The sequence below is a fragment of the Pseudomonas sp. R1-15 genome (assembly GCF_051132085.1).
In the GTDB taxonomy this organism is placed as follows: domain Bacteria; phylum Pseudomonadota; class Gammaproteobacteria; order Pseudomonadales; family Pseudomonadaceae; genus Aquipseudomonas.
This window is the reverse complement of sequence record NZ_CP071660.1, coordinates 1,806,858-1,847,500: the sequence shown is the minus strand read 5'-3', so window position 1 is coordinate 1,847,500 and position 40,643 is coordinate 1,806,858. Positions and strand designations below refer to the sequence as shown.

The 40,643-nt window shown below is 61.3% G+C and carries 43 protein-coding genes (2 of these 43 cut by a window edge); 21 read left to right on the top strand and 22 right to left on the bottom strand.

The window, feature by feature from the left end:
• Both rhtA and J3P97_RS08470 read left to right on the top strand, forming a co-directional pair.
• Positions 1–403: the 3' portion of a threonine/homoserine exporter RhtA gene (rhtA, locus tag J3P97_RS08475; RefSeq protein ID WP_434569277.1), read on the top strand. 485 nt of this gene lie to the left of the window's left edge; the window shows 403 of its 888 coding nt (coding positions 486–888); its start codon lies off the left edge, out of view; its stop codon occupies positions 401–403.
• Between the two features lie 167 nt (positions 404–570).
• The gene (locus tag J3P97_RS08470; protein ID WP_434569278.1) at positions 571–852 is read left to right on the top strand and encodes a hypothetical protein; all 282 of its coding nucleotides are present in this window, start codon (positions 571–573) and stop codon (positions 850–852) included.
• An 8-nt stretch (positions 853–860) separates the two neighbouring features.
• On the opposite strand, the gene J3P97_RS08465 is transcribed toward J3P97_RS08470, so the two are convergent.
• Positions 861–1,430 carry a TetR/AcrR family transcriptional regulator gene (locus tag J3P97_RS08465; protein ID WP_434673902.1) on the bottom strand — a complete coding sequence of 190 codons (570 nt, stop codon included), beginning with the start codon at positions 1,428–1,430 and terminating at the stop codon, positions 861–863.
• Between the two features lie 89 nt (positions 1,431–1,519).
• Here J3P97_RS08465 and J3P97_RS08460 point away from each other — a divergent pair, with 89 nt between their 5' ends.
• Together J3P97_RS08460 and J3P97_RS08455 are read left to right on the top strand one after the other, a co-directional pair.
• Entirely contained in the window at positions 1,520–2,248 is a 729-nt protein-coding gene (locus J3P97_RS08460) for an SDR family oxidoreductase (RefSeq protein ID WP_434673901.1), read from the top strand.
• A 32-nt stretch (positions 2,249–2,280) separates the two neighbouring features.
• Positions 2,281–2,871, top strand: a complete 591-nt coding sequence (locus J3P97_RS08455; protein ID WP_434603360.1) for a 2-hydroxychromene-2-carboxylate isomerase — start codon at positions 2,281–2,283, stop codon at positions 2,869–2,871.
• 9 nt (positions 2,872–2,880) lie between these two features.
• On the opposite strand, the gene J3P97_RS08450 is transcribed toward J3P97_RS08455, so the two are convergent.
• From J3P97_RS08450 to J3P97_RS08430, 5 genes are all read right to left on the bottom strand, one after another.
• On the bottom strand, positions 2,881–4,689 hold the full coding sequence (locus J3P97_RS08450) for an aminopeptidase P family protein (RefSeq protein WP_434673900.1): 1,809 nt from the start codon (positions 4,687–4,689) through the stop codon (positions 2,881–2,883).
• A gap of 48 nt (positions 4,690–4,737) precedes the next feature.
• Positions 4,738–5,904 (bottom strand): aminotransferase class V-fold PLP-dependent enzyme, encoded by a 1,167-nt coding sequence (locus J3P97_RS08445; RefSeq protein WP_434673899.1) that lies wholly within the window; start codon positions 5,902–5,904, stop codon positions 4,738–4,740.
• A gap of 162 nt (positions 5,905–6,066) precedes the next feature.
• Complete coding sequence (locus J3P97_RS08440; RefSeq protein ID WP_434673898.1) at positions 6,067–6,681, bottom strand: LysE family translocator; 615 nt, start codon at positions 6,679–6,681, stop codon at positions 6,067–6,069.
• A 96-nt stretch (positions 6,682–6,777) separates the two neighbouring features.
• Positions 6,778–7,044, bottom strand: a complete 267-nt coding sequence (locus J3P97_RS08435; protein ID WP_434603355.1) for a hypothetical protein — start codon at positions 7,042–7,044, stop codon at positions 6,778–6,780.
• A gap of 65 nt (positions 7,045–7,109) precedes the next feature.
• Positions 7,110–7,523: an antibiotic biosynthesis monooxygenase gene (locus J3P97_RS08430; protein ID WP_434625051.1), complete on the bottom strand. Its 414-nt coding sequence runs from the start codon at positions 7,521–7,523 to the stop codon at positions 7,110–7,112.
• Positions 7,524–7,615: 92 nt separating this feature from the next.
• Here J3P97_RS08430 and soxR point away from each other — a divergent pair, with 92 nt between their 5' ends.
• The 9 genes from soxR (at position 7,616) to J3P97_RS08385 (ending at position 14,511) form a co-directional block, all read left to right on the top strand.
• The gene (gene soxR, locus J3P97_RS08425) at positions 7,616–8,068 is read left to right on the top strand and encodes a redox-sensitive transcriptional activator SoxR (protein WP_434673897.1); all 453 of its coding nucleotides are present in this window, start codon (positions 7,616–7,618) and stop codon (positions 8,066–8,068) included.
• 281 nt (positions 8,069–8,349) lie between these two features.
• Entirely contained in the window at positions 8,350–9,564 is a 1,215-nt protein-coding gene (locus tag J3P97_RS08420) for a PepSY-associated TM helix domain-containing protein (RefSeq protein WP_434673896.1), read from the top strand.
• Positions 9,561–10,103, top strand: coding sequence for a thiamine pyrophosphate-binding protein (locus tag J3P97_RS08415; protein WP_305495975.1), 543 nt, complete (start codon positions 9,561–9,563; stop codon positions 10,101–10,103). Before J3P97_RS08420 ends, J3P97_RS08415 begins: the two co-directional genes overlap by 4 nt.
• On the top strand, positions 10,100–10,426 hold the full coding sequence (locus J3P97_RS08410; RefSeq protein ID WP_434569290.1) for a hypothetical protein: 327 nt from the start codon (positions 10,100–10,102) through the stop codon (positions 10,424–10,426). The genes J3P97_RS08415 and J3P97_RS08410 overlap by 4 nt, the downstream gene beginning before the upstream one ends.
• Positions 10,423–11,004 (top strand): DUF6162 family protein, encoded by a 582-nt coding sequence (locus tag J3P97_RS08405; RefSeq protein WP_434673895.1) that lies wholly within the window; start codon positions 10,423–10,425, stop codon positions 11,002–11,004. Before J3P97_RS08410 ends, J3P97_RS08405 begins: the two co-directional genes overlap by 4 nt.
• Before the next feature lie 35 nt (positions 11,005–11,039).
• Complete coding sequence (locus tag J3P97_RS08400) at positions 11,040–11,969, top strand: metal ABC transporter substrate-binding protein (protein WP_434569292.1); 930 nt, start codon at positions 11,040–11,042, stop codon at positions 11,967–11,969.
• On the top strand, positions 11,966–12,718 hold the full coding sequence (locus tag J3P97_RS08395; RefSeq protein WP_434673894.1) for a metal ABC transporter ATP-binding protein: 753 nt from the start codon (positions 11,966–11,968) through the stop codon (positions 12,716–12,718). The genes J3P97_RS08400 and J3P97_RS08395 overlap by 4 nt, the downstream gene beginning before the upstream one ends.
• Positions 12,718–13,617, top strand: coding sequence for a metal ABC transporter permease (locus J3P97_RS08390; RefSeq protein WP_434569294.1), 900 nt, complete (start codon positions 12,718–12,720; stop codon positions 13,615–13,617). The genes J3P97_RS08395 and J3P97_RS08390 overlap by 1 nt, the downstream gene beginning before the upstream one ends.
• On the top strand, positions 13,618–14,511 hold the full coding sequence (locus J3P97_RS08385; RefSeq protein WP_434673893.1) for a metal ABC transporter solute-binding protein, Zn/Mn family: 894 nt from the start codon (positions 13,618–13,620) through the stop codon (positions 14,509–14,511).
• A gap of 946 nt (positions 14,512–15,457) precedes the next feature.
• Here J3P97_RS08385 and prpF read toward each other — a convergent pair.
• The 5 genes from prpF to J3P97_RS08360 form a co-directional block, all read right to left on the bottom strand.
• The gene (gene prpF / locus J3P97_RS08380) at positions 15,458–16,648 is read right to left on the bottom strand and encodes a 2-methylaconitate cis-trans isomerase PrpF (RefSeq protein ID WP_434673892.1); all 1,191 of its coding nucleotides are present in this window, start codon (positions 16,646–16,648) and stop codon (positions 15,458–15,460) included.
• Positions 16,649–16,701: 53 nt separating this feature from the next.
• Complete coding sequence (gene acnD / locus J3P97_RS08375) at positions 16,702–19,293, bottom strand: Fe/S-dependent 2-methylisocitrate dehydratase AcnD (protein ID WP_434625064.1); 2,592 nt, start codon at positions 19,291–19,293, stop codon at positions 16,702–16,704.
• A 192-nt stretch (positions 19,294–19,485) separates the two neighbouring features.
• Entirely contained in the window at positions 19,486–20,613 is a 1,128-nt protein-coding gene (gene prpC, locus J3P97_RS08370; RefSeq protein WP_434673891.1) for a bifunctional 2-methylcitrate synthase/citrate synthase, read from the bottom strand.
• A 41-nt stretch (positions 20,614–20,654) separates the two neighbouring features.
• The gene (prpB, locus tag J3P97_RS08365; protein WP_434569298.1) at positions 20,655–21,545 is read right to left on the bottom strand and encodes a methylisocitrate lyase; all 891 of its coding nucleotides are present in this window, start codon (positions 21,543–21,545) and stop codon (positions 20,655–20,657) included.
• The gene (locus tag J3P97_RS08360; RefSeq protein ID WP_434673890.1) at positions 21,542–22,255 is read right to left on the bottom strand and encodes a GntR family transcriptional regulator; all 714 of its coding nucleotides are present in this window, start codon (positions 22,253–22,255) and stop codon (positions 21,542–21,544) included. The genes prpB and J3P97_RS08360 overlap by 4 nt, the downstream gene beginning before the upstream one ends.
• Before the next feature lie 280 nt (positions 22,256–22,535).
• Between J3P97_RS08360 and J3P97_RS08355 the strand changes: the two genes are divergently transcribed.
• The 4 genes from J3P97_RS08355 to pabB all read left to right on the top strand — a co-directional run bounded on the left by J3P97_RS08355 (position 22,536) and on the right by pabB (position 27,122).
• A complete protein-coding gene (locus J3P97_RS08355) occupies positions 22,536–23,072 on the top strand; it encodes an ATP-dependent zinc protease family protein (protein ID WP_305495987.1) in 537 nt (178 codons plus the stop codon).
• A gap of 5 nt (positions 23,073–23,077) precedes the next feature.
• Complete coding sequence (locus tag J3P97_RS08350; protein ID WP_039593717.1) at positions 23,078–24,610, top strand: inactive transglutaminase family protein; 1,533 nt, start codon at positions 23,078–23,080, stop codon at positions 24,608–24,610.
• Positions 24,610–25,596: an alpha-L-glutamate ligase-like protein gene (locus J3P97_RS08345; RefSeq protein WP_434673889.1), complete on the top strand. Its 987-nt coding sequence runs from the start codon at positions 24,610–24,612 to the stop codon at positions 25,594–25,596. Before J3P97_RS08350 ends, J3P97_RS08345 begins: the two co-directional genes overlap by 1 nt.
• A 182-nt stretch (positions 25,597–25,778) precedes the next feature.
• Positions 25,779–27,122: an aminodeoxychorismate synthase component I gene (gene pabB / locus J3P97_RS08340; RefSeq protein ID WP_434673888.1), complete on the top strand. Its 1,344-nt coding sequence runs from the start codon at positions 25,779–25,781 to the stop codon at positions 27,120–27,122.
• A gap of 129 nt (positions 27,123–27,251) precedes the next feature.
• Here pabB and thrH read toward each other — a convergent pair whose 3' ends face one another.
• Positions 27,252–27,869: a bifunctional phosphoserine phosphatase/homoserine phosphotransferase ThrH gene (thrH, locus tag J3P97_RS08335; RefSeq protein ID WP_434603332.1), complete on the bottom strand. Its 618-nt coding sequence runs from the start codon at positions 27,867–27,869 to the stop codon at positions 27,252–27,254.
• A 172-nt stretch (positions 27,870–28,041) separates the two neighbouring features.
• Between thrH and J3P97_RS08330 the strand changes: the two genes are divergently transcribed.
• From J3P97_RS08330 to J3P97_RS08320, 3 genes are all read left to right on the top strand, one after another.
• Positions 28,042–28,785: a phosphoadenylyl-sulfate reductase gene (locus J3P97_RS08330; protein WP_434569302.1), complete on the top strand. Its 744-nt coding sequence runs from the start codon at positions 28,042–28,044 to the stop codon at positions 28,783–28,785.
• 450 nt (positions 28,786–29,235) lie between these two features.
• Positions 29,236–30,765: an NCS1 family nucleobase:cation symporter-1 gene (locus J3P97_RS08325; protein ID WP_434673887.1), complete on the top strand. Its 1,530-nt coding sequence runs from the start codon at positions 29,236–29,238 to the stop codon at positions 30,763–30,765.
• Positions 30,766–30,824: 59 nt separating this feature from the next.
• Positions 30,825–31,553 (top strand): aspartate/glutamate racemase family protein, encoded by a 729-nt coding sequence (locus J3P97_RS08320; protein WP_434673886.1) that lies wholly within the window; start codon positions 30,825–30,827, stop codon positions 31,551–31,553.
• 148 nt (positions 31,554–31,701) lie between these two features.
• Here the strand turns inward: J3P97_RS08320 and J3P97_RS08315 are convergent, their stop codons facing one another.
• Positions 31,702–32,625, bottom strand: coding sequence for a LysR family transcriptional regulator (locus J3P97_RS08315; RefSeq protein ID WP_434603326.1), 924 nt, complete (start codon positions 32,623–32,625; stop codon positions 31,702–31,704).
• A 128-nt stretch (positions 32,626–32,753) separates the two neighbouring features.
• Between J3P97_RS08315 and J3P97_RS08310 the strand changes: the two genes are divergently transcribed.
• Entirely contained in the window at positions 32,754–33,500 is a 747-nt protein-coding gene (locus J3P97_RS08310; RefSeq protein WP_434673885.1) for a 3-oxoacyl-ACP reductase family protein, read from the top strand.
• Positions 33,501–33,566: 66 nt separating this feature from the next.
• Here J3P97_RS08310 and J3P97_RS08305 read toward each other — a convergent pair whose 3' ends face one another.
• The 9 genes from J3P97_RS08305 to J3P97_RS08265 form a co-directional block, all read right to left on the bottom strand.
• Positions 33,567–34,262 carry an HAD-IA family hydrolase gene (locus tag J3P97_RS08305; protein WP_305495996.1) on the bottom strand — a complete coding sequence of 232 codons (696 nt, stop codon included), beginning with the start codon at positions 34,260–34,262 and terminating at the stop codon, positions 33,567–33,569.
• Positions 34,263–34,516: 254 nt separating this feature from the next.
• Positions 34,517–34,888, bottom strand: a complete 372-nt coding sequence (locus tag J3P97_RS08300; RefSeq protein WP_434569308.1) for a hypothetical protein — start codon at positions 34,886–34,888, stop codon at positions 34,517–34,519.
• An 87-nt stretch (positions 34,889–34,975) separates the two neighbouring features.
• Complete coding sequence (locus tag J3P97_RS08295) at positions 34,976–35,179, bottom strand: hypothetical protein (RefSeq protein ID WP_434625085.1); 204 nt, start codon at positions 35,177–35,179, stop codon at positions 34,976–34,978.
• A 36-nt stretch (positions 35,180–35,215) separates the two neighbouring features.
• Complete coding sequence (locus J3P97_RS08290; protein ID WP_305495999.1) at positions 35,216–35,389, bottom strand: hypothetical protein; 174 nt, start codon at positions 35,387–35,389, stop codon at positions 35,216–35,218.
• A gap of 121 nt (positions 35,390–35,510) precedes the next feature.
• Positions 35,511–35,921, bottom strand: coding sequence for a glycine zipper domain-containing protein (locus J3P97_RS08285; RefSeq protein WP_305496000.1), 411 nt, complete (start codon positions 35,919–35,921; stop codon positions 35,511–35,513).
• A gap of 690 nt (positions 35,922–36,611) precedes the next feature.
• Positions 36,612–38,801, bottom strand: a complete 2,190-nt coding sequence (locus J3P97_RS08280; RefSeq protein ID WP_434673884.1) for a response regulator — start codon at positions 38,799–38,801, stop codon at positions 36,612–36,614.
• A gap of 158 nt (positions 38,802–38,959) precedes the next feature.
• Entirely contained in the window at positions 38,960–39,301 is a 342-nt protein-coding gene (locus tag J3P97_RS08275; RefSeq protein ID WP_434673883.1) for an antibiotic biosynthesis monooxygenase family protein, read from the bottom strand.
• Between the two features lie 40 nt (positions 39,302–39,341).
• The gene (locus J3P97_RS08270; protein ID WP_434625092.1) at positions 39,342–40,316 is read right to left on the bottom strand and encodes a zinc-dependent alcohol dehydrogenase family protein; all 975 of its coding nucleotides are present in this window, start codon (positions 40,314–40,316) and stop codon (positions 39,342–39,344) included.
• Positions 40,317–40,379: 63 nt separating this feature from the next.
• A protein-coding gene (locus J3P97_RS08265) for an ArsR/SmtB family transcription factor (protein WP_305501316.1) crosses the window boundary here: on the bottom strand, positions 40,380–40,643 show its 3' portion. The gene runs 39 nt beyond the window's last position; the window shows 264 of its 303 coding nt (coding positions 40–303); its start codon lies off the right edge, out of view; its stop codon occupies positions 40,380–40,382.

Here is a 40,643-nt window from a genome sequence, read left to right as displayed (position 1 = left end):
CCTGTATATCCTGTTTGGCCAGAAGGCCGGTGCGGACAATGGTGTGCAGACCGCTGCGCTCGGCGTCATGATCGCAGCCTTGTTCGTAGCCCCCATCGGCATCGTGCATGCCGGGACCGCTTTGCTGACCCCGAGCCTCATCCCTGTCGCCATTGGCGTCGCCATTCTGTCAACCGCCCTGCCCTACACGTTGGAAATGATCTCACTCACCCGCATACCAGCCCGCACCTTCGGCACACTGATGAGCGTCGAGCCTGCGGTCGGCGCGCTATCGGGGCTGCTGTTTCTCCAGGAGTATCTGTCCCTGGCCCAATGGGCAGCCATAACCTGCATCATCCTCGCGTCGATCGGCGCTACGTTGACCATGGGCGACTCTGCCAAGCCCGCCATTGCCGCAGATTGATAACGTTCTAACGCAGGTCTGGTATTTATCGCGCATTTAGGCCATGTTTAGCCCCGTAACCTAATGTCAGACATGGATTTTTTCGTACAGGATGTCATGAACGCTTGAAGCGAAAGCGAACGCAGCCGTACGTAGACATAAGATCCGCGGCGGCATTAAGGACGGGAATGAAACGAATCTTGATACTGATCGCCGTACTAGCGGTTACGGGCTGCGCGGCGACGTCGAAAACCGAAGTCAAACGCGGAAAAAAAGGCCTGCATATCAACTGCTCCGGCCTGTCCTCTTCCTGGGACCAGTGCAGGGCCAGCGCCGCCAACTCATGCGCGCCCAAAGGTTACAAAATCATCGCCAAATCAGGTGACGCCGTTGAGGAGCCAGGAGATTATCCTTTCGGGCTCAATCCAGCCGGATACACCAGCCGCAGCATGATCGTCATCTGCAAATAGGCGGCGCTTCAGTTGGACTGTCGTTCGGCCAGGCGATGGCTGATCTCGTCATGGCTGGACCTGAGAACCTCCTGCTGGAGCTCAGGCGCTGCCAGCATTCGCGCAATAACCAGCGCACCCACGCATTGAGACAGGATCGCCCAAGCCAGGCTATCGCTCTCAAGTATCCGCGCCCAGCTTTCGTGCAGGCGGCAGATCCAGCTTTGCGCGGCCTCACGCACCGATATATCCGAACGCGCAATCTCAGCCCCCAGAACCGGCAAGGCGCAGCCAGCCTCGGGTTGTTCGACATGGCTCATGCTCAGGTACTGCTTGAGGCAACGCTCCAGTTTCACCGAGTCCATGACGCCGTTACCACTCAAGCGCTCCAGGCTCTGGCTCAACTCGCGCTCGACGATCGCCTTGAATAGCTCATCCTTGGATGAGAAATGGCTGTAGAACGCCCCGCCGCTAAGACCGATCGCCTTCATCAGGCCATCTACCCCTACCGTCGAAAATCCTGATTTCTTGGCCGACATGGCACTGCTGGTCAGCAGTTTCTCTCGGGTTTCCATCTTGTGATTGGCTGAATAACGCATGTGCTTGCCTCTGGATGCTCATCTTGACGCTCGGCGAATCTTAGCATAACGTCCGTTTAGCTAACGACCGTTTACCAATGAGGCCAATCATGAATAACAAGAAGGTTGTACTGGTAGTGGGAGCTGGCGATGCTACTGGTGGCGCGATAGCCCGGCGTTTCGCTCGGGAAGGCTTCGTGGCCTGCGTCACTCGCCGCAACGCTGACAAGCTCGAAGCTTTGGTCGATGAAATCCGTACCCAGGGCGGTGAAGCCCACGGTTTTGCCTGCGACGCACGCAAGGAAGATGATGTGATCGCACTGATCGAGCAAATCGAGGAGCAGGTTGGCCCGATCGAAGCCTTCGTATTCAACATCGGCGCCAACGTGCCTTGCAGCATTCTCGAAGAGACGGCTCGCAAATATTTCAAGATTTGGGAAATGGCCTGCTTTTCAGGTTTCCTCAATGCTCGAGAAGTAGCCAGGCGCATGGTCAAACGTCAGCGCGGCACGATCCTGTTTACTGGCGCCACGGCAGGCTTGCGCGGGGCATCAGGGTTCGCCGCATTTGCGGGGGCCAAACATGGCATCCGGGCCTTGGCCCAGAGCATGGCGCGAGAATTGGGGCCGATGAATATTCATGTAGCCCATGTGGTGGTGGATGGCGCCATCGACACCGACTTCATCCGCGATAATTTCCCGGAAAAATACGCAACCAGGGCCGAAGACGGCATCCTCGACCCGGAGCACATCGCCGAAAACTATTGGTACCTGCATACCCAGCCCCGTGATGCCTGGACCTTCGAACTGGATCTACGCCCCTGGAACGAACGTTGGTAAGTCTCCCTCACAACAATAAGAGAAACGTAGCCATGAACAGATCCGTCGAGTTTTTTTTCGACCTGGGCAGCCCGACCACCTACCTGGCCTATACCCAATTGCCCGCGCTCTGCGCCGAAACCCATAGCGAGCTCATCTATCGCCCCATGCTCCTGGGAGGCGTATTCAAGGCCACGGGCAACGCGTCGCCCGTTACCGTGCCGGCCAAGGGGCCTTATCTGTTCCAGGACTTGAACCGTTTCGCCAAGCGCTACGGTGTCGACTTCAAGCTCAACCCGCATTTTCCAATAAACACATTGCTATTGATGCGCGCCGTCACGGGCATGCAACTGCGTCATCCGGATCGTTTCGAGACTTTCACGAGCTGTCTGTTCCGGGCGCTCTGGGTGAATGCCCGCAACCTCAACGACCCGGCAACAGTCGCGGCCGTGCTGGACGAAGGGGGTTTCGACCCTGCCTATGTGCTTGCCCTTACAGCCGACGAGCAGGTCAAGGAAACACTAAGGAGCACAACCGAAGAGGCCGTGCGCCGAGGTGTGTTCGGTGCGCCGAGCATGTTTGTCGGCAACGAGATGTTCTTTGGCCAGGATCGCCTGGACTTCGTCCGTGAAGCCCTCGGCTGACCCTATGCTTCAGATTGCCGCTGTCCGTGTGTTCAGCCATTGCAGCGCAGCGCCATCGAGCAGCGGACTCAAGCGACGCTGAACCTCGCCGTGGTAGGCGTTGAGCCAGTCCTTTTCGTCCTGGGTCAGCAACGACGGCTCAAGGCAGCGGGTGTCTATCGGGCACAGCGTCAGGGTTTCGAATGCGAGGAACTCGCCGAACTCGCTGCTGCCCGCCTCACGGTTCAACACCAGGTTCTCGATGCGAACACCCCAGCGGCCCGGGCGATAAGTACCCGGCTCGATGGAGGTGATCATGCCCGGCTGCATGGCGGTCTGGGGCGCGGCAGCAGCCTGATAGGCAATGACCTGCGGCCCTTCGTGAACGTTAAGGAAATAACCGACACCGTGGCCGGTGCCATGACCGTAATCCACCTGTTCAGCCCAGATCGGCGCCCTGGCGATGGCATCCAGCAGAGGCGACAGAATGCCCTTGGGGAATTTGGCCCTGGACAAGGCGATCACACCTTTGAGCACGCGGGTGCAGTCACGCTTCTGCTCCGACGTCGGTGTCCCGACCGGCACCATGCGAGTGATATCGGTGGTACCGCCAAGGTACTGGCCGCCCGAATCGATCAACAGCAAGCCATCGCCCTCAATGATCGCGTGCGCCTCTTCCGTGGCATGATAATGAGGCATCGCGCCATTGGCATTAAACGCTGCGATAGTGTTGAAGCTCAAGGAGACGAACTCCGGCCGGCGCTTGCGCGCTGCGGTCAGGTGCTCATCGATAGTCAGTTCAGTGATGCGCTCATGGCCCCAGGCACTTTCCAGCCAGGCAAAAAATTCGCAGAGCGCCGCTCCGTCCTGCTCCATGGCTCGACGGATGTGCTCGGCATCAGCCGGGCTTTTGCGCGATTTGGCCAGTGTCGTGGGGTTGAGCCCTTCGACGAGTTTCACGCCGCTGTCCAGATTGTCCAGCAAGCCGACCGTGACCCGGGCCGGATCGACCTGCAGGCTCGCGCCGCTCGGCACTTCACGCAATGCAGTGGCCACTTCGCTGTAGTCGCGCAGCGTTACGCTGTCTTGCTCAAGAACAGAACGCAGCGCAGCGTCGACCTTGTTCAAATCCACAAACAGCGTCGCCTGTTGCTGGCTGATCAGGGCAAAGGATACGAATACCGGATTGAATGACACATCCGCGCCGCGCAGGTTGAACAGCCAGGCGATGTCGTCCAGGGTGGCGATGAAATGCCAATCCGCAGCACGCTCCTTCAGGGCTTCGCGCAACTGGGCGATTTTCTCGACACGACCGATCGTGGCTTGCGGCGGCAAATGCGCGTAGACCGGTTGATCAGGCAAGCTCGGACGATCGGTCCAGGCTTGTGCGAGCAGATCGATGTCGGTGCGCAACCGTGCGCCACGCTCTTGCAACTTGCTGCTCAGGGTCCGCGCCGATGCCACCGCCATGACCGCCCCATCGACCGCTACCGCGCCCCCTTCAGGCGTGTTTTCGGCCAGCCACTCCAACGGCCCGGGCTTTCCGGGGATGAGTTTGACCAGCTCGATGCCGCTGCCTTCCAGTTCCCAGGTGGCTTGTTCCCAGTAACGACTGTCCGCCCAGACCCCGGCGAAATCCGCGGTCACGATCAATGTACCGACCGAGCCATGGAACCCGGACAACCATTGGCGCCCTTGCCAGTACCCCGGCAGATACTCCGAAAGATGCGGGTCTGCGGAAGGCACCAACAGCGCATGGATGCCCTCCTGCCTCATCAATTGGCGAATTCGGGCCAGGCGCTGGGGAACCTGTCCCGGGATCGAAGGCTGGGTACTCATCATCACTCCTGCTAATCAATTTATTGTTCGATGCCGAATTTGTTCGGCTCAGGGGGTTGCCGCCCAGAAGGCCGGCGCGGCAACACAGGCGGCCTTGATCAACCGCACCGCCTCATCAATATCCCGTTCGCTGGTAAAGCGGCCCAGGCTCAAACGAATGGTCCGCCCGGCCGCGCGTACATCATGCCCAAGGGCGAGCAACACGTGGGATGGGGTGTTTTGCGCCGAGTTGCAAGCCGAGGTCGCGGAGAATGCCATCGATGCGCCCAGCGTCGCCGGGTTGAACTCACCTTCGTTGAACGTCAGGCTCACCGTATGGGGAATGCGACAGTTGGCACTGCCATTCATACACACACCGGGCAAAGCCAGCAAAGGTTCAAGCAAACGATTGCGCAGTCGGGCGATGTCGGCGAGCTCTTCATCAAAGGACTGCGCCGCCAGCTCGAATGCCGCGCCCATCGCGGCAATCTGATGAGTCGCCAAGGTCCCGGAGCGCAAGCCACCTTCATGACCGCCGCCATGGATCTGGGCCGAAAGCCGCGGGCGCGCGCGATCACCGACGTAAAGTGCGCCGATCCCCTTGGGGCCGTAGATCTTGTGTGCAGAAAACGACATCAGGTCCACCGGCCACCGGGCCAGGTCGATGCTCACTTTTCCAGCACCCTGGGCCGCGTCCATATGAAACAACGCGCCATGCTCTCGAACGATCTCGCCAATGGCGATGGCGTCATTGACGGTGCCCAACTCGTTATTGACCAGCATCAGCGACACCAGGAAAGTGTCTTCGCGGAGCGCCTCGCGAACCGCTTGCGGGTTGATCAGGCCATCGGCGCCCGGCGCCAGCCAGGTTACCGCGACGCCACTTTCTTCGAGCTGCCTGACCGTATCGAGAACGGCCTTGTGTTCGATCAGGCTGGTAATGACGTGGCCGCCACGCGCTTCACGCGCCTGGGCCACGCCCTTGAGGGCCAGGTTATTGGATTCGGTGGCGCCGGAAGTCCAGACGATTTGTCCGGCCTGAGCCCCCACCAACCGAGCCACCTGCTGGCGCGCCAGTTCCACCGAGCGCCGGGCCTCCTGGCCGAAGGCATGGGAGCTGGAGGCCGGGTTACCGAAGTTACCGTCGAAACCCAGGCATTGGACCATGACCTGGATCACCCGCTCGTCCACCGGGGTGGTCGCGGCGTAATCAAAATACAAAGGACGCTTATTCATAAGGAAGCTCGCAGAATCTGTTCCAAGACCAGATGCCCTCGTTGGGTTCGAGACATAGCTTTAACTGATCAAGACCTTAAAAGAAGTCGGACTTCATTTAAAAGTGCGTAGGAACGCTCCTGAAACAGCGAGCTTAGCAGGCATCGCGTTGAAGCTCAGCCCTTAACTCACGCTTTCGAGCAACAACGGATACAGCGACGCGACCAACAGCAGCGCCATGCCCCAGTTGAAGACACGCAGCCACCGGCGATCCTGCAACAAGTTGCGCAGCAGGCTGCCGCAGACTACCCACAGGCTGACGCTAGGCAGGTTGATCAACGCAAACACCGCCGCGATCACCACCACATTGAAAAAGTAACCTTGCAGAGGCGTATAGGTGCTGATGGCGCCGATGGCCATGATCCAGGCCTTTGGGTTGACCCATTGGAACGCTGCTGCGCCCCAGTAGCTGATCGGCTTGTTCTCACCCGCGCCATCGTCCGAGACGGGACCGGAGTGGGCGATTTTCCAGGCCAGGTATATCAGATATGCCGCACCGACGTAGCGCAGCACGGTGTAGAGCAGCGGATATGTCTGGAACACCGCGCCCAGCCCAAGGCCCACCGCCAGGACCAGGGAAAAGAAGCCGCAAGTGATGCCGAGCATGTGCGGGATGGTCCGGTTGAAGCCGAAATTCACACCCGAGGCCAGCAACATGGTGTTGTTGGGGCCGGGCGTTATCGAGGTCACCAGGGCAAACAGGGCGAAGCCCAGCAGCAGGTCAAGCGAGAGGGTCATGGCAGGTCAATCCGTCGGGGCAGTCAGGAGTTGACCCTACCCCACGTCCCGGCGCAAACCCATGGACAGTTAGGCAAAACTTCTGGCGGTACAGTCTCAGCTCGACCGGCCCGGTGCCTGGACTGTCTGCTCGGCGCTCATCTCGCCGCGCTCGTCGAAGCCGACGTTTTTCTGCGAAGGGCCGAGCAGTTCGGCTTTCTTCGCATGGTATTCATCAAACGAAAGCCCCCGGCGATTCAAGGCTTCGAGGGCCAGCTCACGGGATTCCTCGGCGGTGTAAGGACGCAGCTCCGGGGACGACGAAGCGCAACCGCTCAATACGGTGACAGTCAACAGCAACAAGACAGCAAGGATACGATTCATGGCGGATGTCCGATGTTCAGTTGGGCGATGAACAAAGGCTACCCGCCGGCACTTGGCGGCAGAAATCAACGCTTTTGATAATGGGTATCGCCCTCTCGGATCTCCCGTTGCGCTTGGTTGACCAACGGGCAATGCAACGCATCGTCCAGGCTGCGCTCGATGTTGCGCAGCACCTGGAACGAGCCAAACGTCACCGCTTTGGCCCGATGCGCCTGGATGAACTGCCAGAAACTTTCCTCACCATTCTCAACGCTGCGGAACGCCGCTTCACCCGCCTCGCGGGTTTGCCATTGCAGGTAATTAAGCACCCGACGCCCGTCCTCGCTGACCTGGATACTGGCATTGAGGAAACCCGAATGATCACGAGCCAGGCGCTCGGTCTGCGCTGACAGGGCGTTGACCAGCGTCTGCTGCCACTGAGGCTCGATGTCGAACTCGATCAACTGCGTGAAGCTGCGATGACCACTTGGCGATTGCATGAAAAGTCCCCCGTTCAGGTAAGGCGGATCTTGCGATCCAAAGGCCTGCAGGGTAAAACCTCCAGTTAAGTCAAGGTCAAGCGGTGATTCAGGTGACGACGTCCATCAACATTCACAAGGAACTGACCGTCGGCCAAGTGGCCGCCCGCAGCGGCGTGGCGGTCACCGCGCTGCACTTCTATGAAACCAAGGGCCTGATCAAAAGCACGCGCAACCCGGGCAACCAACGTCGTTACCCCCGGGCCGTCCTACGGCGCGTGGCGCTGATCAAAGTCGCCCAGCGCCTGGGCATCTCCCTGGCGGAAATTGGCGAGGCGCTGAAAAACCTGCCGGACAACCGTGCGCCCACGGCGGCCGACTGGAAGACCCTGTCAGCGCAGTGGAGCCGGAACCTGGATGACCGGATCAACCAACTGATCGCATTGCGAGACCGGCTCGACGGTTGCATCGGCTGCGGTTGCCTGTCGATGGAACATTGCCCGCTGCGCAACCAGGGTGATGTGCTTGGCAAGCGTGGGCCAGGGGCGCATTTGCTGGAACCCTGAGACGTTCGTCGGCCTATGAGTCCCGCCGTGGTTGCCTGGAAGATGCTAGGGGCCGCTGCGCGACCCAGCGGGAGCGAGCTCCCTCGCCACCGGAAGACCGAGCGCCTGTTCGAGAACGCGAAACATTTTCTTTCATCTTCCCTTTCAGGATTCCGGCTGCTCGTTCGTCTTAATTAGATGCAGCAGGCCGCGTCGGCAAAAGCCACGGCCGGCTTTTCCAGGTTTCATGGCGTTGCGAAGCCCGCGACACGGAACCTTTCATCGAATCAAGACGCTCAATCATGTCGAAGAAGTCCCGCTCCAAACTCTGGTTCCTGGTTCACAGCTGGCTGGCGTTGCCCATCTGGTTTTTCGTTCTGATCGTTTGCGTCACCGGTACGCTGGCGGTGGTCAGCCAGGAGATCGTCTGGCTGGTCAATCCGGAAATGCGCGCCAGCAAGCCCGCCGATGATGCGCCGTTGCTCAGCTACGACCAGGTCGTTGCCGCCATCAAGCAAGCCCAGCCCCTGACTCAGGTGCAAAACATTGTGCGTCCGGACGAGTCGCACTTCGCCCTGGAGGTCAAGGTCACCTACCCCGACGGTCGCCCCGACACTGTGTACGTCAACCCCTACAGCGGCGTCATCCAGGGCTCGGCACCGGCATTCAACTTCAGGGGGTTCACCCGTGCATTGCATGGCTGGTGGCTGGTGCCGTTCACCAACGGCTACAGCTGGGGCTGGTACCTGGTGTCCTTCCTCGGCCTGCCGATGCTCGCGTCGTTGGTGACCGGGCTGGTTGTCTATAAACGTTTCTGGAAAGGTTTTTTCAGCCCGACCCTGCGTATTCGCCACGGGGCCCGCATTTTCTGGGGCGATTTCCATCGGCTCAGCGGCATCTGGTCGATCTGGTTCATTGCCGTCATTTCCATCACCGGCACCTGGTTCCTGATCGAGGCCACGCTGGCCGATAACGGCATTTCCATCTCCAGTGCTCCGGTCGTCCCCGTGGTGGCCCGGGAAAACGTTCCGCTGTCGACGGGTGGTACGCCTCCGCCGCAACTGAACCTGGACCGCGCCATCGAAATTGCCCAGCAGCGGATCCCGGGCCTGGAAGCGAGTTTCGTCAGCCTGCCCGGCAATGCCTACAGCCATCTGGAAGTCGGCGGACGCGGCTGGTATCCGCTGATGTACCAGACGGCGACCATCAATCCCTACAACGGTGATGTCGACGCTTCCCGATTGTTGTCGGACCGCACGGCGCTGGAGTTCGTGACCGAATCCATGCGCCCGCTGCACACCGGGGATTTCGGTGGCCTCTGGATCAAGCTCATCTGGTGTTTCTTCGGCCTGGTGTTGAGCATGATGGTCCTCAGCGGCCTGCTGATCTGGACCAAACGCACGGCCCTGGCGACCGCCAACGCACTCAAGCGCAACCAGAAACCTGTGCGGCCAGCCCAAACCACGCCGCAACTGCAGCCTTCCATGCACCGTGACTCACCGGAGGGCAGCCTGTGAACCCGTCCACTACGACAACATCACCGTCACGCCTGGGCCAGTTCTGGCATAAATGGCGCTTCCATATCAACGTGCTGTTGCTGCTGATTCCCCTGGGTTTCATGCCCAAGTACTTGTCGGAGGCCGCGTTGTTCCGGGGCGACGGCGGGCTTGGCGAGCGGGAAGTCGGCGAAGTCCAAGTGGGGCCCTGGAGCTTGCGCCTGGCGGAGTTTCGCAACGAAGCGCCACGGACCCAGGGCCCCGCCGGGCCGATGAAACACTTCAACGCCGCCCTTTGCCAGCGCTGCATCAGCGAGGTTAAAGCCACCTATCTGCGCATCGGCAAGCCCCGCAGCCTGCGGGCCGCCGGGGTGATTTTTTTCGGCTCGCCCTATCGCATGGGCGCCTTGTTGCCGGTGCCGAAAAAGACCCAGCCAGACGCCGAACTGTGGATCACCCTCGAAGGCTGGGACGGCTCGATGCATCAAGCTTCCATCCCCCTGAGCCAGGCCTCGCCGGCCACCGTCGCCTGGTTGCAATCCCAAGGAGCCCGACCATGAACCTCCGCGCCTCTTTCAACAGCCTGGCGCTGCTGCTCTGCGCAGGCTTGAGCACCAGCGCCCTGGCCCACAACCCAATGTGCGAATGCAAGGCTATCGACGCTGAACAGATCCAGTGTACTGGCGGTTTTTCCGATGGCAGCGGCGCCCCCGGAGTGACGCTGGACGTGATCGGCTACGACGAAACCATCCTGGTCCCTGGCAAGCTCGGCGCCGACTCGACGTTGACCTTCAAGAAACCCAACGCCGAGTTCTACGTACTTTTTGACGCCGGCCCCGGCCACGTCGTGGAAATCGACCAAGCCGACATCGAGGCCCCATGAGCGCACCCACCACCCAGGTCATCCGCCCCGCCGGTGCCGGCCACGAAACCCTGTATGTATTGTTGCTGTGCATGATTATCCTGCTGGGCGCCGGTTCGGTCGTAGCCTGGCATGGGGAAACCCGGGATGTTGCCCACCTGGACGCCCATCAGCTGGACGCACGCCGCGACCTCAGCGCCGCCGAGCAAGGCATTTATGCCGATCTGCGGGTGACACTGGATGAGATCCGGATCCTGCGCGAGAGCGAGCCGGCCCTCCCCGGCCCGCAAGCCCTGGCCGATGAAGGCTTCGCCCCGTTCGCCCAAGACGCCAGTTCCGTCAGCCGCGGCGGCCACGCCTGGCAATTGCTGGCAGACCGAGCCTACTTCGGCGCGAGCGCCAATTCGTCCGTCGCAGGCTCCTTTCTGATGCGCATCAGCGAAGTGCCCGGCGCGTCCCCGGACATCTGGCTCAACCGCGGGAACCCTCCAACCACCCCTACCCCTGCCATGTTGGACGACGCCGCTTTGTCCGCCGCTGGCTGGCAACAGATCGTCGCGCAATTCGACGCTGGCGTAACCCGCCAGCATCGGCATTGACCCCACGCCTTCACTCCAGAGAAGACCGCTTGCCCATGTCTATTGCACCTTCACGCCGCCCCTTGCTGCGCCTGCTGCTGATTGGCCTGCTCGCCTGCCTGTTCACTCCCATGGCCAGCGCCGAAACGGCCAAGCGCCTGCGCATCGGCATCACCCTGCACCCTTATTACAGCTACGTGGCCAACATCGTCGGCGACAAGGCCGAGGTGGTGCCGTTGATCCCGGCCGGCTTCAACCCTCACGCCTATGAACCCCGCGCCGAGGACATAAAGCGCATCGGCGGGCTTGATGTGATCGTGCTCAACGGCGTGGGTCACGACGATTTCGCCGACCGCATGATCGCCGCCAGCGAAACCCCGGACGTGAAGGTGATCGAGGCCAACGAGAACGTTCCCTTGCTCGCCGCCACCGGAACCGCGGCGCGGGGCGCGGGTAAAGTCGTCAATCCGCATACGTTCCTGTCCATCAGCGCCTCCATTGCCCAGGTCAACAACATCGCCCGGGAACTGGGCAAGCTCGACCCGGACAACGCCAAGACCTACACGCAGAACGCCCGGGCCTACGGCAAGCGCCTGCGGCAGATGCGCGCCGCCGCCCTGGCCAAGCTGACCCAGGCGCCGAACGCCGAGCTGCGGGTCGCCACGGTACACGCCGCCTACGATTACCTGCTGCGCGAATTCGGCCTGGAAGTGACTGCCGTGGTCGAACCGGCCCATGGCATCGAGCCAAGCCCCAGCCAGTTGAAAAAGACCATCGACCAGCTGCGTGAGCTGGACGTGAAGGTGATTTTCTCGGAGATGGATTTCCCATCCACCTACGTCGACACCATCCAGCGTGAATCGGGAGTGAAGCTGTACCCGCTGTCGCACATTTCCTACGGCGACTACAGCGCCGAGAAATACGAAAAGGAAATGACCGGCAACCTCGACACCGTGGTCCGGGCGATCCAGGAGTCCGGCGCATGACGGCTCAGGAACCCCTCATCCAGCAACATGTCGGCCCGATGATCGAGTTCGCCCACATCAGCCTGAATCTTGGGCGCACCGCGATTCTCGACAATGTGGCCTTTCAGGTACAAGCCGGCAGCATCCATGCACTGGTCGGCCCCAACGGCGGCGGCAAGAGTTCGCTGATCAAGACCTTGCTTGGACAGATGCCGCACCAGGGGCGCTTGAGCCTGCAATGGCCGGGCGAACCCGGCGTCATCGGCTACGTGCCCCAGGCGCTGGAATTCGACCGGGGCCTGCCCATGACGGTGGACGACTTCATGGCGGCCATGTGTCAGCGGCGCCCCGCCTTCCTCGGTTTGAGCAAGCATTATGCTGACGCCATTGGTCAGGCCCTCGAGCGGGTCGGCATGCAGGACAAGCGCAAGCGGCGCATGGGCGCGCTGTCCGGCGGCGAGCGTCAGCGGGTATTGCTGGCCCAGGGATTGATTCCGCCACCGCAACTGCTGGTACTGGATGAACCCATGTCGGCTTTGGACGAGGCCGGCATCCAGGTATTCGAACGCTTGCTGCAGGACTGGCGCCAGGCCGGCATTACCGTGCTCTGGATCGAACACGACCTGGAAGCCGTCGGGCGTCTGGCCGATCGCGTCACCGGGCTGAATCGACGGGTGTTGTTCGACGGCCCGCCGCGCCAGACCTTGACCCCGGAACGGCTGCTGACGCTGTTTTCGACCCATCCACGTGCCAACGGGAGCGCCATCTGATGAGTTATGAAGCCTTCCGCCTGATGGTCCAGGGTTGGGCCTCCTCCGGTTACCTGCCCGAGGCGCTGGCCTATGGTTTTGTGGTCAACGCCTTGCTGGCCGGGCTGTTGATCGGCCCGGTGCTGGGCGGCCTCGGCACGCTGGTGGTGGTCAAGCGCTTTGCGTTTTTCTCCGAAGCGGTGGGCCATGCGGCCTTGACCGGCGTGGCCGTCGGCATCCTGCTCGGCGAACCCTACACCGGGCCCTACGGCAGCCTGTTCGGCTACTGCCTGCTGTTCGGCATCCTGCTCAATTACCTGCGCAACCGCACCGGCCTGGCCCCGGATACGTTGATCGGCGTCTTCCTCTCGGTGTCCCTGGCCCTGGGCGCGAGCCTGCTGCTGATCCTGGCGGGCAAGATCAATGTGCACATCCTGGAAAACGTGCTGTTCGGCTCGGTGCTGACGGTCAACGGCAATGATCTCGCGGTGCTGGCGGTGGTCGGTTCGCTGGTGATGGCGCTGGCGCTGCCGCTGTACAACCGGATCATGCTTGCCAGCTTCAACCCGCAGCTGGCGGCGGTACGCGGGGTGGCGGTCAAGACGCTGGACTATCTGTTCGTGGTCCTGGTGACGCTGATCACTGTGGCGGCGGTGAAAGTCATCGGCGCGATCCTGGTGGGTGCGTTGCTGGTGATTCCGGCCGCGGCCGCGCGTTTGCTCAGCCAATCGTTGAAAGGTTTTTTCTGGTGTTCGGTGCTGATCGCGACCGTCAGCACTTTATGCGGGATCCTGGCGCCGATCGTTTTCGACCTGCCGATCCCGTCCGGTGCCGCGATCATTCTGGTGGCCGGCATCGCCTTCGCCCTGAGCGCCATCGCCCGTGGCGTCGTCCCCCATCTGAAAGGGAATCTTGGATAAATGGTTTTTTCATTACGACAACTGGTCTGGGCTCTAGCCCTCGGCGGCGCAGTGATTACCTCGTCGATGGCCGCCGAAAAGATCCAACTATTGGCCTCGCTGCCCGTTACCTACGGATTGGGCGAGGCCTTGCTCAAGGGCACCGACGTCAGCCTGGCCCGGGCCGCTCCGGACAATCTTCCCGGCACCCGGCAAAGCGCCTATTTCAGTGGCCGTGGCGCCCCGGCCCTGAGCAAGCTGGCCGGCGAGGCCGACGCGGTGATCGGGCTGCGTTCGCTCTGGCCGGACGATCCGCTGTACCCCATGGCCCGACGCAGCAATATCCGTATCGTTGAAATCGACGCTGCTCGTCCGGTGGACGGTGCCCTGCCCGGCATCGCCATACAACCGGGCATGACCGACGGCCTGGCGAGCCAGCCGTGGATGGCCAGCCACAATCTGGGGCGGATGGCCGACGTGATCGCTGCTGATCTGGTGCGCCTCGTCCCGGCGAACAAACCGAAAATCGATGCCAACCTGGCGGCACTCAAGCAGCGCCTGCTCAAGCTCAGCGCCGATAGTGAAAAGCGCCTCGCCAGCGCTGACAACCTGAGCGTGGTCAGCCTGAGCGAGCACTTCGGTTACTTGATCAGTGGCTTGAACCTGGATGGCATCAACACTGATGCCCGCCCCGACGCCGAATGGACAGCCGAAGCCCTGAAGCAGCTGACAGCCACGCTCAAGGAGAACGATGTCGCGCTGGTGCTGCATCACCGACAGCCGCCGGAAGCTGTGAAAGCGGCCATCGTCGAAGGCGGTAGCCAACTGCTGGTGCTGAGCAGCGACGGTGCCGATCCGGTGGCGGAACTGGAAAATAACGTGGGGCTGGTCGTCACCGCACTGACGAAAGGTTGACAGCCATCCCCGATGGGAGCGAGCCTGCTCGCGAAGGCGCCGGCACATCCAACATCAATGTCAGCTGACACACCGCTTTCGCGAGCAGGCTCGCTCCCACATTTGATTGAGGACGGCCCCAGGATTCCGGGCCCGCTGGGAATCCCCTGTGGGAGCGAGCTTGCTCGCGATGAGGCCAGCACATCCAACATCGACATCTGCTGACACACCGCTTTCGCGAGCAAGCTCGCTCCCACATTTTGATTGAGGGCGGACCTGGATTCCGGGCCCACTGGGCATCCCCTGTGGGAGCGAGCCTGCTCGCGAAGGCGCCGACACATCCAACATCAATGTCAGCTGACACACCGCTTTCGCGAGCAGGCTCGCTCCCACATTTTGATTGAGGGCGGACCTGGATTCCGGGCCCGCTGGAAATCCCTTGTGGGAGCGAGCCTGCTCGCGAAGGCGTCGACACATCCACCATCAATGCCAGCTGACACACCGCTTTCGCGAGCAGGCTCGCTCCCACATTTTGATTGAGGGCGGACCTGGATTCCGGGCCCACTGGAAATCCCGTGTGGGAGCGAGCCTGCTCGCGAAGGCGCCGGCACATCCACCATCAATGCCAGCTGACACACCGCTTTCGCGAGCAGGCTCGCTCCCACATTTTGATTGAGGACGGCCCCAGGATTCCGGGCCCACTGGGCATCCCCTGTGGGAGCGAGCCTGCTCGCGAAGGCGCCGACACATCCAACATTAATGTCAGCTGACACACCGCTTTCGCGAGCAGGCTCGCTCCCACATTTTGATTGAGGGCGGACCTGGATTCCGGGCCCGCTGGAAATCCCGTGTGGGAGCGAGCCTGCTCGCGAAGGCGCCGGCACATCCAACATCGATGTCAGCTGACACACCGCTTTCGCGAGCAGGCTCGCTCCCACAGGTTTTGTGTTATTTCTCAAGCAACGATTTAGAAAACATCCCCCGGCACCCGCACAAACCCTTCCATCAACACCCGCGCGCTGCGGCTCATGATGGCTTTTTTCACGGTCCATTCGCCATTGACTACGCTCGCCTCGGCGCCGACGCGCAAGGTGCCGGACGGGTGACCGAAGCGCACCGCGTTGCGTTCGACGCCACCGGCCGCGAGGTTGACCAGGGTGCCGGAAATCGCCGCGGCGGTGCCGATAGCGACAGCGGCGGTGCCCATCATGGCGTGGTGCAGCTTGCCCATGGACAACGCCCGAACCAGCAAGTCGACGTCACCCGCCGCCACGGTTTTACCGCTGGATGAAAGGTAATCCGCCGGCGGCGCGACGAACGCGACTTTCGGCGTGTGCTGGCGCTGGGCAGCTTCGTCCAGGTGCTTGATCAGGCCCATGCGCAACGCGCCATGGGCACGGATCGTTTCAAACATCGCCAGCGCCTTGGGATCGCCGTTGATGGCGCCCTGCAATTCGGTGCCGGTGTAACTGACATCCCGGGCGTCGATGAATATCGTCGGAATGCCTGCGTTGATCAGCGTCGCCTTGAGCTTGCCGACACCGGGCACTTCCAGGTCGTCCACCAGGTTGCCGGTAGGAAACATCGAACCACCGCCGCCCTCTTCCTCGGCCGCCGGGTCCATGAACTCCAGCTGCACTTCAGCGGCCGGAAAGGTCACGCCGTCGAGTTCGAAGTCACCGGTTTCCTGCACCGCGCCGTCGGTGATCGGTATATGGGCGATGATCGTCTTGCCGATGTTCGCCTGCCAGATCCGCACCACGGCCATACCGTTCTGCGGGATACGGCTGGCATCCACCAGACCGCTACCGATGGCAAACGCCCCCACCGCCGCCGACAGGTTGCCACAGTTGCCGCTCCAGTCCACGAACGGCTTGTCGATGGACACCTGGCCGAACAGGTAATCGACGTCGTGATCGGCCCGGGTGCTCTTGGACAGGATCACGGTCTTGCTGGTGCTGGACGTCGCGCCGCCCATGCCATCGATCTGCTTTTCGTACGGATCGGGGCTACCGATCACCCGCAGCAGCAGCGCATCCCGGGCCGGGCCGGGAACGCGCGCCGCTTCGGGCAGGTCTTGCAGGCTGAAGAACACGCCTTTGCTGGTGCCACCACGCATATAGGTCGCGGGGATCTTGATTTGAGGCGAGTGAGCCATGTGCTCCAACTCCTGAAAAAAAGGGTGGCCAGAAAACCGGCCACCCGAGCGATTTAAACGGCAATCGCCGATTCAAGGAAATCCTGGGCGAAGCGTTGCAGCACGCCCCCGGCTTCATAGATCGACACTTCCTCGGCGGTATCGAGGCGGCAGGTCACCGGCACTTCGACGCGTTCAGCATTCTTGCGCGTGATGACCAGGGTCAGCGTCGCCCGCGGGGTGCGCTCGCCGATCACGTCATAGACTTCGCTGCCGTCGATGCCAAGCGTCTTGCGATCCGTGCCGGGTTTGAACTCCAGCGGCAACACGCCCATGCCCACCAGGTTGGTGCGGTGGATGCGCTCGAAACCTTCGGCGACGATCGCCTCGACACCGGCCAGGCGCACGCCCTTGGCCGCCCAGTCCCGGGACGAACCCTGGCCGTAGTCGGCGCCGGCGATGATGATCAACGGCTGCTTGCGCTCCATGTAGGTTTCGATGGCTTCCCACATGCGCATGACCTTGCCTTCCGGTTCGACCCGAGCCAGGGAGCCCTGCTTGACCTTGCCGTCCTCAACGACCATTTCGTTGAACAGTTTCGGGTTGGCAAAGGTGGCCCGTTGCGCGGTCAGGTGATCGCCGCGGTGGGTCGCGTAGGAGTTGAAGTCTTCTTCCGGCAGGCCCATTTTCGCCAGGTATTCACCCGCGGCACTGTCGAGCATGATGGCGTTGGACGGCGACAGGTGATCGGTGGTGATGTTGTCCGGCAGCACCGCCAGCGGACGCATGCCCTTGAGCGGCCGCGCACCGGCCAATGCGCCTTCCCAATACGGCGGACGACGGATATAGGTGCTTTGCGGGCGCCAGTCGTACAGCGGGGTCACTTTCGGCCCGGTGTCTTCCTGGATGGCGAACATCGGGATGTACACCTGGCGGAACTGCTCGGGTTTCACCGAAGCCTTGACCACCGCGTCGATTTCCTCGTCGCTCGGCCAGATGTCCTTGAGGCGGATTTCCCGGCCGTCCACCACACCCAGCACATCCTTCTCGATGTCGAAACGGATGGTCCCGGCGATGGCATAAGCCACCACCAATGGCGGCGACGCCAGGAACGCCTGCTTGGCGTACGGATGAATACGCCCGTCGAAGTTGCGGTTACCCGACAAGACGGCGGTGGCGTACAGGTCACGGTCGATGATTTCCTGTTGGATCACCGGGTCCAGCGCGCCGGACATGCCGTTGCAGGTGGTACAGGCGAACGCGACCACGCCAAAACCCAGTTGTTCGAGTTCAGACGTCAGGCCCGCTTCATCCAGGTACAACGCGACGGTTTTCGAGCCTGGTGCGAGGGATGACTTGACCCACGGCTTGCGCGCCAGGCCCAGGCGATTGGCGTTGCGCGCCAGCAGGCCGGCGGCGATCACGTTGCGCGGGTTGCTGGTGTTGGTGCAACTGGTGATCGCCGCGATGATCACCGCGCCGTCGGGCATTTGCCCGGGCACGTCGTCCCACTGGCCGGAAATGCCTTTGGCAGCCAGATCGGACACCGCGACACGGGCGTGCGGGTTGCTCGGACCGGCCATGTTGCGCACCACCGAGGACAGGTCGAAGGTCAGACCGCGCTCATATAACGCGCCTTCCAGGCTGTCAGCCCAGAGGCCGGTGGTCTTGGCGTAATGTTCGACCAACTGCACTTGCTGGTCCTCGCGGCCGGTGAGTTTCAGGTAATCGATCGTCTGCTGATCGATATGGAACATCGCTGCCGTGGCGCCGTATTCCGGGGCCATGTTGGAGATCGTCGCGCGATCCCCCAGGGTCAGGGCGCGGGCGCCTTCCCCGAAGAACTCCAGCCAGGCCCCGACGACTTTCTGCTTGCGCAGGAATTCGGTCAGCGCCAGCACCATGTCGGTGGCAGTGATACCCGGTTGCAACTTGCCGGTCAGCTCGACGCCGATGATTTCCGGCAGGCGCATCCACGAGGCGCGACCGAGCATGACGCTTTCGGCTTCCAGGCCACCGACGCCGATGGCGATCACGCCCAGGGCATCGACGTGAGGCGTGTGGCTGTCGGTGCCTACGCAAGTGTCGGGGAACGCCACGCCGTCACGCTGCTGGATGACGGGAGACATTTTCTCCAGGTTGATCTGGTGCATGATCCCGTTGCCCGGCGGGATAACGTCGACGTTCTTGAAGGCCTTTTTGGTCCAGTTGATGAAGTGGAAGCGGTCTTCGTTGCGGCGGTCTTCGATGGCGCGGTTCTTGGCGAACGCCTGCGGATCAAAACCGGCGCTCTCTACCGCCAACGAGTGGTCGACGATCAGTTGGGTCGGCACCACCGGATTGACCTGCGCCGGGTCGCCGCCTTGCAGGGCGATGGCGTCGCGCAGTCCGGCCAGGTCGACCAATGCGGTCTGGCCGAGGATGTCATGGCAGACCACGCGTGCCGGGAACCAAGGGAAGTCCAGGTCGCGCTTGCGCTCGATCAGTTGCAGCAGCGATTCGCGCAGCGTCGCCGGATCGCAGCGGCGTACGAGGTTTTCCGCCAGCACGCGGGAGGTGTACGGCAGGCCATCGTAGGCGCCAGGCCGAATGCCATCCACGGCCGCGCGAACGTCGAAATAATCCAGCGATGTGCCGGGCAGCGGTTTGCGAAATTCTGTGTTCATCGTCAGGACTCGGGTCACGGTGGTTTCAGGAGAGGGCCGGCCTTGAAACACCCCCGACCCCTGTGGGAGCGAGCTTGCTCGCGATAGCGGTGTATCCGTCGACATCGATGTTGAATGTCAGTGCGCAATCGCGAGCAAGCTCGCTCCCACAGGGTTTCGGGGTGATCCAGTACCTGCGGCTAACCCTCCAGCTCAGCGTTGTTCGATTGGCACGAACTTGCGCTGTTCGACGCCAGTGTATTCGGCGCTCGGTCGGATGATGCGGTTGTTGGCGCGTTGTTCGAACACATGGGCGGCCCAGCCGGTCAGGCGCGAGCAGACGAAGATCGGCGTGAACAGCTTGGTCGGGATGCCCATGAAGTGGTACGCCGAGGCATGGTAGAAATCGGCGTTGGGGAACAGTTTCTTCTGCTCCCACATGGTCTTGTCGATAGCTTCGGAAACCGGGAACAGCACCGTGTCGCCGACTTCATCGGCGAGCTTTTTCGACCAGCCCTTGATCACCTCGTTGCGCGGGTCGTTGTCCTTGTAGATGGCATGGCCGAAGCCCATGATCTTGTCCTTGCGCGCAAGCATGCCGAGGGTGCCCTCGATGGCTTCTTGCGGCGAGCTGAAGCGCTCGATCATTTCCATCGCCGCCTCGTTGGCGCCGCCGTGCAACGGGCCGCGCAGCGAGCCGATGGCAGCGGTGATGCAGGAGAACAGGTCGGACAATGTCGAAGCACAAACCCGCGCGGTAAAGGTCGAGGCGTTGAACTCATGCTCGGCGTAGAGGATCAGCGATACGTTCATCACCTTGACGTGCAGCTCGCTCGGCTTTTTGCCGTGCAGCAGATGCAGGAAGTGGCCGCCAATGGAGACTTCGTCGGTTACGCATTCGATGCGCTGGCCTTCGTGGCTGAAGCGATACCAGTAGCACATGATCGCCGGGAACGCGGCCAGCAGACGATCGGTCTTGTCGTGCTGTTGGGAGAAATCCTGCTCGGGCTCCAGGTTGCCGAGGAACGAGCAGCCCGTGCGCATCACATCCATCGGATGGGCGTCGGCGGGAATGCGTTCCAGCACTTCTTTCAAGGCTTGGGGCAGGTCGCGCAACTGGCGCAGTTTGCCCGCGTAAGCGTCCAACTGAGCCTGGGTCGGCAGCTCGCCGTACAGCAGCAGGTAGGCCACCTCTTCGAATTGCGCGTCAGCCGCCAGGTCGCGAACGTCGTAGCCGCGATAGGTCAGCCCGGCGCCTGACTGGCCCACGGTGGACAAGGCGGTTTGTCCGGCCACCTGGCCACGGAGCCCGGCGCCACTGAGTACTTTTGCTTCGGCCATGTTGCTGTCTCCATTTTCTTGAATTTGTAGGGAGTCGCGCCTTACTTTTTCGCGGCGAACAACGCGTCGAGCTTCTGCTCGAAGGTGTGGTAGTCGATGCGATCGTAAAGCTCCATGCGGGTCTGCATGGTGTCGATGACGTTCTGCTGGGTGCCATCGCGACGGATGGCGGTGTAGACATTTTCGGCGGCCTTGTTCATCGCACGGAACGCCGACAGCGGGTACAGCACCAGGGAAACGTCGGCCCCGGCGAGTTGTTCGGTGGTGTAGAGCGGGGTCGCGCCGAATTCGGTGATGTTGGCCAGGATCGGCGCTTTCACGCGGCTGGCGAACAGCTTGTACATGTCGAGTTCAGTGATCGCTTCCGGGAAAATCATGTCGGCACCGGCCTCGATGCACGCGGCGGCGCGGTCCAGGGCCGACTCCAGGCCTTCCACTGCCAACGCATCGGTACGCGCCATGATCACAAAACTGTCATCGGTACGGGCGTCGACGGCAGCCTTGATGCGATCGACCATCTCTTGTTGCGAGACGATTTCCTTGTTCGGCCGATGGCCGCAACGCTTGGCGCCGACCTGGTCTTCGATGTGAATCGCCGCCGCGCCGAACTTGCTCATCGACTTGACCGTGCGCGCCACATTGAACGCCGAGGAGCCGAAGCCGGTGTCCACGTCCACCAGCAGCGGCAGGTCGCACACGTCGGTGATGCGGCGCACATCGGTGAGCACGTCATCCAGGCCGGTGATGCCCAGGTCCGGCACGCCGAGGGAACCGGCCGCCACGCCGCCACCCGACAGGTAGATCGCCTTGAAGCCGGCGCGCTTGGCCAGCAGCGCATGGTTGGCGTTGATGGTGCCGACCACTTGCAATGGATGCTCGGCGGCGACCGCATCGCGAAAACGCTGGCCTGGCGTGCTCTTGCTGGAACTCATGACTCACCTCGTTGAGTGGCGGCGCTGTCCTGGAAATGACGCGCAATGTTGCGTTTGGAGGCGCCGATGTGCCGGCGCATCAATAATTCGGCCAGTTCGCCGTCACGGTCGGCGATGGCGTCGAGAATCCGGTGGTGCTCGGCAAAAGCCTGGCGCGGACGGTTCGGCGTGGTGGAAAACTGGATGCGGTACATGCGCACCAGTTGATACAGCTCGCCGCAGAGCATTTGGGTGAGGGTGCGATTGCCGCTGCCCTGGATGATCCGGTAGTGGAAGTCGAAATCGCCTTCCTGCTGGTAGTAACCGACGCCGGCCTGGAACGCCGCATCGCGCTCGTGTGTTTCCAGCACTTGACGCAGTTCGTCGATTTCTTCCTGTGTCATGCGCTCCGCCGCAAGGCGACAGGCCATGCCCTCCAGGGATTCGCGAATTTCGTAGAGTTCCAGCAGCTCGGCATGGCTCAGCGAGACCACCCGCGCGCCGACATGGGGAATGCGCACCAGCAGCCGCTGGCCTTCCAGGCGATGGATCGCCTCGCGCAGCGGCCCGCGACTGATGCCGTAGGTGCGGGCCAGCTCGGGCTCGGAGATCTTGCTGCCGGGGGCAATTTCACCCTTGACGATGGCGGCCTGGATACGCCGGAAGACGTTCTCGGACAGCGTCTCGGCATCTTCCTGGACGAGGACCGGCGTTTCGAGCTGATCGAGCATATTGTCGACACCTTTAAAATCAATACGGCAAAAACTACCCTTTGACACCCTTAACGTCAAAACAAAAATATGGATTGTCGACAATCGTCTAATAACGGTCCCAGACATAACCCCTCGTTTCGAAGTGTCGTAGCCTCCGGCCAGCGGTGGCGTCAGAAAACCACCGTGCTAGAATGCCGCCGCAATTGCCGCTCTCCCTATATAGAGAAGGCAACCTAGGGAGCTTGTGCAGTAATGCCAGGGCCTGAACCGAAAAACGGAACGCTGCGCACCAGGATCTATGACACTCAAGCCCTTATCTGCCGCCCTATGCTTTATCTGCCTGCCAGGGATTGCCGCGGCGGGTGAAAAAACCGTGTACGGCCTCAACGAATATGCAGCCCTGCAGGGCATTGACCTGGAGGTCGCGGCCAAGCTCGACACCGGTGCCAAGACCGCCTCCCTCAGCGCCCGTGATATCAAGCGTTTCAAGCGCAACGGCGAATCCTGGGTGCGTTTCTACCTGGCCATCGACGCGGCCCATTCGCACCCCATCGAACGCCCGCTGGCCCGGGTCAGCAAGATCAAGCGCCGCGCCGGTGACTACGACCCGGAAGAAGGCAAGAAATACACGGCCCGGCCGGTCATCGAACTGGATATCTGCATGGGCTCGGCCCTGCGCAGCATCGAAGTGAACCTGACCGACCGTAGCGCCTTCCAATACCCGTTGCTGATCGGCTCCGAAGCGCTCAAGCGTTTCGACGCGCTGGTCGATCCCAGTCTCAAATACGCTGCCGGCAAACCCGCCTGCGCCAATGCCGCTCATACCGCAGAGTAATTCCAATGCGCTCCCTTACCCTCCATCTGAAAATGCTGATCGCCATCCTGGTGGTGCTGGGCCTGTCAGTGACGGCCTATCAGATTTTCGTGCTCGGCATTCCGGTGACCGAAGACGCCACCGATGACCTGTGGAATATCGATGCCAAGGTCGAGTTCGTGCCCAACGCCAAGGATCCGGTGAAGATCCAGATGTTCGTGCCGCCCCTGAGCCGCGACTACGTCAGCCTCAACGAGAGCTTCATCTCCAACAACTACGGCGTAGCGGTGAACCGGGTCGACGGCAACCGCAAGGTGACGTGGTCGGCCCGGCGCGCCAAGGGCAACCAGACCCTTTATTACCGCCTGGTGCTGACCAAGCGCTACAGCGCCGAGAAAACCAAGGTCAAGGGCCCGACCTTCCGCGACAGCATCGCCGTCGAAGGGCCGGAAAAACTCGCCGCCGAAGCGCTGCTGGCACCGATCCGCCAGCATTCGGCCGACGTCGAAACGTTCATCAGCGAAGCCATCAAGCGGGTCAACAACCTCAACGACGACAACGTCAAGCTGTTGCTGGCCGGCGACCCGTCCTCGAGCAACAAGGCCAGAATCGTCGAACTGGTACTGTCCATTGCCCACGTGCCGGTCGAGAAGGTCCACACCATCCGCCTGGTGGCCGACCAGCCGCAGACGCCCGAGCTGTGGCTGCGCAGCTTCAACGGCACCGACTGGCTGTACTTCAACCCCGACACCGGCGAGCAAGGCCTGCCCACCGACCGCCTGCTGTGGTGGACCGGCGATGAAAACCTGATCACCGTCGATGGCGGCAAGAAAGCCACCGTCACGTTCAGCATGAACAACAGCGAAATGAACGCCATTCGCCTGGCCAAGCTGACGGACGAGAACACCGACGCCAACTTCCTCGAATACTCGCTCTACGGCCTGCCGCTGCAAACCCAGCAGACCTTCATGATCATGGTGATGATCCCGATCGGCGTGCTGGTGATCCTGGTGTTGCGCAACCTGATCGGCCTGCAAACCCTCGGGACGTTCACCCCGGTGCTGATCGCCCTGGCCTTCCGCGAAACCCAACTGGGCTTCGGCATCATCCTGTTCACGGTGATCACTACCCTGGGCCTGTCGCTGCGTTCCTACCTGGAGCATCTCAAGCTGCAAATGCTGCCGAGGCTTTCGGTGGTGCTGACGTTCGTGGTGGTGCTGATCGCCGCCATCAGCCTGTTCAGCCATAAGCTGGGCCTGGAGCGTGGCCTGTCGGTGGCATTGTTCCCGATGGTGATCCTGACCATGACCATCGAACGCCTGTCCATCACCTGGGAAGAGCGCGGCGCCGGCCATGCGATGAAAGTCGCCATCGGCACCCTGTTCGCCGCGTCCCTGGCGCACCTGATCATGAGCGTCCCGGAGCTGGTGTACTTCGTGTTCACGTTCCCGGCGATCCTGCTGATCCTGGTGGGTTTCATGCTGGCCATGGGTCGTTATCGCGGCTACCGCCTGACCGAGCTGGTGCGGTTCAAGGCTTTCGTCAAGGCTGATTCCTGATGTTCGGCCTCTGGAAGACCTGGAAGGCCCTGGAAGCCCGGGGCATCATGGGCATCAACCGGCGTAACGCCGATTATGTGCTCAAGTACAACAAGCGCAGCCTTTACCCGATCGTCGATGACAAGATCATCACCAAGGAACGGGCTATCGCGGCCGGCATTCATGTGCCGGAGCTGTACGGAGTGATCTCCACCGAGAAGGAAATCGACAAGCTCGACGGGATCATCGGCGGACGCACCGACTTCGTCATCAAGCCGGCCCAGGGCGCCGGCGGTGATGGCATCATCGTTATTGCCGACCGCTTCGAGGGCCGCTATCGAACCGTGTCCGGGAAGATCATCAGCCACGAGGAAATCGAGCATCACATCTCCAGCATCCTCACCGGCCTGTATTCCCTCGGCGGACACCGTGACCGGGCGCTGATCGAGTACCGCGTGACGCCGGACCAGATCTTCAAGAGCATCAGCTACGAAGGCGTACCGGATATCCGCATCATCGTGCTGATGGGCTACCCGGTGATGGCCATGCTGCGCTTGCCGACCCGCCAGTCCGGCGGCAAGGCCAACCTGCACCAGGGCGCCATCGGCGTCGGCGTCGACCTCGCCACCGGCCTGACCTTGCGCGGTACCTGGCTGAACAACATCATCACCAAGCACCCCGACACCACCAACGCGGTGGACGGCGTGCAACTGCCCTACTGGGACGGCTTCATGAAACTGGCCGCCGGTTGTTATGAACTGTGCGGGCTGGGCTACATCGGCGTCGACATGGTGCTGGACCAGGAAAAAGGCCCGTTGATCCTGGAACTGAACGCCCGCCCAGGGCTGAACATCCAGATTGCCAACGACTGCGGCCTGACCCTGCGCACCCACGCCGTGGAAGCACGCCTGGAAGAGCTCAAGGCCAGGGGCGTCATCGAAACCGTGGAAGAGCGCGTGGCGTTTGCCCAGGAATTGTTCGGGCATATTCCGCCGGTTGAGGGGTGAGGCTGAGGTTTGAAGGGGGAAGAAAGTCGAGGGTCAAAAGTTGAACCCTGTGGCGAGGGAGCTTGCTCCCTCGCCACGGGTTCCATGCGCCTTCAGATGTTCAATACCGACATCCCCCTAGGAGCAAATCCTACAGGGGATTACAATCGCCACCCCGCCTGAACGGCCGACCCGCCCCGCCCATGCCAACCTGCTTCGTACACCCTCTGCCCTACCGCGCCAACCCCGCCGAGTATTTCGCGGCGATCCGTCATGCCCCCGGCAGCGTGCTGCTCGACAGTGGCCGGCCGAGCGCCGAGCGCGGGCGTTATGACTTGCTCAGCGCCTGGCCGCTGAAGCAACTGGCGGTATTGCCGGAAGAGAGTGGCAGCGATTTCCTGCAACGTCTTCGGATACAGCTGACGCAACTGGGCCACGCCGAATTACCAGCCACCGTGCAATTGCCCTTCGCCGGTGGCCTGATCGGTTATTTGAGTTACGACTTCGGCCGACGCCTCGAAGCCCTGCCGTCCTGCGCCAAGGACGATCTGCAACTGCCGGACGCGCGTTTTGGCGTGTACGACTGGGCACTGGTCACCGATCACCAGACTCGCACAAGCCAATTGGTCTTCCATCCCCATTGCGGCGAAAACCAACGCCAACGCTTGATCGAGCTGTTCAGTCAGCTAACCGCGGTGCCTCTCTCCTCGTTCAGTCTGGACGGCCCGATGGCGCCCGATCTCGACGCTGAAGCCTATCGACAGGCATTCGAGCGTATCCAGGCGTATATCCAGGCCGGCGACTGTTATCAGGTCAACTTTGCCCAACGCTTTCGCGCGCCGTGCCAGGGCGATGCGTGGGCCGCTTACCAGGCGCTGCGGGCGGCTTGCCCGACGCCGTTTTCCGGCTTCCAGAGCCTGCCGGAGGGCGGTGCGGTGCTGAGCCTGTCGCCCGAACGCTTCGTCCAGGTCAGTGAAGGTCACGTCGAAACCCGTCCGATCAAGGGCACCCGCCCTCGCGGCACGACGCCCGAAGACGACGCGGCCCACGCCGCCGAGCTGCTGGCCAGCCCCAAGGACCGCGCCGAGAACCTGATGATCGTCGACTTGCTGCGCAACGACCTGGGCCGCACCTGCCGCATCGGCTCGGTGCGGGTGCCGGAATTGTTCAGCCTGGAAAGCTACCCGAACGTCCATCACCTGGTCAGCAGCGTGACTGGCGAACTGGCGGACGACAAGGACGCCCTGGACCTGATCGCCGACAGCTTTCCCGGCGGCTCGATCACCGGCGCGCCGAAGATCCGTGCCATGCAGATCATCGACGAGCTCGAACCGACCCGACGCGGTCTGTATTGCGGCTCGTTGCTGTACCTCGATGTGCGCGGGGAGATGGACAGCTCCATCGCCATCCGCAGCTTGCTGGTCAAGGACGGGCAAGTATGTTGCTGGGGTGGCGGCGGGATCGTCGCGGATTCGGATTGGCAGGCGGAATATCAGGAGTCGATGACCAAGGTGAGGGTCTTGCTGCAAACCTTGCAGAACCTCTGAACAATCCCGGACCTGACGCATAACCCTGTGGGAGCGAGCCTGCTCGCGAAAGCGCTGGTTCAGCCAACATTGATGGCGACTGAGATACCGCTTTCGCGAGCAGGCTCGCTCCCACATTTAGGGTTGGGTTTACAGGCTCAGGGGGCGGTTCGAGGCCTTGATGAATTCCTGCTTCAACTCGGCAAATGTATGCACCGCCGGAAACTGCGGGAACTCACGGATCACGTTTTCCGGCGCATGGAACAGAATCCCGGCATCGGCTTCGCCCAGCATCGTCGTGTCGTTGTAGGAATCCCCGGCGGCAATTACTCGGTAGTACAAACTCTTGAAGGCCAGGACCGACTGGCGCTTCGGATCTTTCTGACGCAATTGATAGCCGGTCACCCGTCCGCTGTCGTCGGTAACCAGACGATGGCAAAGCAGCGTCGGGAAGCCCAGCTGACGCATCAGCGGCTGGGAAAATTCGTAGAACGTGTCGGAAAGAATCACCACCTGGAAGCGCTCGCGCAGCCAGTCGACGAACTCGATGGCGCCATCCAGCGGCTTGAGCGTAGCGATGACTTCCTGAATGTCGGAGAGCTTCAGGCCATGCTCATCCAGGATGCGCAACCGTTGCTTCATCAGCACGTCGTAGTCGGGAATGTCCCGAGTGGTTGCCCTGAGGGAGTCAATCCCGGTTTTTTCAGCGAAGGCGATCCAGATCTCCGGGACCAGCACACCTTCCAGGTCGAGACAGGCAATTTCCACGAGACACTCCCATTTTTTGATGTTTATCGGTTGAGCGAACAAAAGGACTGCCGACTCTAGCCATTCGCCGAAGCCCGCGCAACGCACAGGAGCGCGCCAGCCCCGGCAGCTTTTGTTACCATCAGCCCCATATAGAGCGCCCAGCGCCACCGACCTGTAGGAAACCGCCCTGATGAGCCCATCGTTTGATGTCGTGGAACTCGCCACGACCTATGCCAACAAGTCCCCGCAGGACATCCTCAAGCTGGCCTTTGCCGAATTCGGCGACGACCTGTGGATATCCTTCAGTGGCGCTGAAGACGTCGTGCTGGTGGACATGGCCTGGAAGCTGAACAAGAACGTCAAGGTGTTCAGCCTCGACACCGGTCGCCTGCACCCGGAAACCTATCGTTTCATTGAACAAGTGCGCGAGCATTACAAGATCGATATCGAACTGATCTCGCCCGACCATACGAAACTGGACCCTTTCGTGAAGGAAAAAGGCCTGTTCAGCTTCTACAAGGACGGTCACGGTGAATGCTGTGGCATCCGCAAGATCGAGCCGCTGCGCCGCAAACTGACCGATGTCCGCGCTTGGGCTACCGGTCAGCGCCGCGACCAGAGCCCGGGCACCCGCAGCCAGGTGGCCGTGCTGGAAATCGACACGGCGTTCTCCACGCCGGAGCGCACGCTGTACAAATTCAACCCGTTGTCGCAGATGACCAGCGAGGAAGTCTGGGGTTATATCCGCATGCTGGAGTTGCCTTATAACAGCCTGCATGAGCGCGGTTTCATCAGCATCGGCTGTGAGCCCTGCACCCGCCCTGTCCTGCCGAACCAGCACGAGCGCGAAGGCCGCTGGTGGTGGGAAGAAGCCACGCAAAAAGAATGCGGGCTGCACGCTGGCAATATCATCGCCAAATCCAAGACCGTTTGATCCCGCCGCAGCTATGTACACAAAAATGTCACCTCAGGTGGCATTTTTGTGTGCACCTCTGGTTTTAATGCCCCTAAAAGTTACAGGCACCCTTGCGCGCTGCCTGCTTTCCTTCCCGTTGGCGCTCGCCCCCCAAAATAAATACCTGTTCGAACGGTCAGTTTTAACTTCCAGCATTTCAGTAATTTACTCGTAAAACATAACGAAACGAAATTAACGACGCCAAAGCTAGACTCGCAAGTGGCATATATCTGGCTTAACTCGACAAGTGTTTTGTATACAACAATACAAAAACATACACACACTTTTCGATCCGCAAGCCTGAAGCGCCCTATCCCGTACAGGCTGCAGATGCCCCGTAACCAATGATGCTCACCGCCGCGACGAAGATCTGCCGAGCCTCGCGCTCAAGCACAGTCAGCGTGGCCTGAGAGTCAGGAGCCTGCCGGAATGCGTACAAGTCTTTCCAATAACATCGCGCTGGATCTGCCCTCCCCAACCGCTGCCCTGAATGAACAACCCGCGGCCCCTCTCACCTTGAGTCCAAGGCTACACAACAAGGACCTCGCGCCCACCAAAGCCGAAGGGCGACGCTGGGGCCGCTACAGCATCTTCGCGCTGTGGACCAACGACGTGCATAACATTGCCAATTATTCATTCGCCATCGGCCTGTATGCCTTGGGACTGGGCGGTTGGCAGATTCTACTGTCGCTGGGGATCGGCGCGGCGCTGGTGTACGGCTTCATGAATCTGTCCGGCTATATGGGGCAGAAGACCGGCGTGCCGTTTCCGGTCATCAGCCGGATCAGTTTTGGCATACACGGTGCGCAGATTCCCGCAATGATCAGGGCCGTCATCGCAATTGCCTGGTTTGGTATCCAGACTTACCTGGCGTCCGTGGTGTTTCGGGTGCTGCTGGTGGCGATTCATCCGGGCTTTGCCGATTATGATCAGAACTCGATCCTCGGGCTGTCGAGCCTGGGCTGGGTATGCTTCGTCGCCATCTGGTTCGTGCAACTGATGATCCTGGCCTATGGCATGGAAACCGTGCGGCGCTATGAAGGCTTCGCCGGCCCGGTCATCCTGGTGACCGTCGCGGCGTTGGCCGGTTGGATGTACTTCCAGGCCGGTGCGACGATTGCCTGGTCGATCCGCGAGCCGCTGGCCGGCGGTGAGATGTGGCGCAACATATTCGCCGGTGGTGCGCTGTGGCTGGCGATCTATGGCACGTTGATCCTCAACTTCTGCGATTTCGCTCGCTCTTCGCCGTGCCGGCGGACAATCGTCGTCGGAAATTTCTGGGGCCTGCCGGTGAATATTCTGGTATTTGCCGCCATCACCATCCTGTTGTGCGGTGCGCAGTTCCAGATCAATGGCCAGGTCATCGAGAGCCCGACCCAGGTCATCGCCTCGATTCCCAACACCTTTTTCCTGGTGCTCGGTTGCCTGGCGTTCCTGATCGTCACCGTGGCGGTGAATATCATGGCCAACTTCGTCGCCCCGGCCTTCGTCCTCAGCAACCTGGCGCCCAGGTACCTGAACTTCCGTCGTGCCGGGCTGATCAGCGCCGCCATTGCCGTGCTGATCCTGCCGTGGAACCTCTACAACAGCCCGCTGGTGATCGTGTATTTCCTCTCCGGTCTCGGCGCCCTACTCGGGCCGCTGTACGGCGTGATCATGGTCGACTACTGGTTGCTGCGAAAAGGCCGCATCAACGTGCCGCAACTCTACAGCGAGGACCCAAACGGTGCGTATTTCTACAGCAATGGGGTCAACCTGCGGGCGGTAGCGGCGTTCATTCCAGCGGCGCTGATCGCGATTGTCCTGGCGCTGGTGCCCGGCTTCGACAGTATTTCTCCGTTCTCCTGGCTGATTGGCGCTTCGATTGCAGGGCTGCTGTACCTGATCGTTGCCAAGCGCGAGGGGTATTACGAGGACGTCAGCGGTGAGTCCATTGCCGTGGATAACGTCAGCCATTGATTGTTCGAAAGGCCCGGGGATTCGGGCCATCTACCGTTACGCTGAAAAAAGGACCACTCATGCGAATTCTCATCGTCAACGTCAACACCACCGAGTCCATCACTCAGTCCATCGCGCGCCAGGCCCAGGCCGTTGCCGCGCCGGGAACCGAGATCATCGGGCTCACGCCGCATTTCGGGGCAGACTCGATCGAAGGCAATTTTGAAAGCTACCTGGCCGCCATTGCCGTGATGGACCGGGTGATGTCCTACGACCAGCCGTTCGACGCGGTAATCCAGGCCGGCTACGGCGAACACGGTCGGGAAGGACTGCAGGAACTACTCAACGTGCCAGTGGTGGACATCACCGACGCCGGCGCCAGCACGGCCATGTTTCTTGGTCATGCCTACTCGGTAGTCACCACCCTGGACCGCACGGTGCCGCTGATCGAGGACCGGCTCAAGCTTTCCGGCCTGTTCGACCGCTGCGCCTCAGTCCGGGCCAGTGGCCTGGCGGTGCTGGAACTTGAGCAAGACCCGCAGCGGGCGGTTGAAGCCATCGTCCACCAGGCGGAACTCGCCGTCAGCCAGGACAAGGCCGAAGTGATCTGCCTGGGTTGCGGCGGCATGGCCGGGCTGGATGAGCAGATTCGTCAACGCACCGGAGTGCCTGTGGTCGATGGCGTGACGGCGGCGGTGACGATTGCCGAGTCGCTGGTGCGGCTGGGGTTGTCCACGTCGAAAGTGCGCACTTATGCGACTCCGCGACCGAAGACCATCATTGGCTGGCCGGGGCGGTTTGGGCGGTGAGTTTGCGGCTTTAGACTGCGTTGCCCCTTTCGCGAGCAGGCTCGCTCCCACATTGGATTTTTGCGGGCCACAAAAGGTGCGGCCACCACGGAACCAGTGTGGGAGCGAGCCTGCTCGCGAATGAGGGCGACTCGACTCCCAGCCAGGCTCAAACAGCACTGAACCGCTGCGCCAGCCCCTGCTCGGCAAACTGCTCGATGATGAAATCCACGAACGCCCGGGTCTTGCCCGGCAGCAGTTTGTGCTCGGCGTAGTAGATCGAGATGTTGCCATCGTCGACGTACCAGTCCGGCAGCACCCGTTGCAGTGCGCCGCTGTCCAGGAACGGCACGGCAAACGGCATGCTCACCAGGGCAATGCCCAGCCCTTGGGCTGCGGTGATGCAGGCGGCTTCCGAGTCACTCATGGTCATTTGCGCCTTGAGTGTCAGCGGGCTGTGTTCGCGGTTGCGGCTGGTCAGTTGCCAGGAACGGATACGCCCTGTCTGCGGTGAGCGGATCAGGATTCCCTGATGTTGCCCCAGATCCTGCGGCTCAACGACGGCGGCATGGTTTTGCAGGTACTGTCCGGACGCAACCAGCACCCGATGGGCCACCGTCAATTTGCGCGCCACGACGCCCTGGGGCAGCTCGAAGCCGCCGCCGATGGCGGCATCGAAACCCTGGCCGATCAGGTCCACCTGACGGTTATCGAAATGCCAGTCCGGGTTGATTGCCGGGTATCGGCGTAAAAACTCCCCCAGCAACGGCACGATATACAACCGGCCGAACGCCGTGCCCATGCTCACCTTCAGCGTGCCGGCTGGCTGCCCGCCGGCGCTGGCCAAGTTGGCGACGGCGTTCTGGATGGTATTAAAACTGCTGCCCACTTCCCGCAGGAACAGTTGGCCGGCCTCGGTCAAGGCCAGGCGTCGAGTGCTGCGCTGGAACAGCCGAACGCCCAGGCGCGCTTCAAGCTTGGCGACGCTTTTGCCTACCGCCGCCGGGGTCAGGCTCAAGCGGCGTGCGGCCTCGGCGAAGCTGCCGACCTCGGCGCTGCGGACAAAACATTCGATACTGCTGAAACTCTCCATGACGCCCACTCTAAACTTTTGGTTTACACAGACTATATCAATGACGGTCTACACAGCCGATGGCCTAGTCTTGATACTCACCCCATCAACCGCGGCATCTCGCCCCGGCACCTTTGGAGAACACCCGCATGAGCACGCAAACATTGAGTGGCAAAGTCGCCTTGGTCCAAGGCGGTTCCCGCGGCATCGGCGCCGCCATTGTCAAACGCCTTGCCGCAGAAGGCGCGGCCGTGGCCTTCACCTACGTCAGCTCTGGCGCCAAGTCTGAAGAACTGCAGGACAGCATCACCGCCGCCGGCGGCAAGGCCCTGGCAATCAAGGCCGACAGCGCCGATGCCGACGCCATCCGCAATGCCGTCGCCGCCACCGTCGACGCCTTTGGCCGATTGGACATCCTGGTCAACAACGCGGGCATCCTGGCGTTGGCGCCGCTGGATGAATTCAAGCTGGAAGATTTTGACCAGACTCTCGCCATCAACGTGCGCAGCGTATTTGTCGCCACCCAGGCAGCCGCACGGCATATGAGCGAAGGGGGCCGAGTCATCAATATCGGCAGCACCAATGCCGACCGCATGCCCTTCGCTGGCGGCGCCACCTACGCCATGAGCAAATCCGCGCTGGTGGGCCTGACCAAAGGCCTGGCTCGCGACCTGGGCCCACGCGGCATCACCGTCAACAATGTTCAGCCCGGCCCGGTGGACACTGACATGAACCCGGCGGATAGCGATTTCGCCTCCAGCCTGATGGAGCTCATGGCGGTAGGCCGTTATGGCACGGTGGAAGAAATCGCCAGCTTCGTCGCCTACCTCGCGAGTCCGGAAGCGGCCTATATCACCGGGGCCAGCCTGACAATCGACGGTGGTTTCGGCGCCTGACCCACGCCGCGCGGGAGCCTGCTCCCGCTGGGCTGCTTCAACGCTTTCGGGCGCAGCAGCCCTTTTTCAGGCCCACTCCAGTTCCGGCAAACCGCACAGGCTTGGCTGGAACAGCTTGAGCGAACGGATAATGGCGTCGGCATGGCTGTACTTTTCGTCGGCCATGGCCGAGTCGGGAATCGCAATAGCCGTCATGCCTGCCGCCTTCGCCGCCGTCACACCAAACGGGGAATCCTCGAAGACCAGGCAATCCGCCGGCGCGACACCCAGGCGACGGGCGGCGGTGAGGAAGATATCCGGCGCCGGTTTCGCCGCTCCCACTTCGGGGTCATCGGCGGTAACAATGAAGTCGAACAGCGCGAACCAATCCCGGTGCAGGGTGGTTTTCAGTTCGAACGACTGACGCGACGAACTGGTTCCCACCGCAATCGGCACGTCATGGGCTTTGAGATGCCGCACCAATTCCTCCGCGCCGGGCATCGCCAGGGCGTGGGGGAAACGTTCACGCATGAGCGGCTCACGAATCACCAGAAATTCCTCCGGGGTGATCGGCAGCTCCAGCGCCTGCACCACGTAGCGCGCCAGGTCCCCGGCGCCCCGCCCGATGATGTTCTGCTTGACGCTCCAGTCAAACGTGCGCCCGTAGCGCTCGGCGATGATGGAGGTGACCTCGGTGTAGATACCCTCGGTGTCCAGCAGCAGGCCATCCATATCGAAAATCACAGCCTTGATCGGTCCAAACTTTTTCAGCGGTGCATTCATCGCATCTGATCCGTTATCAACACAACATTCCAGGGATGGCTCAGGTGCGGCCAGCGCAGCGTGTTCGCCTTAAAGGATTCAGCAGAATAACGAGCCGTGCTTGGCGCAGGCAATGGGAAATTTTCAAGAGGTGGCGAGGGATCGGCCGCGCCTTGGCCGGGCGGCAGTTGACTACGTTTCAGGGACGCTTGGCGCCCAGCGGGAGCAAGCTCCCTCGCCACGAACAGATTGGATGATCAGCAGAGGGTCATGTATTAGCCGCCGGAGCCGCCTGAGCCGGAGCCCGATCCGCCGCCGCTGGAGCTGCCACCGCTACTGCTGCTGCTACCGGTTCCACTACTTGAGCCGGAAGAACCGCCGCCCATCGTGCTGCCACCGCTGGTGGAGCCACTCCCGGTCCCCGGGCTGGTGCTGCTGCCGCTGGCGTCGCCGCCATTGCCTCCTCCCACGGAACCGGGTGGCAGAGCGTTACCGGCTTTCTCGGTGGTGGAGCCGGCGTCCATCTGGGTAGAGGGCGGCATGCCTCCCTTGTCCACGGGCGCGCTGTCGGATTGGGCGAAAGCCGCCAACGAGCTGGCCGACAGAATCCCGGCCAACGCCAGCGCGGTCATGTTTGGCTTCATCATGATAAGTCTCCTTTTCAGATAGCTACCTGATGTGTGGCAACCATCATTGACTGATGGTGCCGACAACCGGACGGACGGAACTGCTCTTCAGCTTGGCTTGCCGGAAGCATCATCACCGGCAATATCGGGATCGTCCGGCGCCGCCTCGACGTCTTCATCTTCGCTTGGCACCTGCTCAACTCCAGAATCGTCATCAGGTGGACGCTGATCGCGGCTCAATGAGTCGGTTGGCGAAGGCAACGGATATTCCGGGGTTTCATCGTCGTCGGGAACAGGCGAGTCGGCAGTCATAACAATCTCCTGGTCGTGCAGTTTGGGCTGGAAGGCTCAATCGTAGGATTCATCCTCAACTTCGGTTTCTTCATCCTCGATCAAGGGCACCTGGGCGTCATCCATCAGGGAACCGGGATCTTCGTTGCCCGGGTCGTTGACGCCTGGATCATTGATGAACGGGACGCCCGAGGGGCCTTTTTCTTCCTTGCCTTCGGTTTCCGGGGTCATGGCATAACTCACAATGCAAGTGGGTGTATCAATTCGAGGCGATGGCGAGGTAAACGTTCCGGGAAATAGCCAATATGAAAAAACCCGGCACGGGGCCGGGTTTTTTTATTCATGCATTCGCTCAGCGATGCTTTCGCTTGTGCTTGTGCTTCTTGCTTTTGGAATGTCCGTCGTTATCGTTGGACAGGTTGCTGCCCAATGCGCCGCCTGCCGCCCCACCGACGCCCGCGCCGATCGTCGAGCCCGTGGACCCGCCCAGGCGATTGCCAACAATCGAACCACCGGCCGATCCCAGGCCACCGCCGATGGCCGCTTCCGTACGGCTGCCCTTGCGAGCCCCGACCGCACTGCCGGCTGCACCGCCGACACCGGCGCCAATCGCCGCGCCTGTGCTGCCGCCCATCTGCTGGCCGACCACGTTCCCCAGGACACCGCCCAAGCCACCGCCAACCGCAGCGGTACCGTCGCCAGCGGCCATCGCGCCCTGAGCGACCACAAGCCCAAGCACCAAGGTGGACAAAGTCAAACGCATGATAAAAACCTCAAGAATGCCGCATCGGGGAGAGATGGCCGGTGCGCGCTGGCGCGAGTGTACGCCAAACCGTGTCAGCCATGACGGTTCGACAACAAACGCAGGGGTAGTTTTATGACAGGCAAAAAAAAGCCCGCTGGGGAAACGGGCAGGTACTGCTTTCTAACGGATGAGCTCAGACTACGCGCCTGCTTGTGAAAGAAACGTGAAAGAAAACGTCAGTCGAAAAAAGATAAAAAGATATTTATACAAACGCTGAAATTCCCCGTGGCGAGGGAGCTTGCTCCCGCTGGATTGCACCGCAATCCCATCGCGCCCGAGCGCGAGCATGCCCCCTGGCCACGGCGGTTATTTGCTGAGCGGGACCCTGGGCAAGAACTTGGCCTTCTCGCCCCGCGGCACCTTGGCCACCCTGGTCCGGATTGACTTGATTGGCTCGTCACCAAAATCCGACCGATAGGCCGATTGCCCACACTGCAACCCTTCATTGATCGGATACGCGGCTCCGTTCTCCTCGCTGTACGGTGCTCCCATCGCATTTTTCCCCTTTCATCGAGCCGATACCGGCAATAACCAATTGCCTGAAAATACCGACCTTCGAATTGAGACTAGCCGGTCATCAACAGACCAATGATTCAAGGGGCCGCCTCGCCGACGAACGGGTAAGCGTTGTTTCAAAACCGAAACAACTCAGTCCGAGCCCAACAGCGTCTGGTTTAAAACCCGGGAAACCTGATCGGCCGAGTAAGGCTTGGACAAAAACGCGAAACCTTCATGCCCGCTGTGGGCCAGCTCCTCGCTGTAGCCGGAGGTCAGCACCACCGGCAGATCCTGGCGGCGCTGGCGCAGTTGCCTGGCAAGGGCAATGCCACTGATGCCCGGCATGACCACGTCGGAAAATATCGCGTCGAACGCCATCGCATCCGGGCCGACCATTTCCAGCGCCTGTTCGGCATTGGTCGCCCAGGCCGTTTCGTATCCGAGGTCTTGCAGGATCTGGTTGGCAAAGCGCCCCACCTCCAGATTGTCCTCCACGACCAATACCCGGCGCCGGCCTTTTTCCAGCACCAGCAGAGAGTTTTCCTCTCCCTCGGGTTCATGCTGCTCCTCGGGCTCCACCTCCGGAAGATATAAGGTAAATACGCTGCCCTTTCCGACCACGGTCGAGACATCGACATTGCCACCGGACTGTTTTGCGAAACCGAACACTTGGGACAATCCCAACCCCGTTCCCTTGCCCACCTCCTTGGTGGTGAAGAACGGTTCGAAGATGTGTTCAAGTGCCTCCGGCGCAATACCCGTACCGGTGTCTTCCAGGGCAATCGCGGCAAACGCCTGCCCTGCCCCGGAATGGCCGCGGATCGGCGGCATGCCTGCACCGCAATTGAGCCGTAGCCACAGCGTTCCCTGGCCGTTCATCGCGTCCCGGGCGTTCAGGGCCATGTTGATCAACGCCGTTTCGAACTGGCTCAGGTCGGCGCGGATGTAACAGGGCTGCTCGCACAATTCGACCTTGACGTGAATTCGCGCCCCGGTCACGGTCTCCAGCATGTCGCCGAGGCTCTGTACCTGCTTGCGCACGTCGATGATTTCCGGCGTCAACGGCTGGCGCCGGGCAAACGCCAGCAATTGGCTGGTCAGCTTCGAAGCACGTTCCACCGTCTCGGAAACGGCGGTCATGTAGCGTTGGCGGCGCTCGTCGGACAGGTTAGGCATGCGCAGGAAATCGACAGAGGAGCGGATGATCGTCAGGAGATTGTTGAAATCGTGGGCCACGCCGCCGGTGAGCTGGCCGATGGCTTCGAGTTTCTGCGACTGGTGCAGCGCCGCTTCGGTCTGCCTCAATCGTGTAGTGCGCTCCTCGACCCGTTGCTCCAGCGTTGCGTTCAGTTCGGCCAGGGCGGCAAGGCCTTCACGCACGGCCGCGTCCGCCCGAGCACGTTCGATGTGCGCCCAGGATCGCTCGGTGACTTCCAGCAGCAGCGCCAGATCGTTGGACGACCAGATCCGGGGCGTTTTATCGTGGATGGCCATCAGGGCGGTCAACCGTCCATTCTTGATCAACGGAACACAAATAGTCGCCGCAATACCGATCGACTGGAACGCTGCCGCCTCCTCCGGTGCCAGCTCCGCGAGGTTGTCACTGATCACCAGCGGCTTGCCGGCGCCCAGGTTGGCGACCGCCAGCCGACCGAAATCCGCCAGTCGGTAGTGCCCGACGATACTCGGCGACCCGGCCCGGGCCCAATCGCCGCGAATCGTAAAGCCGTCCTCGTCTTCGTCCATGTCTGCGTATGCGCAGTTGGACAGGTTGAGGTGCGCCGCCAGGATCCGGGCGGTGGCCGCCATGATCGCCTGTGGATCGGTGGCATTCGCCACGGCGCTGCCGATTGCATCGAGCACCGCCAGGCGCTGGGTCATGAATACGGTCGCAGTGGTCTCGGTGACCGTGTCGAGCATGCCCACCACTTTGCCGAACTGGTCGCGAATAGGGCTGTAGCAGAAGGTGAAATAGGCCTGTTCAGGACCACCACCGCGCTCGATCACCAGGGGAAAGTTCTCGATAAACGTCGCCTGCCCATCAAAAGCCGCCCCCACGATAGGGCCGATCTCGCTCCAGGCCTCCCGCCAGACCTCATTGAACGGCCGCCCCAGCGCCTCGGGTTTGCTGCCGAGAATGGGCATGAACGCATCGTTGTATAACGTGATCAAGTCCGGTCCCCAGACGATGGCCTGAGGGAAATGCGAAGCCAGGCTCAGCGCCACGGTCGTCTTCAGCACATCGGGCCATTGCGCGGGCGGCCCGAGTGGCGTGCTGTCCCAGTCATGGCGGCGGACCCGTTCAGCCATTTCTCCGTAGCTCTGGAGCCAATCTGTCATTGCTTTCGATCCTTGCTCAACCGCCAATCCCAACGAGGGGGGAAACGCTTGTGACCCCAAGCTGAGCCGTATTATCCCGCGTCACGTGAGAATGCGCGATTGGATTGTCGGATGGGCCGGGCTGAAAGGGACCGGACACTCGGAGAATGGGGATCGGCTTAGATTCCCCGGCTGACGGCGCCGCCTGGATCAGCACCTTCACCGATAAAAAAAGCCGCCCCCTCGATGTGGTAGACCCTCGGTTCTGCAGAAAAGTATTCCTCCAAGCCCAGCATGAACACTCGATGGTCTTCACTTTCTTCGAAACCCGGTGTGTGATGCTCAAGCGATTGCCATCGCACGATCAGGTTGAATTGCTCGGGAGTTTCAATCCCTTGCGCCAGCAAATGGCCGCCGTAGCCCTTTGCTCGGGTGAGCAAAGGGGCGACCTCGGCAAATGCTCGTCTGAACATTTCAATGCATTCTTTGTGAACCGGGAGCAGAGCGATCTCGTAAATCATGGCGTACCTCGAAAATGACTCAAGCGGTTGAAAAAGCGCATTACGCGATGAGCGACGGCTCGACTGCGATCGCGATTTTTCCTCGAATGCCATTGTTTGGACTTTCCAGCCGGGCATGGGCGAGCCCGATGTCGGCCAGCGAATAGACGGCGCCGACATGTGGCCGCAGCAGACCCCGCGCTACCAATGCGCTCAACTCATCGAGTTTGCCGCGGTTCTGTCTGGTGAAAACGAAGTGATAACTCGCGTTCTTGCCCCAGGCCTGAACGACATTCTGTGGCTGTGAAATGTCGACGATCGTGACGACGCGGCCAAGTTGTGCGAGCACGTCAGGGCTGCGTGACAATGTGTTGCCGCCGATGGTGTCGAACACGACATCCACACCGCGGCCACCCGTTTCTCGCATGACGGCTTCAACATAATCCTGTTTTTCGTAGTCGATGATCACATCGGCGCCCATGCTGCGTGCGAACTCGGCGTTTGCCTCGCGCACGGTGGTGAACACCTGTGCTCCCATGGCTTTTGCCAACTGGATCGCTACATGGCCGACGCCTCCCGCGCCGCCGTGTATCAGAATGCTTTCTCCCACTCTGAGCGCCGCACGCACGATCAATGCTTCCCATACCGTCCCGCCAACCAGGGTCAGGCTCGCCGCCTCAAGATGGCTCAGCGAGGCTGGCTTCTTCCCGACGATGCTCTCGGCAGCGACGTGGTACTCGGCATAACTTCCTGGCCCGTCGAATATTTGCGGGGTGTACCAGACTTCATCGCCCGGAGCGAAGTTTGTCACCCCTGGCCCAACTTCTTCGACAACGCCCGATACATCGTGGCCGGTAATGGCCGGCAGTTGCACCAGGTCGGGATAGTCGCCGCGTCGAACCTGGTAATCCAACGGATTGATGGAGGTTGCATGTACCCGGACCAGGACTTGTCCTGTCTGCGGCACAGGCTTGGGCACATCGCGAAGCTCGAACGAACCCGACCCGCCAAATGACTTGAGTACCATCGCTTTCATTGCAAAATCCTCGTATCGATAAAAAGGGATATCGAGATATCTCGATATGCTGTGGCAAAAAAATTACAGTTCTGTCCCTATGATCTCCGCAAGCGCGCTGATGGCTGCTTCATTGCGCTTGTAGTAAGTCCACTGACCGATGCGCCTGACTTCGACCAACCCCACTCGTTGCAACGTCGCAAGATAACCGGACACCGTCGACTGCGACAGTCCGATACCTTCCTGAATACTGCTGACGCAGACTCCCACCGTATGAACGTCACCTTCATCCTGCGGAGGGAAGTTCTTTGCGGGGTCCTTCAGACCTTTCAGGATCTGAAGGCGTGT

What these genes read in the sequence shown, in the direction of transcription:
- J3P97_RS08300 (WP_434569308.1), bottom strand. Translation starts at nt 34,888, where the DNA reads ATGATGAAGCCAAACATGACCGCGCTGGCGTTGGCCGGGATTCTGTCG.
- J3P97_RS08455 (WP_434603360.1), top strand. Translation starts at nt 2,281, where the DNA reads ATGAACAGATCCGTCGAGTTTTTTTTCGACCTGGGCAGCCCGACCACC.
- J3P97_RS08325 (WP_434673887.1), top strand. Translation starts at nt 29,236, where the DNA reads ATGCGTACAAGTCTTTCCAATAACATCGCGCTGGATCTGCCCTCCCCA.
- J3P97_RS08395 (WP_434673894.1), top strand. Translation starts at nt 11,966, where the DNA reads ATGACGGCTCAGGAACCCCTCATCCAGCAACATGTCGGCCCGATGATC.
- prpC (WP_434673891.1), bottom strand. Translation starts at nt 20,613, where the DNA reads ATGGCCGAAGCAAAAGTACTCAGTGGCGCCGGGCTCCGTGGCCAGGTG.
- J3P97_RS08285 (WP_305496000.1), bottom strand. Translation starts at nt 35,921, where the DNA reads ATGCGTTTGACTTTGTCCACCTTGGTGCTTGGGCTTGTGGTCGCTCAG.
- pabB (WP_434673888.1), top strand. Translation starts at nt 25,779, where the DNA reads ATGCCAACCTGCTTCGTACACCCTCTGCCCTACCGCGCCAACCCCGCC.
- acnD (WP_434625064.1), bottom strand. Translation starts at nt 19,293, where the DNA reads ATGAACACAGAATTTCGCAAACCGCTGCCCGGCACATCGCTGGATTAT.
- J3P97_RS08305 (WP_305495996.1), bottom strand. Translation starts at nt 34,262, where the DNA reads ATGAATGCACCGCTGAAAAAGTTTGGACCGATCAAGGCTGTGATTTTC.
- prpF (WP_434673892.1), bottom strand. Translation starts at nt 16,648, where the DNA reads ATGGCTCACTCGCCTCAAATCAAGATCCCCGCGACCTATATGCGTGGT.
- J3P97_RS08450 (WP_434673900.1), bottom strand. Translation starts at nt 4,689, where the DNA reads ATGAGTACCCAGCCTTCGATCCCGGGACAGGTTCCCCAGCGCCTGGCC.
- J3P97_RS08460 (WP_434673901.1), top strand. Translation starts at nt 1,520, where the DNA reads ATGAATAACAAGAAGGTTGTACTGGTAGTGGGAGCTGGCGATGCTACT.
- J3P97_RS08435 (WP_434603355.1), bottom strand. Translation starts at nt 7,044, where the DNA reads ATGAATCGTATCCTTGCTGTCTTGTTGCTGTTGACTGTCACCGTATTG.
- J3P97_RS08430 (WP_434625051.1), bottom strand. Translation starts at nt 7,523, where the DNA reads ATGCAATCGCCAAGTGGTCATCGCAGCTTCACGCAGTTGATCGAGTTC.
- J3P97_RS08420 (WP_434673896.1), top strand. Translation starts at nt 8,350, where the DNA reads ATGTCGAAGAAGTCCCGCTCCAAACTCTGGTTCCTGGTTCACAGCTGG.
- J3P97_RS08355 (WP_305495987.1), top strand. Translation starts at nt 22,536, where the DNA reads ATGACACTCAAGCCCTTATCTGCCGCCCTATGCTTTATCTGCCTGCCA.
- J3P97_RS08350 (WP_039593717.1), top strand. Translation starts at nt 23,078, where the DNA reads ATGCGCTCCCTTACCCTCCATCTGAAAATGCTGATCGCCATCCTGGTG.
- J3P97_RS08440 (WP_434673898.1), bottom strand. Translation starts at nt 6,681, where the DNA reads ATGACCCTCTCGCTTGACCTGCTGCTGGGCTTCGCCCTGTTTGCCCTG.
- J3P97_RS08310 (WP_434673885.1), top strand. Translation starts at nt 32,754, where the DNA reads ATGAGCACGCAAACATTGAGTGGCAAAGTCGCCTTGGTCCAAGGCGGT.
- J3P97_RS08280 (WP_434673884.1), bottom strand. Translation starts at nt 38,801, where the DNA reads ATGACAGATTGGCTCCAGAGCTACGGAGAAATGGCTGAACGGGTCCGC.
- J3P97_RS08270 (WP_434625092.1), bottom strand. Translation starts at nt 40,316, where the DNA reads ATGAAAGCGATGGTACTCAAGTCATTTGGCGGGTCGGGTTCGTTCGAG.
- J3P97_RS08410 (WP_434569290.1), top strand. Translation starts at nt 10,100, where the DNA reads ATGAACCTCCGCGCCTCTTTCAACAGCCTGGCGCTGCTGCTCTGCGCA.
- prpB (WP_434569298.1), bottom strand. Translation starts at nt 21,545, where the DNA reads ATGAGTTCCAGCAAGAGCACGCCAGGCCAGCGTTTTCGCGATGCGGTC.
- J3P97_RS08320 (WP_434673886.1), top strand. Translation starts at nt 30,825, where the DNA reads ATGCGAATTCTCATCGTCAACGTCAACACCACCGAGTCCATCACTCAG.
- J3P97_RS08275 (WP_434673883.1), bottom strand. Translation starts at nt 39,301, where the DNA reads ATGATTTACGAGATCGCTCTGCTCCCGGTTCACAAAGAATGCATTGAA.
- J3P97_RS08445 (WP_434673899.1), bottom strand. Translation starts at nt 5,904, where the DNA reads ATGAATAAGCGTCCTTTGTATTTTGATTACGCCGCGACCACCCCGGTG.
- J3P97_RS08290 (WP_305495999.1), bottom strand. Translation starts at nt 35,389, where the DNA reads ATGACCCCGGAAACCGAAGGCAAGGAAGAAAAAGGCCCCTCGGGCGTC.
- J3P97_RS08345 (WP_434673889.1), top strand. Translation starts at nt 24,610, where the DNA reads ATGTTCGGCCTCTGGAAGACCTGGAAGGCCCTGGAAGCCCGGGGCATC.
- J3P97_RS08360 (WP_434673890.1), bottom strand. Translation starts at nt 22,255, where the DNA reads ATGCTCGATCAGCTCGAAACGCCGGTCCTCGTCCAGGAAGATGCCGAG.
- J3P97_RS08400 (WP_434569292.1), top strand. Translation starts at nt 11,040, where the DNA reads ATGTCTATTGCACCTTCACGCCGCCCCTTGCTGCGCCTGCTGCTGATT.
- J3P97_RS08315 (WP_434603326.1), bottom strand. Translation starts at nt 32,625, where the DNA reads ATGGAGAGTTTCAGCAGTATCGAATGTTTTGTCCGCAGCGCCGAGGTC.
- J3P97_RS08470 (WP_434569278.1), top strand. Translation starts at nt 571, where the DNA reads ATGAAACGAATCTTGATACTGATCGCCGTACTAGCGGTTACGGGCTGC.
- J3P97_RS08330 (WP_434569302.1), top strand. Translation starts at nt 28,042, where the DNA reads ATGAGCCCATCGTTTGATGTCGTGGAACTCGCCACGACCTATGCCAAC.
- J3P97_RS08385 (WP_434673893.1), top strand. Translation starts at nt 13,618, where the DNA reads ATGGTTTTTTCATTACGACAACTGGTCTGGGCTCTAGCCCTCGGCGGC.
- J3P97_RS08465 (WP_434673902.1), bottom strand. Translation starts at nt 1,430, where the DNA reads ATGCGTTATTCAGCCAATCACAAGATGGAAACCCGAGAGAAACTGCTG.
- J3P97_RS08405 (WP_434673895.1), top strand. Translation starts at nt 10,423, where the DNA reads ATGAGCGCACCCACCACCCAGGTCATCCGCCCCGCCGGTGCCGGCCAC.
- J3P97_RS08295 (WP_434625085.1), bottom strand. Translation starts at nt 35,179, where the DNA reads ATGACTGCCGACTCGCCTGTTCCCGACGACGATGAAACCCCGGAATAT.
- J3P97_RS08390 (WP_434569294.1), top strand. Translation starts at nt 12,718, where the DNA reads ATGAGTTATGAAGCCTTCCGCCTGATGGTCCAGGGTTGGGCCTCCTCC.